Here is a 57,671-nt window from a genome sequence, read left to right on the forward strand (position 1 = left end):
GCCATCAACTGACCGCCTGTCATCGGGCCCTCGTGGAGGAGGCCGAGCAGGGCCGCCGCCGTAGGGTTGACTCCGGAATCCGCCATGCCCACTACGCTGCCACTTTGCGAACCCGGCGTCCAGGATTTGCCGGTTTGCCACCCAACAGGACTTCCTAAGTGCACTGTCGGCGGCAGACTGTCCGTTGAGGACTATCGATGGATTGCGACCTCCGGGCGTCCGCCGGCGGCGCTCACGCGCGCCGCCGGCGGGTAGTCGCCGGTCAGCCCATGTGCGGGTACGTGTGGTCGGTCGGCGGAACGAAGGTCTCCTTGATCGTCCGCGGGGAGACCCAGCGGACCAGGTTCAGCCAGGAGCCGGCCTTGTCGTTGGTGCCGCTGGCGCGGGCGCCACCGAAGGGCTGCTGCCCGACCACCGCGCCGGTCGGCTTGTCGTTGATGTAGAAGTTGCCGGCCGCGTACCGCATCCGCTCACCGACCGACTCGACGACCCGGCGGTCGGTGGCGAACACCGAGCCGGTCAGCGCGTACGGGGCGATCGACTCGGCCTGCGCGACCACCTCGTCGAAACGGGCGTCGTCGAACACGTGCACGCCCAGGATCGGCCCGAAGTACTCGGTGGTGAAGGTCTCGTGGGCGGCGTCGCCGCACTCGAAGAGGGTCGGTCGCACGAAGTAGCCGACCGAGTCGTCGGCGGTGCCACCGGCCAGCACCCGGCAGCTGTCGTCGCCGGCGATCAGCTCCAGCGCGGCGGTGTGCCGGGCGAACGCCTTGTCGTCGATCACGGCGCCACCGAAGTTGCTGAAGTCGGCCACGTCGCCGTAGGTCAGCGAGTCGGCGGTGGCGGCCAGCCGGTCCCGCAGCCCACCCTCCCAGATCGAGCGCGGCACGTACGCCCGCGACGCCGCCGAGCACTTCTGCCCCTGGTACTCGTACGCGCCGCGGATCAGCGCGGTGTGCAGAGCGTCCACGTCGGCGCTGCTGTGCGCGACGACGAAGTCCTTGCCGCCGGTCTCGCCGACCAGCCGCGGGTAGCCCCGGTAACGGGCGATGTTGTCGCCCACCGTCCGCCACAACTGCTGGAAGACCTTCGTCGAACCGGTGAAGTGGATGCCGGCCAGCTCCTGGTCGGCGAGCACGACATCGGAGACCTCCTCGCCCCGACCGGTGACCATGTTGATCACGCCGGGCGGCAGGCCGGCGGCCTCGAACAGCCGCATGGTGAAGTGCGCCGCGAACTGCTGGGTCGGGCCCGGCTTCCAGACCACCGTGTTGCCGAGCAGGGCCGGCGCCGACGGCAGGTTGCCGGCGATGGCGGTGAAGTTGAACGGGGTCACCGCGTAGACGAAGCCCTCCAGCGGGCGGTGGTCGAAGCGGTTCCACACGCCAGGCGAGGACGCCGGCTGCTCCTCCAGCAGGCGACGCGCGAAGTGCACGTTGAACCGCAGGAAGTCGATGAACTCACACGCCGCGTCGATCTCCGCCTGGATCGCGGTCTTCGACTGGCCGAGCATGGTGGCGGCGTTGAGGGTGTCGCGCCAGGGACCGGCGAGCAGTTCGGCGGCGCGCAGGAAGATCGCGGCGCGCTCCTCGAAGGGCAGCGCCCGCCACATCGGCGCGGCGTCCTTGGCCGCCTTCACGGCGGCGCGCGCGTCATCGTGGGTGGCGTGCCCGGTCACCCCCAGCACGTGGGCGTGCTTGTGCGGCTGCACCACGTTGATCGGGTCACCGCCGGCCATCCGCTGCTCACCGCCGATGGTCATCGGCAGGTCGATGCGCTCGGCGGCGAGCTCGGTCAGCCGCCGCTGGAGCCGGTCCCGGTCGGGGCTGCCCGGCTCGTAGTTGCGAACCGGCTCGTTGCGCGGCTCGGGAACGGAGAACACGGCATCCATCAAGGCTCCTGGCGATCTCGACAGCAGTGGCGAAACCGGACCCGCAGGCGCCGACCGGACGGCCGGACACCGGACGCCGCACGGGAGGCCGAGCAGCGGCGGGACCTCAGGTGATTCTCCCATGACGAGCCGCACGACCCACCTCGGCCACCGCCCTACGTCAAGGACCGCCCCACCCCTCCTCCCCTTACCGACCGGCCTCGATCCGTCCCACCGTCCCGGGGCGACAGCAGCCTCGATCCGTCGCGCCGCCCCGGGGCGAGAGGCAGCGTCGATCCGTCCCGCCGTCCCGGGGCGACAGGCAGCCCAGCGGGCCCGCGTACCCTGAATGGTCGGTGACCTGCCGCCTCGAAGGGGAGACGATGACCAAGCAGCCCGGCCGCGTCCCGGCCGCTGAGTCGGACGAACCGGCGGTCGACGCGGCCAGCGCCGGCAGTCGGCCGCTGCCCGCGCCCGGCGCCGCGGTGCTCGCGTTGCTGGCGCTCGGCTGGCTGGCCGCCATGCTCTGGTCCACCCGGGAGGCCATCACCTCGGCGGCGGCCGGGGTCACCGCGATCAGCCTCTCCGCGTTCGCCCTGCCCGGCGTGATCTCGGCCGCGCTGGTGGCCGGGGCGGCCGTCGCGGTGGCCGGTGGAAACCTGCTGGCCCGCCGATACGGCGACTGGGCCACCCTGCGCTTCGCCGGGGCCATCGGCGGCGGAATGCTGGTCGGGCTCGCCGCCGCGGTGGCGATCAACCTCACCTACTTCGACACGTCAACCACCAACGTGATCGCCGGCACCACGGCCGCCGCGGCGATCATCGGGGGCGCGCTGGCCGGCGCGCGGACCGCCCCGGCGATCGGTGCGGTGGTCACCGCCGCGCTCGGCACGCTGATCTTCGTGGTCGCGTTCAGCCGCGCCCGGGACCCGCTGTTCGACCTCTTCGGTGCCGGCGACAGCCAGGCATCGTTGATCAACGCGGCCAAGTGGGTGTCCCGCACCGAATCGCTCGTCGCCGGGCTGCTGGCCGGGCTACTGGCCTTCGGCTACCTGACCTGGGCACGACGTCGAGCCGTCCGCCGCGATCCCGAGGCCCCGGCGCTGCGCTGGCCGGCGTACCTGCTCGCCGGCGCCGGGCCCGGACTCCTCCTGCTGCTCGCCGAGATGATCATCCGGATCGGCGGCCGGTCCCTTCTCGACCTCGCCAGCGCGCTCAGCGAGGCGGACGCGGTGGCGCAGACCTCACTGGGCACCTCGCGGGTGGACAACGGCATCTGGGTGCTCTTCGTGGGGGCGCTGACCGCGCTCATCGCGTTCGGCCGCACGCTCAGCCCGGCCCACGGCGACGACGACGAACCGGCCGACAGCCCGAGCCCTGTCGCCGACCAGGTCGACCCGGAGGACGACAAGCCGGGCTACTCCAAGGCGTTCGACGCGGACCCGGCCGAGACGTTCGACGACGACGCAGCTGAGACGTTCGACGCGGAGCCGGCCAAGGCGAACCCCGCCAAGGCGGACCCGGCCCGCTGACACCGGGCGTGGGCCGGTGTCCTGCTCAGGCCGCCCGGGGCCGGCGTTGTGCTCGCTCAGCGGCGGCCGGTGCTCGGCTTTCGTTCGGCTCACGCGGGCCCAGGGGTCCGGCTCACGCGGCGCGGGGTTCCGGCTCACGCGGCCCGGGGGTCCGGGTCACACGGGCCGGGGGTCCGGGTCACGCGGCCGGGCCGGTGTCCGGCTCAGTCGCTTGCGCGTAGGAGCTGGTCCAGCTCCGTCACGTCGTACCACTCCAGCTCGTGGTCCTCGGCGCCGTCGACGGTGAACTGGGCGTCCGGATCGCCAGCTGCTGCCTCGGCCACCACGTCCGCCGCGGCGCCGACCTCGTCGGCCGCGTCCGCGCCGTCCACGTGGATGGCCGCGACAGCACCCACCGGCACGGTGTCGATCAACGTCACCGCGCTGGAGCCCAGCTCACCGTCACCGCGTCCGACCGCAGCCGACGGCAGGTCGACCGAGACGACGACGCGACGGCGAGGAGCCTTCGGGTCGGCCCGGAGCAGGTGCAGGGCGTCCTGGGCAGCCCGGGTGAACGCGACGTACTCCAACTCCTCCTCGTCGCCCTCCGCGTACCACTCGCGCAGCGCCGGGGTAACGGCGTGCGCCTGCTCGGCGGCCAGCCCCTCCTCGCGCAGCCGGGCCAGCATCGGTACGGTCGCCGGCACGTACACCCGGACAATCTCGTCGGTCACCGGTCGTCTCCCCGCGTCGTCCTCCACCGGCGGCCGCCGGCACGGGCGCAGATCATGCCGCACGCCGTGACCGTCATACACCCCGCCTCCGGCCGGAGGAAGTTCCCAGCCGGTGTGTCCCCGCGGTTGCCCCGACACCAACCGGGTTTGGATGCTGGGCCGTCGGGGCTGTCGGTGGCAAACTGAGCCAAACGACATCAACCCCGGGAGTTCCTGTGGAGCCGAGGTTCCTGCTGCTCTCCGACGTGGCCGCTGAGCTCAACGTGTCGGACTCGCAGGTCTACCACATGGTGCGCAGCGGTGAACTGCCGGCGATCAAGATCGGCGGGCGCGGTCAGTGGCGCGTCGAACGCGCTCGCCTGGAGGAATACATAACGCGCAAATACGACGAAACCGCAGAGTGGGTGCAGGGCAACCCACTGGTGGACCGCGACCCCGAGTAGCAGAGCAGCGCCTTACTTGGCCCGGTCCACCCGGCCTGCCCGCCCGGCCTGGCCCGCCCGGTGACCCGCCCGGCCCGACCCGCCCGGTCTGACCCGCCCGGTCTGACGCGCTCGGCCTGGGCCCGCCTGCCCTGGCCCGCATGTCCTGGCCCGCATGTCCTGGCCAGCACGGTCTGGCCCGGCGGCGGCCTAGCCTGCCCACCTGACCCTCTCTGCCCGCCCGGCCGAGCCGCCTGGCCCTGATCGCTGCGGGTTGCCTGCCGCGCTCGGTCTGACCCGCTGCCCCCGCCTGGCCTTGTCTGCCCGCCTTGCCTCGTCCGCCGCCCGGCCTGGCCCGTCAACTGGCCCACCTGGCCCACCTGGCCATGATCCACTCGGTTTTACGGAAGTCGGGGTATTGGGGCCGACTGGACACCGCGATATCAAGGAACGCGAGTGGATCATGCGCTTTGCCACGCGGCCGCTCGCCCGAAGCCATTGACCGAGGCCGCTTCGTCGCTCAGAATCGAGCTTGTCGGAGGCAAACGTAAGCAAACGCAAGATCAAGGGGGCCATGATGAGCGGAGCGCTACCCGGTCCTTCCCGACCACCCGTGCGGCTGCGCCCCGTCCCGCCCTTCGACCCGCCGTACGTCGACGAGACCGACGGGTCGTACTGGCCGTCGCCGACGGACGGTCAGCTCGCCCTCGATCTGTTCGCCTCCACTCGACCCAACCCGGTCCGACCGCCGGAGCGGCGAGCAGTCCTGCGCCCGGTGCCCGGCCGGTCCACCATCACCCACCCCGCCGCGTCGTTGCCGCCGGCGACCGCTCCGGAAACCACCCGAGCTGCGCACCGCTTCGTCGGCACCTGCCTGGAGGTGGTCAACGGTTATCGCTCGCCGGCTCAGGTGCGTGCGCTGCTCGACCCGGCGCGAGCGGGCGACCTGCTGACCGAACTCGCCCGCGCATCCAGCCGGGCCGGGACATTCCGCCGCCGCACCGGCCGACCACTGGTCCGGCTGCTACGCCTGCGAGTCTGCGAACCTCGGGAGGCGGCGGTGGAGGCGGCAGCGGTTTTCACCGGTGCGGGCGGCCGAAGTTGGGCGATGGCCCTGCGCCTCGAGCATCGCCGGGGCCGCTGGCTCTGCACCGCCCTACACGTGCTTTGACCACACCGCCCAGTCGATCACTCAAACGCCGCCCGGCCCGACCCACCGAGCACCCCCAAGCCGGGCTGGCCGGACCCAGCCGAACCGGACCGGGACCGGGCCGAGCCGAGCCGAGCCGAGCCGGACCGAGCCGGACCGAGCCGAGCCGAGCCGGACCGAGCCGGACCGAGCCGGACCGAGCCGAGCCGAGCCGGGACCGAGTCAGACGGGACCAAGCCAGACCGAGCCAGACCGAGCCGAGCCGGGACCGAGTCAGACCGAGCCGAGCCAGACCGAGCCAGACCGGACCCGGGCCGGAGCGGACCGGACCGAGCCCGAGCGGCGAGACTGGTTGATCCACTCCGGTTTCAGGAAAGCGCGCCATCGGGCTGCCGGTGATGCCCCGCTTTCCGGAAAGGCGAGTTGATCGTGGGTGCCGGCCTTTGCGTATTCCGGGAAGAGGAGCCGAGATGGGCGGTTTGTCGGGGAGACGGGGCTGGAAGACACCGACGGGCCCCGGCCTGCTCGGCCGGGACCCGTCGATTCAGACGCTGTCAGTGCGGGCGCTGTTTGTCAGTTGCCGCCGTTGGGGGCGCCGTGGCAGCGCTTGTACTTGCGACCCGAGCCACACGGGCAGGGCGCGTTGCGGGACGGGCCGTTGCTCGCCTCCGCCTGGTTCGGTGCCGGCCGACGGGCGGCGGCCGACGGAACAGCCGGCCCCCGCAGCCCCGATGCCGGCCGCTGCGGTGCGGACGGTGCGCTCTGCCCCGGTGCCGCCGGGGCACCCGGAGCCGGTCGACCCACACCGAGCGCCGGAGCCTGCTGCTCGGCCTGCTCCACGGCGACCGCACCGGGGCTGGCCTCACCGTCGATGGTTGGCGCGGAGTATTGCAGCCCCTGCCGACGCGGTGCCTGGTTGAGGCCCTTGGCCCGGATCTCCACCGGCTTGTCGAGCAGCGTGACCTCGTCGGCTCCCGCCTCCGGCTCCGGCTCGGTCACCTGGACGTCGATGTTGTAGAGGAAACCGACGGTCTCCTCCTTGATGCCGTCCATCATGGTGGCGAACATGTCGAAGCCCTCGCGCTGGTATTCCACCACCGGGTCGCGCTGGGCGTACGCCCGGAGGTTGATGCCCTCCTGGAGGTAGTCCATCTCGTAGAGGTGCTCGCGCCACTTGCGGTCGATGACCTGGAGCAGCACCATCCGCTCGAGTTGGCGCACCCCCTCGGTGCCGAGCTGCTCCTCACGCCGGTCGTACGCGGCGTTGGCGTCCTCCTTGAGGCGGGCCACCAGGAAGTCGGCGTCCATGCCGGCCCGCGAGCCGCCGGCCTCCTCTTCCAACTCCTCGATCGTCACACCGACCGGGTAGAGCTGCTTGAGGCTGGACCAGAGCTGCTCGAGGTCCCAGTCTTCGCCGTACCCGTCGGAGGTGGCACCCCGCACGTACGCCTCGACGGTGTCGTCGATCATGTTGCGGACCTGGTCGGAGAGGTCCTCACCGTTGAGCACCCGGAGCCGCTCGGCGTAGACGACCTGGCGCTGCTTGTTGAGCACCTCGTCGTACTTGAGCACGTTCTTGCGGATCTCGGCGTTCTGGCCCTCGATCTGGGCCTGGGCGCTCTTGATCTGCCGGGTGACCATCTTCGACTCGATGGGCACGTCCTCCGGGATGTTGAAGCGCTCCATCACCGCCTCGACCGCCCCGGCCCGGAAGCGCCGCATCAGCTCGTCCTGCAGGGACAGGTAGAAACGGGACTCGCCCGGGTCACCCTGCCGGCCGGCACGACCGCGCAGCTGGTTGTCGATCCGCCGGGACTCGTGCCGCTCGGTGCCCAGCACGTAGAGGCCACCGGCGGCGGAGACCTCGTCCGCCTCGGCGTCGCAGGCCTGCTTCCAGGTGGGAAGGACCTCCTCCATCGCCTTGGCGTACTCTTCCTCGTTTTCCACCGGGTCGAGGCCGCGCTGGCGCAGCTCGTTCGCGGCGAGGAACTCGGCGTTGCCGCCGAGCAGGATGTCGGTGCCGCGGCCGGCCATGTTGGTCGCCACGGTGACCGCGCCCTTACGCCCTGCCTGGGCGACGATCTCGGCCTCCCGCGCGTGGAACTTGGCGTTCAGCACGTTGTGCGGGATGCCGCGGCGGCGCAGCAGTTGGGAGAGGATCTCGGAGTTTTCCACCGAGACGGTGCCCACCAGCACCGGCTGGCCCATCTGGTGCCGCTCGGCGATGTCCTCGATGACGGCGTTGAACTTGGCCTTCTCCGTCTTGTAGATGACGTCCGGCCGGTCCTCGCGAACCATCGGGCGGTGGGTCGGAATGGTCACGACGCCGACCTTGTAGACCTTGTTGAACTCGCTCGCCTCGGTCTGCGCCGTACCGGTCATCCCGGACAGCTTCTCGTAGAGGCGGAAGTAGTTCTGGAGGGTGATGGTGGCCAGGGTCTGGTTCTCCTGCTTGATCTCCACCCCCTCCTTGGCCTCGATTGCCTGGTGCATTCCCTCGTTGTAGCGACGGCCGTGCAGGATGCGGCCGGTGAACTCGTCGACGATCAGGACCTCACCGTCGCTGACGATGTAGTCCTTGTCGCGCTTGTAGAGCTCCTTGGCCTTGATGGCGTTGTTGAGGTAGCCGACCAGCGGGGTGTTCACCGACTCGTACAGGTTGTCGATGCCGAGCCGGTCCTCGACCTTGGCGACGCCCCGCTCGGTCACCGCGATGGTGCGCTTGGAGTGGTCGACCTCGTAGTCGCCCTCGCCGTCGGTGCCGGGCTGGAGCCGTGCCACCACACCGGCGAACTCGCCGTACCAGCGGGCGGAGTGCTCGGCCGGGCCGGAGATGATCAGCGGGGTGCGGGCCTCGTCGATCAGGATGGAGTCGACCTCGTCGACCACCGCGAAGTTGTGCCCGCGCTGCACCAGCTCGTCCTTCGACCAGGCCATGTTGTCGCGCAGGTAGTCGAAGCCGAACTCGTTGTTGGTGCCGTAGGTGATGTCGCACTCGTAGGCGGCCTTGTGCTCGGCGGCCGGCCGGTTGGGCAGCACCACGCCGACGGTCAGCCCGAGGAACTCGTGCACCCGGCCCATCCACGCCGCGTCACGCTGGGCGAGATAGTCGTTGACGGTGATCACGTGGACGCCCTTGCCGGAGAGCGCGTTGAGGTAGACGGCCATGACCGAGGTCAGCGTCTTACCCTCACCGGTCTTCATCTCGGCGATGTTGCCGAAGTGCAGCGCCGCGCCGCCCATCACCTGGACGTCGTACGGGCGCTGGCCGAGCACCCTGGCGGCCGCCTCGCGGGCCACCGCGAACGCCTCCGGCAGCAGGTCATCGAGGGTCTCACCCTCGTCGAGCCGCTCCCGGAACTGTTCGGTCATGCCGGCCAGTTCCTCGTCGGTGAGGTTGACGTAGTCGTCCTCGATCGAGCTGACGGCGGCGGCGATGGCCTTGAGCCGGCGCACCATGCGGCCCTCGCCCGCGTTAAGGACCTTTTCCAGAATCGACACGGATCAACGCTCCCCTAGACAGTCTCGAACCATCGTAGGCGCTCCATCGGCGCGATGGTCACTGGTGGCGGTGCTCGACCCCGCAGAACCCGACATAACTCGCGTCCCTCGCCCGCACCAAACGTTATCCGGTTACGCCGTCGGCGAACGCTGCGGCAGGATGCACGAGTGGAGCCCGTGGAGATCATCGAGGACGGCGTGCTGCTGCGGCGCTGGCGAGAGGCGGATGCCGAGGCCGTACACCGAGCCTGCCAGGACCCGGACATTCAGCGCTGGACCACCGTACCGCGCCCGTACCTACCGGAACACGCTCACGGATTTGTCACCGAGATGAGCCGGAAGGCCTGGGCCGAGGGGACCGGGGCACCGTTCGCGGTGTGCGACCCGAGCACCGGGGAGCTGCTGGGTTCCAACGGACTCGTCTCCGTCGACAACGACGGCACCGGTGAGGTCGGCTACTGGACGGCGCCCTGGGCGCGTGGTCGAGGCCTGACGGTCCGGGCCACCCGGGCGGTGGCCCGCTGGTCCTTCGACACCCTCGGGCTTCGTCGACTCATCTGGCAGTCAGAGGTGGGCAACCACGCCTCGCGGCTGGTGGCCCTCCGGGCCGGCTTCCGGATCGACGGCCGGCTGCGGCTGGCCGACCCGGCCACGCACGGCGGCGCGGACGGCTGGATCGGCTCGCTGCTGCCGGGCGAGGTGCCCGCCGCCGGGTCGGCCGGGCCGGCCGGCCGGGGCACCCTCGCCGCCCGGCGGGCCGCCGTCTTCGGCCGCCCACAGCCCGTTCTGTTCGCCACCACCCGGGCCGGCGAGCTGCGTCTGCGGCCCATGGAGGAGAAGGATCTGGACGCCGTGGTGCAGACCTGCCGGGACCCGGAGAGCATCCGCTGGACGACGGTGCCGGACCCGTACGAGCGCGCCGACGCCCAGGGCTACCAGGCTTACAGCCGGGACGCCTGGGCTCGGGGGGACGCCGCCTGCTTCGTGATCGCCGACCTCGACGACCGGTACGTGGGTTCGCTCGACCTGCGGCTCTCCCCCACCGACCCACTCTTGGCCGACGTCGGTTTCATGACCGCACCGGCGGCCCGGGGTCGGGGCTATCTGCCGGCCGCGCTTGTCGCGATCAGTGCCTGGGGCTTCAGCACGTTGGGCGTGGCTCGGATCGAGTGGAGGGCGAACGTGGGCAACACCGCCTCCCGCCGGGCCGCGGAGAAGGCAGGCTTCCTGGTCGAGGGGACGGCCCGGGGCGGTGTGCAGCACCGGGGCGAACGGGTGGATGTGTGGGTCGGGGCGCTGCTCGCCAAGGATCTCGGATGATCCCGCCGCCGGTGGTCGAGGCGCACGGGGTACGGCTGCGCCCGTTCCGCGCCGAGGACAGCGCCGATGTGGTGGACGGCTGCGCGGACCCGCTGACTCAACGGTTCGTGTCGAACCTGCCGATGCCGTACACCGAGGCCGATGCCCGTTGGTGGATCGACGTCGGCGCCCCGGCGGCCTGGACCGGGGGCGGCGCGGCGTACGCCGTCGCGGACCCCGCGACCGATCGGCTGCTCGGCGCGGTGGGGTTGAACAACCCGGTGCCCGCCCGGGGCCAGTTGGAGATCGGCTACTGGCTGCGGCCGGCGGCGCGCGGGCGTGGGCTGGCCACTGCGGCGACGCGCGCGCTGAGCGAGCACGCGTTCGCCGCCGGGACGGCCCGACTGGAGTTGCTCACCGAAGCGGGGAACGGCCCGAGCCAGCGGGTCGCGTTGGCCGCCGGGTTCCGCTACGAGGGTCTGCGCCGGTCGGCAGGTGCGTCCCGCGACGCGGGCCGGCACGACCTGCTGGCCTGGGTACGCGTCGCCGGTGATCCGACCGGCCCGACCGCCCGGCTCCTGCCCGACCTGCCCGGCGGGGTGCTCACCGACCAGGTGGTGGCGCTGCGCCCGCTCGCGCCGGCCGACGCGGCGCTGATGTACCGGCTGCACAGCCGACCCGAGGTGGTCGCGAACCAGGCGCCGCCGGTGCCGCCGACACGCGAGGCGATCCAGCGTCGTTGTCGTCTCGCGCAGAGCGGATGGTTGACCGGCGAGATCGCCCGGCTGCTCATCACGGACGTGGCCAGCGGGGAGCCTGTGGGCAGTTGCGGCTTGTCGTACACGGATGTGGCCGCTGGCGAGGCGTCGATGGGCTATGCGTTGCTGCCCGAGTGGCGCGGCCGGGGGTACGCGACGCGGGCAGTCCGCCTGCTTGCGGACTGGGCGTTCGGCGCGGCCGGTATTGCCCGGCTCTCGGCCGGCACGGTGCCGGACAACACCGCGTCGCACCGGGTGCTGGAGCGGGTCGGTTTTCGGCGCGAGGCCCTTCAGCGCGGCCGGTTGCCCGGGCTGGCCGGCGCCCGTCTGGACGACCTGACCTTCGCGCTGCTCCCCGGCGACCTCCGCTGACAGGTGTCGTGGGGTTGCGGTGGGAGTGCCCACCGCAACCCCAACGAACTGCCGGTCAGGTGTCGAGGGAGATGATGCCGTAGTCGTAGGCGTGGCGCCGGTAGACGACGCTGGGGCGGCCGGACTCCTTGTCCTGGAAAAGGTAGAAGTCGTGGCCGACCAGTTCCATCTCGAACAGCGCGTCGTCGATGGTCATCGGCTCCGCTGGGTGCACCTTCTCCCGGGCGATGTGCCACGGTTGGTCGTCGTGCTCCTCTTCGACCCGCTCGGCGACTGCGGTGCCGGCGCGGGCGCCGTCGCTCGGCGCGCTCAGCGCGGAGGGCACCAGGTCCGCGACGGGTAGGCCCGCGGTGGCCTCGGCGACGGAGATCGGTGCGTGCCGACCCCGGTGTACGCGGCGACGGTCGGCCGCGCGGCGCAGCCGGGTGTCGAGCTTCGCGATGGCCGCGTCGAGCGCGCTGTAGAAGTCGTTCGTGCAGGCCTCGGCCCGAATCACCGGGCCCCGGGAAACGCAGGTGATCTCCACCCGCTGGCAGTGGTCGGCCTGGCGCGGATTGCGCTCGTGAAACAGCTCGACATCGACGCGAATAAGTTTGTGGTCGTAGCGTTCGATCTTCGCGAGTTTCTCGGCTACGTGTACCCGGTAATGGTCCGGCACTTCGACGTTTCGGCCCTTGACCACGATGTCCACGTGACCTCCCTTGTTCGGACGGTCTTCGATCCGGTTACCCGGCCGCGCGCCGTGGGGGGACCCGCTGGCGTCGACCGGTTGGTACGGCTACGCCTCCTCTCACCGCCAGGGGCGGTTGGAACGACCTCCTACCCCCGACAGCGAAACGCTAACTCCTGTTTGCCCGGCAGTCACCCCATGTTGCCGAGACGGCCCAGAATTTTTCGCACCTCATACACCAACGGGTGAAACGGAAACACGATCGGTTACGACTGGTGTCTTTTCTCGGTCGCCGCGAGCACCGCGGCGACGCTCGGTGCCCACCCCGTCGCGGTCAGCACCCTGTTCGCGGCGGCGAGAGTCACGCCGGTGGTGACGATGTCGTCGAGCAGCACCACGACCGGCGCCGCACCAGCGGCACCACCCCGGACCGCCCCCGTCGGGCGGGGCCGGAAGGCCGCCTCGGCCGCCGCCGCCCGTCCTGCGCTGTCCAGGCTGACCGAGTCCGGTCGGGGTAGCGCCCGCAGCGGACGGCGCACCCGCACCGCCCAACCGACCCGGTTGAGTCGGGCCGCGCAGTGCCGGGCCAGCCGGTCGAGGTGGTCCCCGTAACGGGAGCGGGCCGCCGCCGCGGTGTCCGGGACCGGAACCAACGCCAGCGGACGAGCCTCGCCGACCGCCGCAGCGACGACTTCGGCGAGCAGGGCGCCGAGCGGCCGGGCCAGCCCGTGCCGACCGTGTTCCTTGTACGCCAGCAGCGCCTCACGCAGCGGGCCCGCGTACGGGCCGAGGGCGACGCAGGGCGGCAGACCCGGCGGAGCGGGGGTGGGGCGGACCGCCCGTGGCCGCAATTCGCCCAGCGCCGCGACACAGGCTGGGCAGACCCCCTGCCGCAGACCGGGTCGGCGCTCCCGACAACCGGCGCAGTCGGCGGGCAGCACCAGATCGGCGAGGTCCGCCCAGAGCCCGCTCACCGTGTCAGTAGAGGAAGAACGGCGCGGAGGGGTTGCTCGGCCGCACCCCGGTCGGCACCGGGGCGATGTCGCGTACCCGGCCGGGCTCGATCCGTTCGAACGGGCTGCTGCGGTAGGCCACCCCGTTCGCCTCGTACATGTAGGCCCCGCTGGGCACCCGCATGCTGCGGTTGCTCGGGTACGCGGTCAGGTGGTTGACCTTGGCGCCGAGGTCGGTCCGCAGCGGCGTCTCCAGCGCGCCGTCGACGCTGATCTCGTAGATCGCCGGCTGGCCGGCCGACCCCGCGACGACCAGCTGGTCCTCCCTGCCCCAGTCGACAGCGGTGGGGTTGGTCAGCGAGGTGACCAACTCTCGGGGCGGGCCGATGGAGACCCCGCCGCCGTCGAGGTTGACCGCGGCGACGTAGAGCCGGCCGCCGGCGATCAAGGCGACCCGCTGGCCGTCCAACGCGGCGGCCACCGCGGTGACCTCGGCGGAGGGCAGGTTGAGCGGCACCGGATACATCCGGGCCGTCTCGTCGAACCGGTAGAGGTGCCCGTCGGCCACCACCAGGCCGCGGCCCGGGCGGGAGTCGACGGTACGCAGCCAGACCGGCCGGCTGATCGAGGAGTACTCGGTGCCGCTGCGGCTGAGCACGGAGACCGGGTCGACGCCCGTGCCCACGGCGAGTCGGTACCGGCTCTTGCTGCTGCCGGTGACAGCCATCGCGGCGAGGATCCGCCCGTCCTTGGCCAGCCCGAGGCTGGCCGAGACGACGTTGCGGTTGACCTCGGGCGCCAGTGGCACCCTGCCGCTGAGCTCGCCTTCGAAGTCCAGTGGGTGGATCGCGCCGTCGTACACGCCGAACCGCTGTGGGCTGGCGGCCTGCGGGTAGAGGGCCTGGGAGGCTCGTCGCTCGTTCAGGTCCACCACCGGTTGCGCGTTGTTGCGGATCTTCAGCTCCAGCTCACCGGGCAGGTCCCCCAACGACCAGGCGATCTGCGTGATCAACTGCTCGATCCCGTTCTGGTCGTCACCGGACATGTCCAGGTTGACCTCCCACCGACCGTTGCCGCCGGTGGCGTTGTTGATCAGCTCGGTGCGGTCCGGCAGCCCGACGACCCCCGGGCGCAGCCAGTCGGAGGGGCCACCGACCAGCCATTTCACCACCTCGTTGACCTGCCGCTCGACAGGCACCGCCTGCGGCCGGTAGCGCTGGTCGGGCACCAGGCGGGTGCGGTCCGAACTCCAGAAGTAAATCGTTTCGTCCTGGTAATACTGACGCAGGGCGGTGTCACTGAGCAGCAGCACATTGGGCGGATTGATGACGTACAGGCCGGCCCGATCGTCATTGACCCCGCCGTTGAACGACGCGCTGCGCAGGCCGAACTCGTACTCCGTCTCGGTCGCCACCGGCGGAGCCAGCGTGCCGTTGGCCCGTAGCACACCGATCTGCTGTACGGCGATCTTCACGGTGGTGGTCGAGTCGCTGTTGAGCGTGTAGACCGCCTCGCGCAGCCGGACCACGTTCAGCGCGACCTCGCTGCCCTTCTTGTCCTGCAGGCGGATCTTGTCCTCCGGGGCGACGAACGCCTTGACCCGCTCGTACGCCCGATCCGGCTCACCGGCGGCGGCGGACAGGAAGTTGCGGACGAACGCCTCGTTCACACTGCCGCTGGCCGTCCGCGTCGGTGGCTCGCTGCCCCGGCTGATCACACCGGCCTCGGTCGCGGCACCACCCTTGCCGTCCACCCGCACGTCGGACGCCGCCGGGATGCCGCAGCCGGCACCCAGCAGCACCATCACGCCGAGGGCCCCGAGCAGAGTCGGTCGTCTCACGAGCGCACCTCCGTCCGCTGCCCGTCCCCGGCCGGAGCCGGGCCGATCGCCAGTGCGCCGCCGGCGCCGGGCCCGATGGCCAGTGGGCCACCGTCGCGGGGGCCGCCGAACGGCAGTGCGGCGTCCGCCGGCACCAGCCGCAGCGGCGAGGTGGTCAGCCGGTCGCCCGCCCGGGCCGGCAGGGTGAGCCGGAACTGCGCGCCCTGCCCGGGAGCACCCCACGCCTCCAGCCAGCCGCCGTGCAGCCGAGCGTCCTCGAGGCTGATCGACAGGCCCAGCCCCGTGCCCCCGGTCTGCCGAGCCCGGGACGGGTCCGCCCGCCAGAACCGGTTGAACACCAACTTCTCCTCGCCCACCTTCAGCCCCACCCCGTGGTCGCGGACGGTGATCGCCACTGCGGTGTCGTCGATGCCGAGCGTGATCAGCACCGGGCGGGCCTCACCGTGCTCCACCGCGTTGCCGACCAGGTTGCGCAACACCCGCTCGACCCGGCGCGGGTCGACCTCGGCGATCACCGGCGTGCCGGGCAGGTCGAGTTCGATCGGTACGCCCACCCGCTCGGCCAGGCCAGCCAGCCGGTCCACGACCCGGTGCACCACCGGCACCAGGTCGGTCGGCTCGGAATCCAGCATGGCGAAGCCGGCGTCGAACCGACTGATCTCCAGCAGGTCGGTGAGCAGTTCCTCGAATCGATCCAGCTCGGCCTGGAGCAGCTCGGCGCTGCGGGCGACCGCCGGGTCGAACTCGTCGCGCTCGGCGAAGATCAGGTCAGCGGCCATCCGAACCGTGGTCAGCGGCGTACGCAGCTCGTGGGAGACGTCCGAGGTGAAACGGCGCTGCAACCGGGACATCTCTTCCAGGCGCAGGATCTGCCGTTGCAGGTTGGTGGCCATCTGGTTGAACGACGCGGCGAGCAGGGCCAGGTCGTCCTCACCGTTGACCACCATCCGCTGGTCGAGCAGGCCCGCGGAGAGCCGCTGGGCGGTCCGTGCGGCGACCCGGACCGGGTTGACCACCAGCCGGGTGACAAGCGCCGCGAGCAACCCGAGCAGGATCACCAGCGCGACCCCGGTGGCCACCACTGTCGCTCGGGCGTCGGCCGCGGTGACGTCCTGCCGGCCCAGCGGCACCAGGTAGTAGAGCTCGATCTGGCCGAAGCGGGTGGGCACCGGCGAGCCGTAGACGAGGTATTTGGTGGTCTCGCCGGTGAGTCGACCGGTGCGGATCTGGCTGGCCACCTTGCCGTCGGCGATCGCGGCCCGCAGCTCGGGGCTGATCAGCGGCTGGACGTTCGCCGACGGGGAGGTGCGGGTCTGGATGTCCTTGGGGTAGTCGTCGGCGGTGATCGCCACCACCACCCCGCTGGTCTGCTGGGGGTCGCCGCCGGCCAGGTAGTTGACCGTGCCGTCGATGGTCTCCTGGAGCTGCGCCTCCTGCGGCTGCCCGTAGAAGGAGACCTGCTTGGCCGCGTAACTGGCACCGCTGGTCACCCGCTGCCGGACGTCGCTGCGAGCGCTGTCGAGCAGGATGGTGGTGATCTTGTCGGCGATCAGGAACGCGAACCCGCCGACCAGCAGGCTGGACGCGACAAGCGTGATGGTCACGACCCGCACCTGGAGCGAGCGGCGCCAGGTCTGGTGGGCCCGACCCACCACCCGGGCGGCCCGACCGCTCAACGCGCGCCAGAACTCCCCGCCGGCGCTGGGCCGGCGGGCCGTGTTCGGGGAGGGTGGGGGTGGCGAGGTCGACACAGTGCGACCAGGCTATCCGGTCCCCGCCTTGTAGCCCACGCCCCGCACGGTGAGGATGATTTCCGGTCGCTCCGGATCTGGCTCGATCTTGGCCCGCAACCGCTGGACGTGCACGTTCACCAGGCGGGTGTCGGCCGCGTGCCGGTAACCCCAGACCTGCTCGAGCAGCACCTCACGGGTGAAGACCTGACGCGGCTTGCGGGCGAGCGCGACCAGCAGGTCGAATTCCAGCGGAGTCAACTTCACCTCCTCGTCGTTGCGGCTCACGGTGTGCGCCGGCACGTCGATGGTGATCTGGTTGTCCGGCGGCCCGATGGTGAGCATCTCGGGGGCGACGTCCTCGCCTCGGCGCAGTCGGGCCCGCATCCGGGCCACCAGCTCCTTGGGCTTGAACGGCTTGACCACGTAGTCGTCGGCGCCGGACTCCAGGCCGAGCACGACGTCCACGGTGTCGCTCTTGGCGGTCAGCATGACGATGGGCACGCCGGATTCCGCCCGGATCGACCGGGCGACGTCGATACCGCTCATGCCAGGCAGCATCAGGTCAAGCAGCACGATATCGGGACGGCTGTCGCGAAATGCGGCCAACGCCCGCTCGCCGTCGGCTACGAACGAGGGCAGGAAACCCTCACTACGCAGCACGATGCCGAGCATCTCGGCGAGCGCGGGGTCGTCGTCGACCACCAGTACGCGGGCTCTCATGGGATTAATATTGCATCCTCATTCAGTTCGGTGGGACCGGCGTCTGCCGGTAAAGGGACAGCGCCGCCGACGGACCTGTCACCGCGACCGACGGCGGCGCCCACGTGCTGCGGCGCCGGCGCTCGGACGGGCCCCGGGCCTGGCTACCACCATGATCCCCCTTCGGCGCCCCCCGGCGCCACCGCAGCTCGGACGGATTCCGCTGTCGCCATCCGGACGACGGTCAGCCGAACAGCCCACGCCCCCAGTGGTCCCCGCCGTCGCGTACCCCGGGCGGGCAGGCGAACACCCCGCTGGAGACGTGTCGCAGGTACTCGTTCATCACGTCGTGCCGCGCCAGCTGGGTCTGGATCGGCACGAACTGACGGCGCGGATCGCGCTGGTAGGCGATGAAGAAGAGGCCCGCGTCGAGCCGGCCGAGGCCGTCCGAGCCGTCGACGAAGTTGTAACCCCGGCGCAGCAGCTGGGCGCCGCCGTTCCGGCTCGGGTGGGCCAGCGTGACATGGGCGTGCTCGGCGATCACCGGCTTCCCGTCCGCGCCGCGGGCGGCGAAGTCGGGCTCGTCGAACTCGTCGCTCCGACCGAGCGGCGCGCCGCTGCCCTTGGTCCGGCCGACGATCTCCTCCTGCTCGGCGAGGGAGGTCCGGTCCCAGGTCTCCACGAGCATCCGGATCTTGCGGGTGACCAGGTACGAGCCTCCGGTCATCCAGTCCGGCCCGTCGCCCGGCTGCACCCACAACTGGTCGCGCAGCAGGTCGGTGTCCTCGGCCTTGAGGTTGGCGGTGCCGTCCTTGAACCCGAAGAGGTTGCGCGCGGTGGCCTGCTCCCGGGAGGTCGACGAGGTGCGGCCGAAGCCCAACTGCGACCAGCGGACGCTCACCACGCCCATGCCGAGCCGGGCCAGGTTGCGGATCGCGTGCACCGCCACCTGCGGGTCGTTGGCGCAGGCCTGGACGCAGAGGTCGCCGCCGGAGAGCTGCGGCTGCAACGCGTCGCCGGGGAACTTCGGCAGCTCGGCGAGGGCGGCGGGCCGCCGGTCGGCGAGGCCGAACCGGTCCCGCCCGTCGGCGTCGCGGAACAGCGTCGGCCCGAAACCGATGGTGAGGGTGAGCTGCGACGGGGGCAGACCGAGCGCCTCACCGGTGTCGTCCGGTGGGGCCTCCGGCATCCCGCCGACCGCGCCGAGGATCCCTGCGTCGCGTCCCGCGGTCATCCGGGCGGCGGCCGCTGACCACTCCTCGAGCAGTTCGGCCAGCCGGGCCCGGTCCTTGGTGATCACGTCGAAGGCCACGAAGTGCAGCCGGTCCTGCGCCGGCGTGACGATGCCGGCCTGGTGCTCACCGTGGAACGGCACCGCTCCGGCCGGGTGGTCGCTCGCCGCGGCCGGGCCGTGGGAGCCGTTCAGCAGTGCCCCCGCGCCGGCCGCCACTCCGGCGACCCCGGCCACCCCGGCGCCGGCCAGGGTGATGGCCCGGCGCCGGGTCAACCTGCTCCCGCTCATCGGCTCGACTCTTTCTGCCTCGTGGTCACTTCGCGACGGCCGCGGCGACCTTGCTGATCGGCTCGGCGAGCGCGTTGATCCCGTCGGAAAGTTCCTTGAGCTCGGCCTTGCTCAGCGCGGTGTGCAGCTTCCACCCGTCGCCGTCGCGGTGCTTGCCGAGCAGTCCCTCGACGTTGGCGAACTCGGTGTCCAGCTGGGTGACCAGCTCCGGCGAGCGCTGTTGCAAGGCGGGGCGTAGGGCGGACACGGCGGCCTTGGAACCTTCGAGGTTGGCGGCGAAGTCCCACAGGTCGGTGTGCGAGTAGCGGTCCTCCTCGCCGGTGATCTTGCCGCTGGCGACCTCGTCGAGCAGTTCCTTGGCACCGTTGGCGAGCTGGAGCGGGGAGAGCTTCTCGGCGTTCGCCTTGGCCACGATCTCCTTGACGTCGACCAGCAGCCGGTCGGCGATCGGGCCGTCCTTGCTGATGTCACCGGACTGCCAGAGGTCCTTCTCGATCCGGTGGAAGCCGGTGAACTCCATCCCCTCCTCGATGACCTCCTCGCGGCCGTCGATCTTGGGGTCGAGGTCGCCGAAGATCTCGGCAACCGGCTCGATCCGCTCCCAGTAGGTGCGGGCGACCGGGTAGAGCGCCTTGGACTTCGCCACATCGCCGGCCTTGACCGCGCCGACGAACTCCTCGGTCTTGTCCAGCAGCGCGGCGGTCTGGCTCTTGATGTAGCGCTGGTAGTTGTCCGTCGCGTCACCCAGCGCGGCGTCGGCGGTGAGCGGCTGCGCCGACCCGCTGACCTTGAGCGCGCCCCGGATGCCCTTGCCGCTCATCCCTGGCTTGCAGGCCGTCTGGTACGTGCCGGCCGGCAACTCCACGTGCAGCTCGCGGCTCAGCCCGGGGGCGATGTTCTCCACCTCGCCCATCACGCGGTCACCGTCGGCGTACACGTAGAACTCCGTCACCTTCGCACCAGAGTTGGTGATCTTGAAGGTGGCGGTGCCGGCGCCGAGGTCGGTCGAGCCGACCTCACAGGCGGTGTCGCTGGCCTTGACCACGATCGGTCCGCCGGACGCGGCCGAGTCACCCTTGTCGGAGTCGGAGCAGGCGGCCAGACCGGCCGTCGCCAACACGCCGGCGGCGGCCAGCGCGAAGAACTGGGTGGTACGCATCTGAGCTGTCTCTCCTCGTGGGTCAGGCACGCTGCGGCGTGGGCGCCGCCTCGGCCTCGGCGCTGGTGTCGGCCCCGCGCTCGGTGACGGTGGTGGTGGTCGCGGTGGGTGCCGGCTTGCGCCGGGCCGGTCGCAGGAAGAGCAGGAGCACTGGTACGGCGTACGCGACCCAGGCGATCGTCTCCAGCACTGTGGGCGCGGGAGTCACGTTGAACATGCCGGCGAGCAGGGCCGCGTACCAGGTGCTCGGGTCGAGCACGCTGGTGATGTCGAAGGCCAGGTTGTTCAGGCCGGGCAGGACACCGGCCTCCTGGAAGTCGTGCACGCCGTACTTGAGGATGCCGGCGGCGACCAGGATCAGCAGCGCGCCGGTCCAGGTGAAGAACTTGCTGAGGTTGATGCGCAGGGCGCTGGCGTACAGCAGCACGCCGAGGACCACGGCGGTGACGATGCCGCCGATCAACGCGAGCAGCGGCCCGCTGTCGCCGGCCGCGCCCTGGGCGGCCGAGTAGAAGATCAGCGCGGTCTCCAGGCCCTCGCGGATCACCGCGAGGAAGGCCATTCCGGCGACGGCGAGGGACCCGACGGCCAGCGCCTCGGTGAGCTTGCCCCGCAGCTCGCCGGCGATGGTTCGGGCGGCCCGGCGCATCCAAAAGATCATCCAGGTCACGAAGACCACGGCGGCGACTGAGGTGATCGCTTCGAACAACTCGCGATCCTCGGAGCGGGACAGCAGCGAGGTCGACGTGTACTCGATCAGCCAGCCGAAGAGCACCGAGAGCGCCACGGCCAGGCCGACGCCGGCCCAGACCTGCGGCAACCGGTCCCGGCGCTGCGACTTCACCAGGAAGGCGACCAGGATGCTGACCACCAGGGTGGCTTCCAGCCCTTCCCGCAGGCCGATCAGGTAGGTGGCGAACATCCGCGCTCCGAGTAGGTTAGGCACGCCTTGGCTGACTTAGGGCAGGCATACCTTCCTCCCTGCTCGGGGCCCTCGTCAAGTCGTTCACGACAAGCTCACTAAGCCCGGGGCGAGGACGACGGCCGCCCGGCGGCCGGCCCCCGTCGCCGCTCGGCTGTGGAAGGATCCCCGCCGTGAGGGGATTCCTGCCGTGGTTGGCCGTGCTGGCAGTGGTGCTGCTGCTCAGCGCGCTACGCCTGCGGGCGCTGGCCACCGTCGTGTCGGTCGGCTGGCTGGTCTGGTGCGTCTGGACGTGGTTCCGGCCCACCCGGCGCGGCCCTCGCTCGGGCTGAGCCGGCGGCGGAGACGCCGACCCCGCCGAGCCTGCGGCGGAGACGACGAACCGGGCCGGCTGCGAACAGCCGACCCGGTCCGGAGATGTCGATCAGTAGCGGTAGTGATCCGGCTTGAACGGACCCTCGGTGGAGACGCCGAGGTAGGCGGCCTGCTCCTTGGTCAGCGTGCTCAGCTTCGCGCCGAGCGCGCCGAGGTGCAGTCGGGCCACCTTCTCGTCCAGGTGCTTCGGCAGCACGTAGACGCCGATCGGGTACTCCTCGGTCTTGGTGAAGAGCTCGATCTGAGCGATCGTCTGGTTGGCGAACGAGTTCGACATGACGAAGCTCGGGTGCCCGGTCGCGTTGCCCAGGTTCAGCAGGCGGCCCTCGGAGAGCACGATGATGGCGTGCCCGTCGGCGAAGCGCCACAGGTCGACCTGCGGCTTGATGTTGACCCGCTCGACGTCGGACCGCTTGGCCAGCCCGGCCATGTCGATCTCGTTGTCGAAGTGACCGATGTTGCCGACGATGGCCTGGTGCTTCATCCGGGCCATGTGCTCGTTTGTGATGACGTCGAAGCAGCCGGTGGCGGTGATGAAGATGTCCGCCTGCTCGACCACGTCGTCCAGGGTGGCGACCTGGTAGCCGTCCATCGCGGCCTGCAACGCGCAGATCGGGTCCACCTCGGTCACCACGACCCGGGCGCCCTGGCCGCGCAGCGACTCGGCGCAGCCCTTGCCCACGTCGCCGTAGCCCATGACGACCGCCATCTTGCCGCCGATCAGCACGTCGGTGGCGCGGTTGATGCCGTCGATGAGCGAGTGCCGGCAACCGTACTTGTTGTCGAACTTGCTCTTGGTCACCGAGTCGTTGACGTTGATGGCCGGGAACTGCAGGGTGCCCGCGCGGTGCATCTCGTAGAGGCGGTGCACGCCGGTGGTGGTCTCCTCGGTCACGCCCTTGATGCCGGCGGCGATCCCGGTCCAGCGCTGGCCGTCCTCGGCGAGCGAGCGGTGCAGCACCTCGAGGATGACCGCGTACTCCTCGGAGTCGGCGGACTCGACCGGCGGGACGACACCGGCCTTCTCGAACTCGGCGCCCTTGTGCACCAGCAGGGTGGCGTCACCGCCGTCGTCGAGGATCATGTTCGGGCCCTGGCCGTCCGGCCACACCAGCACCTGCTCGGTGCACCACCAGTACTCCTGCAGGCTCTCGCCCTTCCAGGCGTACACCGGGACGCCGGCCGGCGCCTCGGGGGTGCCGTCCGGGCCGACGACGGTCGCCGCGGCGGCGTGGTCCTGGGTGGAGAAGATGTTGCAGGACGCCCAGCGCACCTGCGCGCCGAGCGCGACCAGGGTCTCGACGAGGACGGCGGTCTGGATGGTCATGTGCAGTGAACCGGTGATCCGCGCGCCGGCGAGGGGCTGTGCCTCGGCGAACTCTCGACGGATCGCCATCAGGCCGGGCATCTCGTGCTCGGCGAGCTGAATCTCTTTACGCCCGAACTCGGCGAGCGATAGATCCGCCACCTTGAAGTCGCCATCGGCGAGCGTGCTCGGCCGGGCCTCGGACGGCGTACCGCTGGCGGACGCCGGGAGGGTGCTGGTCATGAAAGCTCCTGTCGAACGATGTCTGCGCCGACCCTCCACCTTACGCGCGTCGGCGACGGGCAGCAGGCACGGTCCGCGCACAGCGCACGGGGCGGTCGGTGATGGACGGACTTTCCCGCCCACGTCCCGCCCGCCCCGTGCATCCCCCCGGTTTGGTTCCCCCGCACGTTCTCGGACCGTCGTCGCGATAACGCTGCGTACTCATAGAGTCACACTCAGGCAATGCGGCGTCAAGCTATTCCGGGAAAGTCGGACTTGCGCTGTTCGGTAGCGCGGTCAGCGCAACCCGGACGTCGCCACGAACCCCAGCCCGGCGCCGTCGATGCGCAGCGCCGCGCCGGACGACATACCGATCGCCGCCTCGCCGGAGGCCAGCGTCAACGCGCCGGCACCGTCGTCCACGGTGATCGAGCCACCAGCGCAGAGCACCACCCGGGGGCCGGGCACCGGCAGCGTCACCGAGGGCACAGCAGCGTCCACCCGCACCCGGTGCAGCGCGAAATCGTCCACCGGCACGGGCCACCAGTCCACACCCGGGGCGACCGGCTGCGGGGCTCGCACCGGATCGTCAAGCACCTCGAAGCGCAGCACCCGCAGCAACTCGTCGACGTCCACCCGCTTCGGGGTCAGCCCACCCCGTAGCACGTTGTCGCTGGCGGCCATGATCTCCACTCCGCAGCCGCTCAGGTAGGCGTGCAGGTTGCCGGCGGGCATCCAGATCCCCTCCCCCGCGACCAGCCGAACGTGGTGCAACAGCAGCGCGACGAGCGCACCCGGATCGCCCGGGTACGCCGTGGCCAGCCGGCGGGTCAGCTCCGCGTCCGGGCCGTCGGCAGGCGCTGACACCACGGCGGCCAGCAGCTCGTGCCGCTGGGCGACCGGCCAGCCGAGCAGCGTCCGCACTGCCGTCCGCAGCCCCGCTGGCCCCTCCCGCAACGCGGCGACCACCGGTGCCAACGCCGGTACGCCGAACGCGGCGAGCGCCTCGGCCGACTCCGTCGGGTCGCGGAACCCGCAGAGCGCCTCGAACGGGGTGAGAGCGACAAGCAACTCCGGCTTGTGGTGCGGGTCGGAGTAGTTGCGCTGCCCCTCCGGGCGCCCCGCCTCCGCCGCGTAGCCGGCCTGCGCCTGCTCGGCGTCCGGGTGGGCCTGCAGGCTCAGCGGAGCGTCGGCCGCGAGCACCTTGAGCAGGAACGGCAGCCGCCTACCGAACCGCTCCGACACCCGCTGGCCGAGCCACTGACCTGGTTCGTCCCGCACCAGGTCACAGAGGCTCACCCGCAGACCGGCGCGATCCACGTGCGCCGGGCCGCCCGGGTGGGCCCCCAACCACAGCTCCGCCTCCGGGCCCGCGCTCGGCACCGAGCGCCCCTGGAGGAGGGCGATGGCCGAGCGCGAGCCCCAGGCGTAGTCCCGTATCGGGCCGTACAGTGGCTCCACCCGTCAGCCCCCGGGCCGCCCGGCCGCCTCGCCCGACGTGTCCTGCGGCTGCGGCACGGCGGTGTCGGCGGCGGCGCCCGTGCCGGCCTCCGCGGCCGCGGCACTGTAGACGTCCGGCTCCAGGTAGATCACCCGGGCGATCGGCACCGCCGCGCGGATCCGCGCCTCCACGGCGTTGATGCCGCGCGCCAGGTCGTGGGCGCTCTCCCACTCCGGCACGGCGATCTTGGCGGCCACCATCAGCTCTTCCGGGCCCAGGTAGAGCGTCTTCATGTGGATGATCCGCTCCACCTCGGGGCCGTCGGCGACGGCCCGCTCGATGGCGGCCAGATCGGACGCCTCGGCGCCCTCACCGAGCAGCAGGCTCTTCGTCTCGATGGCCAGCACGACGGCGATGACGACCAGCAGGATGCCGATCATCGCGGTGCCCGCGGCGTCCCACCGGCCGTTGCCGGTGATCAGGGTCATGCCGACACCGAAGAGCGCGAACACCAGACCGACAAGCGCGCCGAAGTCCTCCAGCAGCACCACCGGCAGCTCCGGCGCCTTGGCGCGACGGATGAAACGCACCCAGGACTGGTTGCCCCGGACGTGGTTGGACTCCTTGATGGCCGTCCGGAAGGAGAACGACTCCATCACGATCGCCGCGACCAGCACGACCACCGGCAACCACTGCCATTCGGTGATCCCGTGGGCATCCGACCACTTGTGGTACGCCTCGTACAGCGCGAACAGACCACCGATGCTGAACAGCACGATGGACACGATGAACGCGTAGATGTAGCGCTCCCGGCCGTACCCGAACGGGTGTTCCGGGGTGGCCGCGCGCTTCGCCCGCTTGCCGCCGAGCAGCAGGAGCCCCTGATTGCCGGAGTCGGCGACCGAGTGGACCGACTCGGCCAGCATCGACGACGACCCGGAGAGCAGGAACGCAATGAACTTGGTGACGGCGATGCCGACGTTGGCCAGCAGGGCGGCGACAATCGCCTTCGTCCCACCGTTCGCGCTCATGCCACCGCTCCGCTTCGCCGCACGAAGCCGCCCGGTCCGCGCATGACGCGCCGCCCCCTACGCTCGTTCACTGGTTCGAAAGCTCCTTCATCTCGGTGATGGCCGGAACGGCCATCGGGTCCAGCCCATGAGCCAGGGCAAGGTAGATCGAGGCGAAATCCGGCACGGCGATCAGCGACGCCAGCCGCTCCAGGGCGGAACCGCCCTCGGCGGTCACCACGTCGCACCGCACGCCACGACGCTCCGCGAGGGTCTGCACCGCGTCCGCACGGCGCTCCTCGACGGCGAGCGGCTCGTCGGTGTCGTCCTCGGCGTTGAGCCCGCCGTCGCGCAGCAGCACCAGCCGCAGCCGGGTGCCCTCGCCGTCGTCCTCGGCCGGGTCGGCGAAGATGTCCCGCTCCCCCTCGGCCAGGCCGCCGAAGACGCCGTCGAGCAGCCCGACGCGACCCCGCCCGGCCTCACCCAGCGCCCCGGTGACCACCGGGTAGCGGGCGTTCGCCGACAGCGTGTCGCCGAACCGGCGGGCCGCCACCGTGGCCAGCGGAGACGAGCCCCAGACGATCGGGATCGAACCGGCCAGACCCAGTGCCAGTGACTTCGCCGGGTTGACGAAGGACTCGGCGGCGGACCGGCAGCGGTCCGCGTCCGCGTCGAGCCGGGCCGCGGTCTCCGCCAGGTCCGCCTCGTTGACCTTCACCAGCCCGAGGGACCGGGCGGCGAGCAGGACCGGGACGGTGAGCGCCCAGAGGCTGGCCCGCGCCGGGGCACGCCGAGGCACCGGAATGAACGGAGCCCGGGCCTGCTCGGCGATCGACTGCAACTGCGAGTCCGGGGCGCCCACGGCGACGAGTCGGGCACCACGCCGGTGGGCCGCCTCGGCGGCGCCGAGCGCCTCCGGGCTGCGCCCCGACGCACTCACCGCGATCACCACGTCGGCCGCGCCGACCCAACCGGGTACGCCGGCGCTGCGGTGCCCGATGATCGGGACCGGGCAGCGCGGGCCGGCGACAGTGGCCAGCACGTCCCCGGTACGCCCCGCCGTGCCGATGCCGGCGATCACGACGGCCCGGGGCCGCCCGTCGTCGGCGAGCACCGCCAGGTTCGCCTCGGCCGCCAGTGCCGCGCTCTCCCGCACCTGCGCGCCGGCCGACGCGGTGTGCCGGAGCATGCCGCCCGGGTCGGCCTCGGCCAACGCCTGCGGGTTGTCGAGCAGGGCCTCGTCGGCGTCACGACGTCCACTGACCCCGGCCGTACCGTCGATCATGAGGACTGCCCGGGGCCGCCGCGCGCCTCGTCGAGCAGCAGCACCGGCACGTCGTCGCGGACCTCGAAGATCCGGCCGCACTCCGTGCAGGTCAACGTCTGCGCCTCGGCGTCGTAGGTGAGCGGGGCGTGGTGCGTGTCCGGACAGGCAAGGATCTCGAGCAACTGCGGATCCAGGGCCATGGCACGGCTCCTTCCACGTGTGCGGCTTGACCGACGGCGGTGCCGACCGGCGCAGGCGATCTTATCGGCGAACGCGGTCGAGCACGTCGTCCCGGAGTGAGACCATCCGATCCCGGGTGGGCGCCTCGACGTTGAGCCGCAGCAGCGGCTCCGTGTTGGAGGCGCGCAGGTTGAACCAGGCGCCGTCGGGGAAACGCAGGGTGAGCCCGTCCATCTCGTCGGCCACCGCGTCGGGGTACGCCTCGCGCACCTCGGCAACCGCCGCCGCCTGGTCGGTCACCGTCGAGTTGATCTCGCCGGAGGCGATGTAGCGCTCGTACTCACCGGCCAGCACGGAGAGCGGCAGCGACTGCTCGCCCAGCGCGGCCAACGTGTGCATCGCCGCGAGCATGCCGGTGTCGGCGAACCAGAAGTCCCGGAAGTAGTAGTGCGCGGAGTGCTCGCCGCCGAAGACGGCGTTCGTGCGGGCCATCTCCGCCTTGATGAAGGAGTGCCCGACCCGGGCCACCACCGGCTGCCCCCCGTGCTCCCGGATGATCTCCGCGACCGCGCTGGAGGTGATCAGGCCGTGGATCACCGTGGAACCGGGGTGCTTGGCCAGCTCACGGGCCGCGACGAGGGCGGTGATCGCCGACGGCGAGACCGGCTCGCCGCGCTCGTCCACCACGAAGCACCTGTCGGCGTCACCGTCGAAGGCCAAGCCGATGTCGGCCCCGTGCTCAACCACCGCGCGCTGGAGATCGACCAGGTTCGCCGGGTCCAGTGGGTTGGCCTCGTGGTTGGGGAAGCTGCCGTCCAACTCGAAGTAGAGCGGCACGATCTCCAGCGGCAGCGGCGACAGGGCCGCGTCGCCGAGCACTGTCGGAACGGTGTAGCCACCCATGCCGTTGCCGGCGTCGACGACCACCTTCAACGGTCGGATGCCCGAGAGGTCGACCAGCTTGCGCAGGTAGCCGGCGTAGTCGGGGAGCAGGTCGCGCCGCTCGGCGGGCCGGGTCGGCGCACCGGCGGGACGCGCGTCGCCCGAATCCAGGAGGGCCTGGGCCCGCTCCCGGATCTCGGCCAGGCCACTCTCCTGGCCGATTGGGCGGGCGCCGGAGCGGCACATCTTGATGCCGTTGTACTGTGCGGGGTTGTGGCTGGCGGTGAACATCGCGCCGGGCAGGTCGAGCGAGCCGGACGCGTAGTAGAGCAGGTCGGTGGAGGCGAGGCCAATCTCGATCACCGAGCGCCCCTCGGCGCGTACGCCGGCGGCGAACGCGGCGGCCAGGCCGGGCGACGTGGCCCGCATGTCGTACCCGACGACGACAGCGTCGCCTGGCTCGTCGGTGGAGTTGAGCAGCTGGGTGAAGGCGGCGCCCAGTGCCTCGGCGGCCCGTTCGTCCCACTGGTCCGGCACCGTCCCGCGGACGTCGTACGCCTTCACAATCTGGGACAGATCAGACACGTGTTCCACTCCTTGGCCGCAGGTTAGACACCGATCCTGAGCCTAACGGAGGGGCCGGGCCCCGCTCCGCTCAGCCGGGGAGCCGGGGAATGAACACGGTGTGGCCGCCGCCGTCGGTGGGCGGGTCACCGGGCAACGGGCGACCATCGGGCCGACCCGGCATCGGCTGGGTCGCCTCCGGCGTCGGAGCAGGAGTTTCCGGACGCGCGCCGTAGACCCCGCCGGTGGCGGGACGTGGGGCCGGCACCGGAGCACCCCAGCCGTCGACCGGCGGCTGCTGGCCGTACACCTGACCGGGGCGACCGGGCGCGGCCGGCAACCCACCCCCGGCGCGGTAGGTGGTGCCGCCGGGGTTGCCCGGCAGGGCGCCGGGGGCGTCGTCGGACGGCTTCCGGTCCTGCCGCGAGCGGCGGAACAGCAGCACGATGAGCAGCAGTCCGACCGCCACCAGCACAATGCCGAAGTACATCACCGGTGATCCTCCTCCGGACGATTCGGCGGCGGTCGCCGTGGTGTTCGGTGCGCCGGACACCCCACCCAGCGCCGCCGGGTTCACCGCGTCGTCGACGGTCGCGACCTCGGTCGGGCTCGGGGTGGGCGTCGGCTTCTTCGACTGCGACGGGGTCGGCGACGGGGTGACCCGCCCTCCGGTCAGCCGCGCCGCGTCGGTGGCGCGGCCCAGCGTCTGGCCGGCGGCGCTGATGCCCGCGCCGGTGACCACCAGACGGCCGCCCGGCGCACCCGCCGCGAACGCCACCCGGTAGCGCACCGTGATGGCCTTGCCCTTGCACAGCGTCGGCTTCAGGGGTGACGTCTGCGCTGTCGACACGTGGCCGGCACCGCCGGTGACGGCCACCGGGAACCAGCGCCCGCCCGCGTTGACCTGGACCGCCACCTGGTTCGGCTGGAGACCCTGCAGGCTGAAGCCCAGCGCGGTACGCAGCAGGACGCACCCGTCGGTGCGCTTACGCACCGCGACGTTCACTCCCTGCGCGGAACCACCGGCGGCGAAGCTGCTGGCCGCGCCCACCCGGACCGAGTCCTCGTCAGCCAGCGCCGGCGACGCACCGAGCATCACCAGGCCGCCCGCCAGACCGCAGACCGCCGCGAGCCGCGCCACGCGTCGACGCACTGTCATGATCACCTCGCCGTTCTCCCCGGGTGGGGTCCGCGGTCAGGCTACTACCGGCCCACCTGCCCCACCGGTCATAGAGCGGCCCGGATGTGTGCGGCGTTACGGTTTACGACCCGGCCCGCCGACCTGCTGGTGGCCGGACTGACCTGCCGGTCAGCCGGCTTGCTCCGCCTCGGCGAGAGCGTCGCGGCAGAGTCGGTCGGCGGTGCGGGTGGTCTCCGGCAGCCGGTAGCGCGGGGTCAACGCGAGCACCTGCGCGGTCGCGTTCTCCAGGCTCATCCGATGACCAACGCTGACGAAGAGCGGCTTCACCCCGTCCCGGGTCCGCAGCACCCGACCGACGACGTCACCACCGTCGCGCAACGGCGACCAGGAACCCCGCTCAGCTGACGGCGGATCCCACGTCCCGACCAGTGGCGTCTTTCCCACCCCGATCGCGGGCAACCCGGTGACCACCCCGAGGTGGCACGCCAACCCGAACCGGCGCGGATGGGCCAGCCCGTGCCCGTCGCAGACCAGCAGGTCCGGCATGGTGGTCAGGCGGTCGAGCGCACCGAGCAGCGCGGGCAACTCACGGAAGGCGAACAACCCCGGCACATAGTCGAACGCGGGTCGCCCCACACCGACCGCGGAGTCCACCACCGCCAAGGTCCGGGCATCCAGGACCGTCACGGCCGCCGCCAGCAGGTCACCACCCTCGGCGTACGCGACGTCCAGGCCGGCCACCGTCGCGGGCGCGCCAGGCCCCGGCCCGACCAGGTCCACCAACGGCCGCAACTCCTCCTGTACGGCCACCGCCTCCGCGACACTCCCCGGCCCGACGGTGCCCGGCGCGCCGCTCGTGCCCGGCGCGCCGCTCGTGGCTGGCGCGCCGCTCGTGGCTGGCGCGCGTGATGATCCACTCGGCTTCACGGAAGTCGGGCTGTCCCTCGGACCTGGATGCCCCGACTTCAAGGAACCCGAGTCGATCACACTCGGCCCGAGGCGTCAGCGCCATCCCCGGCGACGCTGCCGTCCGGGCCACCCCGGGCAGTGTCACCGTCGGCTCGGCCCCTGATCGCGCCCAGGCCGAGCGCGAAGGCAGTGCCGAGGGCGACACCGAAGGCCACGCCACCCTTCGCACCGAACACCGGAATGCCGATCGCCAGGCCGATCAGGATGCCGACCGGCCAGGCCCAGACGGTGGACCTGACGCTCTGCGTACCGGATTTCGCCATGCGTCGATCTTATTCGGCCCTCGCACGCCCAATCACTGCCGACCGGACGGCTGCTTGCCAGCGTCGCCGGCACCCGGCGCGAACATGGCTCGGATGTCGTCCTCGTCGGGCAGCGCAATACCCCCGCTGACGGTCTCGGCCACTCTCTCGGCCGTCGCTCGATCAACGGTTTCGAAGCGGTCGACGTTTCGATAGTCGTTCACAAAGCGCACGACCAGAGCTGGATCGAAGGCCCAGTGCCCGCTGCGGTGATCCCAGAGGATGGCGTTACCTGTGCCTACGTCCATTACGAAGAGTCCGGCCGGACCCCCGACCCTCTCGTCATTTCGGTAGATCACGTAATACGTCAACAATCTCTTCCTCCAACTTGATGACGACGTCCGCTGTTATTGGGAAGTCGGAAGAATTCAACCCCAACTCATGCACCACCTGCGAAAAGCTGATCCCTTGACGGTCAAGCCATGATCGATACTTCTGCCAGGCGTCTCCGTTCTTGCTCAACCACTTGGCAAAGCTTGCGTCCTTAGTCGGAAAATAGTCCTCCAAGGCGGGCGGGACGGACTCCGGCATCCGGCGCTCACGGTTGGCGGCAAGCATCCGCAGGAACGCGTGCACATGCTCCTCCGGCCGGCTTGAGACCCGGCGCAGGATCTCGTAGTCGCCGTGAGTCTGCATCCACACCTCCCGCGAGTCACGCGTGTGCAACTGCAGCTCGACGAGGAGCCCGTCGGGAGTTCGGAGAGTGCAGTTGAATCCGTAGAACCTGTTACCCGCCCGCCAGAAATTCTTGAGGTCCGACTGCGGGACGGAGAACCCGGCTTCCCGGAGCCCCGCGAGCACTAGTTGAACGCCCCGCCGATAGCTCTCCCCGGGTGGCATCTCGAACAAGAACCGGAGGACGTCATTCACCGTCTGCGAGAATTCCTCGGCCCCAATGTTCAGACCCCGTGCCTCATCGACGAACTTCCGTGCCAGCGAACCCAGCCCTTTGACGCGAAAGTCGCGGTCGCGCAGCTGCACCGGCTCTTTAAGACCCAGAGCCTCCGTCACGTTGCGCCCGACCTGAGTCAGAGTCTCTTCGACTCGATCGGCGGCCGCGAGTGCGCGATGCCGAAGCTCCGTCAGAGCCGCTAACTCGCTTGCCGTAAGTCGCGCCAACTCGACGGCTGGATCACCCAGCTCATTCGCTGTGGTCGGATCACCAGCCGGTTCGTTCGGGTACTGCGCCGAGCCCGGGCCGTCGAGGAGCAGGTACATCCGGTTGATGTACGGGTCGCCGTGGCCGCCGTCGTCGTGCGTCGGCGGGTGATCCGGCAGGTCGGGTCGTTCGCTGAACCGGCCCCGGGGCAGTCCGCCGAGTGGCATCGGTCGACCGTCTCCGCTCAGCACCAGCGCATCGATGCCGACCACGTCGGGGTAGAGCGGCCGGTCCCGGACCACGCCGTTCTGCGGGTCCACGTAGAGCACAGTGCCGTTCTGGTTGAGCGCCACCCAGGCGTGCGAACCGCCGTGCGCCCACTCGGTGACCAGGAACGAGTAGCTGCCGTGGCCGCCCAGCAACAGTTGGTCGTGCAGGTTGCGGTAGCCCCGGTCGGCGGCCTGCCGCGCCTGCGCGGCATCCGTACGTTGGCCGGGGGCGACGAGTTGCTGGAAGCGCCCGCCGGTCACGTCCTCGACCCGACCCGGGCCGCCGGCCTCGCCACGGATGGGGCGCCGGATGTCACCGTCCAGGTAGCCGTCGAAGGTACGTGGCGCCGACACGCGGGGTCGCCCGTGCACCCAGGTTTCGAACAGCGACAGAGTGCAGTCCAGGCAGTTGATGCCCCGGGTGGCGTCGGCTGCGGGACCACCGTCGTTGAGCAGTCGGAACCAGCCGCCCTGTCGGGGGTCGGCGGTGCGGGCGACGGTGCCGTCCGGCTCGCGGGGCATCTGCCGTTCGACGTCGACCTGGTGCAGGGCGAGCGGTGGCCGGAGTCCTCCGGGCTGCCCGTACGGCCGGGAGTCGTCGATCGGCGGCGGATCGTCGTCGCCGGTGAGCCGGGACGGGCCACCAGTTTCCACAGCGCCGAGCGCGAGCGCGCCCACGTCCCGGTTGGCGTGTTCGAAGGTGGCGGTGATGTCCACGACCGGCGGGGCCGTGCTGCCGGCCAGCACCGCGTCTGCCAGGTCACGCCATTCTGAGTACGCGCGTGCCTCCTCGTTCGCGGCGCGCTGCCAGCCGTCGGCCCACTGACGGTTGCCGGCTTGGTGCAGCTGTCGGGCGTAGGTGGCGTACTCGACGGCTCGGCGATCGTGCTCCACGGCACGGGTGCGTAGTCGGGCGGCCTCGGCCTGCCGGCGGGTGTTCTCGAACCCGAGCCGCAGCGACTCGTAGTGCTCCTGGTAGCGCCGCCGCTCGGCGGCCTCCGCAGCGGCGGCCCACTGCGCCGCGTACGAGTCGGTGGTCTCGGGTTCGCGCACCGACGGGGCACCGAACGCGGCCACGTCGACGGGAACCGACGCCCTTCCCCGGGCGGGATGCTCCTCTGGTGCTCGCACCGGTGCGGGCGTCTCCCGGGTCGGGACACGCGACGGCACGGCGAACCGACCCACCACCGGTGCGGCGGCGGCGACCGGCAGCGGCCCGTTGGTGGTGGTCGGGACGCTGAAGGTGACCGGCGCGGCCGGGCCGGGGGCGATCGTCGGTGCGGAGGGGCCGGTCGCCAGAGGCCAGGCGGTCGGTCCGGAGGTGGTGGGGTGCGGTGAGCTGCCGGGGTGGGCCGGGGGCGCAGCGTTGGCAGCCGGAGTGCCGCCCGATTCGAGGGGACCGGCCACGGGTGCGGACACCGACGAAAGCCGCGGATCAGCACCCACCACAGGCTGACTCGGATCAGCAGCCACCGCCGACGTGGCCGGATCGGCGGCCGAAGCAGAATTGACCGGATCGGTGGTCGAAGCAGAGGTGGCCGGATCGGCACGCACCGCCCACGTGGCCGGATCGGTGGTCACCGCCACAAGCGGGGGGTTGGCCGTGACCGGCTGGGACGGGCCAGCTCTCTCCCCGAACGGCCCGCCCGTCGACGTCGTCGTCTCGGAAGCACTTACCGATCGGTGCACACCTTCCACATCGGACACCGCACCGAACGGCATCGTTGCCGACGTGTGCGCGTCGGGCGCGACCGCCGCAGGCGAGACCGCCGCAAACGGGAGCCCCGCAGACGAGACCGCCGCAGACGGCAGCGCCGCAGATGCGGCCCCGAGGGAGGAAGACGACGCCGCAGCGGCCGCGTCCCCTGCAGCAGGCAGTACGGACGGAAGGGAGGGACCCGCGTACGACCCTCCGGCGAGGGCGTTTGCCTGCGCATCGAGCCGGGCGCGTAGCGCGTGGTCGGTCTGGCCGGTCGCGGAACCGGTGGCCCCGGACGCGGCGGCGCGCGCCACGTCCTCCATCGAGGTCAGGCCCTGACCGGTGGCCAGGCTCGCGGCGCTCTCGGCGAGCACCTCGCCGGTCATCTCCCGCCCCAGGTGCTCGCCGACTTTCGCCGCTCGCCCGGTCGCGTGCCGGCCCAGACCGGCCAGCGGTGCCACCGCCCCACCGGCCAGCCCGCCGACCGCCGAGGCACCGAGATCGGTGAGGTCCAGGCCGTGTGCCCGCCCGGTGGAGTTCTGGTACGCCTGGGTGGCCAGGGTGATCCCGGCCTCCTCGGTGGCCTCCTCCAGCCCTTCCCGGGCGGCCCGCTTGGCGAGCCCGCGTACACCGCCTCGGGCGGCCTCCTTGGCGGCCCGTTCGCCGGCCTCCTTGAGCCCGTGTCTGAGGGATTTGCTGGCGAGTTGGCCCATCAGCCGCTTGAAGATCTGTTGCACCAGTAGCCGGGTCGCGGTGATTGCCGCGCCGGCGGCCGGGGTGGCGGCGCCTGCGGTCAGCACCGCCGCCACCGCCACGGTGAGCAGCTCGACGACCAGGATGCCCAGCTCGATCCAGACTTCGAGTTTGGCGCCCTCAATGTCGCAGCCGCACTCCTCGACCAGCCGGCCCAGGTCGGCGGTTACCGCGAGCAGCACGGGCAGCGGGGCGTCGGCACCCTCGGCGATCCCCCGCCAGGCCGCTTCGAACGCCGCGTCGACCGCCCCGACACCGCCGTACCCGTTGTGCACCTCGGCGGCGGCCGCTGCGGCGTCGGCGTGCGGCCCGGCGAGCACGGAGGCGACCGCGTACCACTTGTCGGCGACGTCCCAGACGGCTCGTTCGTTGCCCTCCGGCCACTGCACGCCGACCACCCAGTCGAGGGCCTCGTAGATCCAGCCGGGCACGTCCCACGGCGCGTAGTCCAGGGGGTGCGGGATGGGACTCGGCAGCACGCTCATCGGGATCGTCGGCCGTCAGCGCCGGTCGGCGGCCCGACCGACCCGGGCGGCGCTGGCCCCGTCGGTCTGCACGCTCGCGTCGACCGCCTCGACCACGTCGCCGCCCAGCTCGGTGAGCCGGTGCCCGACGCCGGCCCAGGCGCGCAGCACGGTCTGCTCGAACCCGCGGTAGTTGCGCTCGAAGGCGGCGCCGATGTCGTCGCGGCCCCAGGGCCGGGCACCGCTGGCGGCCTCGATCGCGCCCCCCTCCACCGCGCGGCGGGCCGTCACCGCCTCACCGGCGAGTGCCAGGTCGGCACCGCCCCGGCGGGCCCGGGACGGATCAAGCCAGAGCTGCCCGTCGGTCATGCCTTCGCCTCACCTTTGCCGAGTACGGCGTCGGCCCGACCGAGCAGCGCGGCGTAGTCGCCGGTCTTGAGGAAGTCCATCGTCCCGGAGCCGGCCGGCATGCTCTCGGCGACGAGGTCGCGGGTGGCGTCGGCGGCGGCGGTCGCGGCGGCCCGGATAGTTTCGGTGACCTTTCCGCCGAGCGCCCCGGCGTCGCGGTCCCGGTAGATGGCCGGGGTCAGCTCGACCTCGATCAACTGGCCCTGGGCGCCCACTGTCGCAGTGACCTGCCCGTCGGCCGACCTGCGGGTCACCCGGAGTGCGGCGAGTCGCGTCTGGAGCGTGTCCAAACCGGATCTGAGCTGCTGGTATTGCCCGTACACGTCGTCGAATCGGGCCCGTAGCTCGCGATTGACGCCCCGGTCCGCCTGTTCGTCCACCGCCGCCCTCCCCGTCACCGTCGGTAGAGCGAAACAATACCGGCCGCCATCGATCCGTGTAGTCCGGTAGTTTCAATGCGTGATCGACCGACAACAGGCCGAGCAGCTCGCGGCCACCTGGGCCCGCCGTGACTCGCAGCGCCTCGGCCACGAGTGCACAGCGATGGTCGACGAGTTCGACCTGGGTTACGTCATCACGTCCGTCGTGCCCACCGAGGTGCGCACGGTGCCGGGTGACCTGCCGACGACGGTCATCGACAAGCAGACCGGCACTGTCACCACCTGGCCCCGGGTGCCGAGCACTGTGGTGGCGGAGCTGTACCGACGTAGCCAGCCTCCGGGGCCGACCGCTCCCCGCACCGTCGATCCGTCGAGCCTGCTGGTGCGGGAAATCCACCGCGGCGCCACCCCGAACACCGCCGCGCACCTGACCATCGACGGGCGGATCTGGACGGCCCAGGGCACGAAGGCCGACGTGCCGCTCAACCATCACCCGCTGGTGAGCGACTATCTGCACCAGTTGCCTCCCGGCGACCTGGTTCGCGGCGGGGCGGCTCACGCCGAGCTGATCGTGGTCTCCGACGTCCTGCACGAGTACGACCACCGCCGCGCCGCCGAGGGCATCGCGCCGATGGGGCGGGCCGAGGCGGCGGCACTGCTGGAGGGCGCCCGCTTCGAGATCTTCCGGATCCGTGAGCCGGGTGATCCGGCTGGTGGGCCCGCCGAGCGGCCCTGCGACTCGTGCCTCAACTTCCTGGTGCGGGCGAACGTCCTGCCGGAGTCGGCCCGCGCCTACACCGAGACCTGGCTCGCGCCGGAGGCACCCGACCCCGATCCTGGGCGTTTTCCGGCGGAGGTCGCGAACGCGCTGGTCGCGGCCGGTTGGCGACCGCACATCGGGGATCAGATCATGGCCGCCGCCGCCGTACGGGACGTCACGTCGGTGTCGGGGCGCAACCATCAGCACGAGGTCTTTCCCGCCGCCGTGGAGGCGCTCACCGCGTTCCCCAGCCTGGTCGGCGCGCGGCGCGGCCGGGGCGAGCAGGTGTGGATCTCCCGTTTCGACATCCGCCCGCACACCATCGCGCACACCGCCGACACCCTCGCGGACTTCGGCGCGGTGCTCGGCGTACGCCTCTTTCCGATCGGCACCGAGCAGCAGGACAGCATCCTGGCGGTGGACGAACGCGGTCGGGTGTTCGCGCTCGACCAGGCCGGCGAGTGGTTCCTCGGCGACACCATCGACGCCGCGCTGACCACCCTGCTGCTCGGCCGCGCCCCCGCCCGGGTTCGCGACGACGGCACCTGGCAGGCCGACTAGCCCGGCACCGTGCCGCGTCCTAGAGCGCGAGGCCGGTCAGCACCATGACCCGGGGCTCGGTGTAGTCGTCCATAGCGCTGCGCAGCCCTTCCCGGCCGACGCCGCTGCCCTTCACTCCGCCGTACGGCATCTGGTCGGCGCGGTACGACGGCACGTCGCCGACGATCACCCCGCCCACCTCCAGCGCGCGGGCGGCGGCGAAGGCCACGTCCAGGCGCCGGGTGAAGACGCCGGCCTGCAGGCCGTACGCCGAGTCGTTGACCGCGGCGAACGCGGCCTGGTCGTCGGCGACCGGGGCGACCACCAGCACCGGCCCGAACACCTCCTCGGCCACGACCTTGGCGTTCGCCGGCACGCCGGTGAGCACTGTCGGGGGGTAGGTCGCGCCGTCGCGGAGGCCGCCCACCTCGACGGTGCCGCCAGCGGCGACGGCCTCGGCCACCCACGTCTCGACCCGGCGGGCCGCGTCCTCGGACACCATCGGCCCGACGTCGGTCAGCTCGGACGCCGGGTCTCCGGTCCGCAGTCCCCGCACCGCCGCCACCAGCCGGGGCAGGAAGTCGGCGTACCGGGCGTGGTGCACGTACACCCGCTGGACGGCGATGCACGACTGGCCGGCCTGGTAGTTGGCGAACGTCGCGATGCGCTGCGCGGCGAAGTTCAGGTCCTCGTCGGTGGTCCAGTCCGCGCAGAGCACAGCGGCGGCGTTGCCACCCAACTCCAGTGTCACGTGTTTCTCCGGCGCGGCGCGACGGATGGCCGCGCCGACCGGCCCGGAGCCGGTGAACGACACCACAGGTAGCCGGGGGTCGGTGACCAGTTCGGCGGCGCGGTCGTTGGGCAGCGGCAGTACCGAGAACATCCCGGCCAGGAGGTCGGTCTCGGCCAGTAGTTCGCCGAGCAGCAGCGCGGACAGGGGGGTCGCGGGCGCGGGCTTGACGATGATCGGAGCGCCGACGGCGATGGCCGGTGCCACCTTGTGGGCGACCAGGTTGAGCGGGAAGTTGAACGGCGTGATGCCCAGCACGGGCCCTCTCGGCACCCTGCGGACCAGCGCGATCCGCCCGCCGGCGGCCGGGTCGGTGTCGAGTCGTTGCAACTCGCCGGAGAATCGCCTGGCCTCCTCGGCGGCCCAGCGGAAGGTCGACACCGCACGCCCGACCTCGGCGCGGGCCCACTTGAGCGGCTTGCCGTTCTCCGCGGTGATCAGGGCGGCGATCGCGCCCGCGCGCTCGGCGAGCCGCCGGGACACGTGGTCGAGGGCCGCCGCGCGGGCGTGCGCGGGCAGGGCCGCGGCCTGCGCGGCCACCCCGGCCGCTGCGGCGACGGCGGCGTCGACCTGGTCGGGCGTGGCAACTGTGGTACGCCCGACGGGGCGGCCGTCGTACGGGTGGTGGACGGTCAGGTCCCCCTCGCCGGTGGCGGGGCGGGAGGCGACGAAGAAGGGTGCGGGCTCCACGGCGAGCAGCGTAGCCGAGGGATGAGCCGACGGAAACAGTCGCGATAACCCTTGTCTGCCGCGAATTCAGTAGCGAAGATGGCAGAGAGATTGCGATAACCGCCGCAGAAACGCGCCCCCGGCCCCCTCGGAGTGATCCCGCCATGAGTGACCAGCAGCAGCTGCGCAACTTCGTCAACGGCTCCTACGTCGACCCGGTCGATGGCGGTTACGCCGACCTGGTCGACCCCTGCACCGGTGAGGTGTTCGCCCAGGCCCCGGTCTCCGGCGCCGCCGACGTGGATGCGGCGATGAGCGCCGCCGCCACCGCCTTCGAGAGTTGGCGGGAGGTCACCCCCGCCGAGCGACAGCGGGCGCTGCTCAAGCTCGCCGACGCCGTGGAGGCGCGCGCCGCCGAGCTGGTCGACGCCGAGGTCCGCAACACCGGCAAGCCCCGCCAGCTCACCGCCGAGGAGGAGCTTCCCCCGGCGGTGGACCAGTTCCGGTTCTTCGCCGGCGCCGCCCGGATGTTGGAGGGACGGTCCGCCGGGGAGTACCTGGCCGGGCACACCTCCTACGTGCGGCGTGAGCCGATCGGCGTCTGCGCGCAGGTCACCCCCTGGAACTACCCGCTGATGATGGCGGTCTGGAAGATCGCCCCCGCGCTCGCCGCCGGCAACACTGTGGTGCTCAAGCCGTCGGACACCACCCCGGTGTCGACGCTGCTGCTCGCCGAGATCGCCGCGGAGTTCTTCCCGCCGGGGGTGTTCAACGTGGTCTGCGGCGACCGGGACACCGGTCGTACCCTCGTGTCGCACCCGACCCCGCAGCTGGTGTCGATCACCGGCTCGACCCGCGCGGGCATGGAGGTCGCCGCCGCGGCGGCCCCCGACCTGAAGCGGACCCACCTGGAGTTGGGCGGCAAGGCCCCAGTGGTGATCTTCGACGACGCGGACGTGGCGGCGGCGGCCGAGGCCATCGCGCTGGGCGGCTACTTCAACGCGGGGCAGGACTGCACGGCGGCCACCCGGGTGCTGGCCGGCCCCGGCATCCACGACGACTTCGTGGCGGCGCTCGCCGAGCAGGCCCGCAACACGAAGACCGGCGCCCCGGACGACGCCGACGTGCTCTACGGCCCGCTGAACAACGCCAACCAGCTCACCCGGGTCAGCGGGTTCGTGGACCGCGTGCCGGACCACGCGGCGATCCAGACCGGTGGGTCCCGGCAGGGCGAACGCGGTTACTTCTACGCGCCGACTGTGGTCTCCGGGCTGCGTCAGGCCGACGAAATCATCCAGGACGAGGTGTTCGGGCCGGTCATCACCGTGCAACGCTTCTCCGACGAGGACGAGGCGGTGCGCTGGGCCAACGGCGTCGACTACGGCCTGTCCGCGTCGGTGTGGACGCGGGACCACGGCCGGGCCATGCGGATGACCCGTCGACTGGACTTCGGGTGCGTCTGGGTCAACACGCACATCCCGTTCGTCTCGGAGATGCCGCACGGCGGCTTCAAGCACTCCGGGCACGGCAAGGACCTCTCGGTCTACAGCCTGGAGGACTACACCCGGATCAAGCACGTCATGCACAACCTGGAGAGCTGACCCATGCCGTCGAGCGAGGAGCTGCACAAGCGGCGCGGCGATGCGGTGGCCCGGGGTGTCGGCAGCGTGATCCCGTCCTACGTGGACCGCGCATCCGGCGGGACGATCACCGACGTCGACGGCCGGGAGTGGATCGACTTCGCCGCCGGCATCGCCGTAACCAGCGTGGGCAACTCGGCCCCGAGGGTGGTCGAGGCGGTCCGGGCGCAGGTGGACCGCTTCACCCACACCTGCTTCATGGTCGCGCCGTACGAGTCGTACGTGGCCGTGTGCGAGCAGCTCAACGCGTTGACGCCCGGCGGGTTCGAGAAGCGCTCGGCGTTGTTCAACTCCGGCGCGGAGGCGGTGGAGAACGCGGTGAAGGTCGCCCGACACGCCACCGGGCGGCCGGCGGTCGTGGTGTTCGACCACGCGTACCACGGCCGGACCAACCTGACCATGGCGTTGACCGCGAAGAACATGCCGTACAAGCACCGGTTCGGGCCGTTCGCCGGGGAGATCTACCGGGTGCCGATGTCGTACCCGCTGCGCGACGGCGGGCTCTCCGGCGCGGAGGCCGCTACCCGGGCCATCGAGATGATCGAGAAGCAGGTCGGCGCGGAGAACGTCGCCGCGCTGCTCATCGAGCCGATCCAGGGCGAGGGCGGCTTCGTCGTACCCGCGCCGGGTTTCCTGCCCGCGCTGCGGGCCTGGGCGACGGCCGCCGGGGTGGTCTTCGTCGCCGACGAGATCCAGACCGGTTTCTGCCGTACCGGTGACTGGTTCGCCTGTCAGCACGAGGGCGTCGAACCCGACCTGGTGACCCTGGCCAAAGGCATCGCCGGTGGTCTGCCGCTGGCTGCGGTGACCGGTCGGGCCGAGCTGATGGACGCGGTGCACGTGGGCGGGCTCGGCGGCACGTACGGCGGCAACCCGATCGCCTGCGCCGCCGCGCTGGGCACCATCGAGACCATGCACGAACTGGACCTGGCCGGCGCGGCCCGACGGATCGAGTCGCTGCTGGTCCCCCGGCTCCGGGCCATCGCCGAACGGGATCCCCGGGTCGCCGAGGTACGCGGTCGGGGCGCGATGCTCGCCATTGAGTTGGTGCTGCCGGGCACGCTGACCCCCGACCCGGTCGCCACCGCGGCGATCTCGGCGGCCTGTCACGCCGCCGGCCTGCTCACCCTGACCTGCGGCACGTACGGCAACGTGCTGCGCTTCCTGCCCCCACTGGTGATCTCCGACGAGCAGATCATCCGGGGGGCGGACCTCCTCGACGCCGCGTTCGGCTGAGCGGCTGAGGGGCCCGGCGCACGGGCCCCTCCGCCGACGTCAGCGAAGCACCTCGACAGTGTTGCGGCGCACCAGGTTCTTGCCCGGCTCGCGGATCTGCTCCATGGCGGCGGAGTTCAGCAGCACACAGCTGCCCGACGGTCCGGTCACCGTCACAGTGGTCGCCCGGTTGTTGTCCAGGTTGGTCACCCGCAGCCGGGTACCCACCGGGAACTGCCCGCTGGTCGCCGCCGGCCCGGCCGCCTCCTCGAAGAAGGTGATCGCCCCCGAGCACGCCGACCGGGGCGCCGGGCCGGGCGCGCCGGGCGACGCTGCGCCGGGGCGGACGGTGCCGGGGGCCGGGGCGCCGGCGGGCGGCGCCGCGCCGTCGACGCGTTCCACCACGTTGCGGCGGATCACGTTCTTCCCCGGCTCGCGGACCAACTCCATGGCCGCCGCGTTGAGCAGCACGCAACTGCCCGACGGTCCGGTCACCGTCACAGTGGTCGCCCGGTTGTTGTCCAGGTTCGTCACCCGCAGCCGGGTACCCACCGGGAACCGGTCGCTGGTCGCCGCCGGCGCACCGCCCTCCGCCGAGAAGGTGACCGAGCCGGAGCAGACCGACGACCGGGCCGGGGCCGTGTCGGCGAACCCGAAACTGGTCCCCACCGACACGCCCACCACGGCGAGCACCGCCACACCCGCCGCCAGCACGTGCCTGCGCTGAACCCTCATCGCCGTCACTCCCGTCCTCGGTGGTGTCTTCACCCACCTGGTACGGACCGGAGCGCCCTACCGTTCAGCCGGCACGGGTATCGATCGTGCGGCGGCCAGGTCCACCGGCCCGTACCGGGTGTGCGGCGCCCCGGTGATCAGCGCCCAGTAACGGTCGCCGTACGACCAGTGCCACCACTCGGTCGGGTAGTTGATCATCCCCGCGCCGCCGAGGGCGTCCACCATGATCTGCCGGTGCCGCCTGGCGGTGCCGCCGATCGCCGGCGCGTCGGTGAAGCAGGCGTCGGCGCTGTCCTCGGGGGTGGCGTCGATGGCCGTGCCCAGGTCCAGCTCCACACCGTCGTCGGTGCAGAGCGTCAGGTCCACCGCCCCGCCCGTGCTGTGCGGGGCCACCTCGACAGGTGAGACGAACTTCGTGGTCTCCCGGTGCAGCCGCTGCGGCGACCAGTCCGGGTGCCGTCGGCGCAGCTCGTCCCGGTAGCCGGTGAAGATGGCCAGCTGCGCCTGGTACGGCCGGTAGCCCTCGACCACCAACAGGCGCAGCCCACCGGGCAGGGCACGCTGCGCGGCCAGCAGGCGGTCCACGACACCGGCCCGCAACCGGGCGTACGCCCCGGCCGGGTCGACAGCCCGGCCGTCGAGCCGCAGCTCCGGCAACTCACGCAGGTCCACGAACTCCTCGCCGTCGTCGACGCTGCGCACTGCCGCCACCCGGGGATCGGAGAGCAGGATCATCGGACGCTCCCCGCCGTGCTCGCAAACCGTTCCGCGTGCCGGACCCGAGCCAACTCGACAAGCCGGTCCACCACCTCCCGATAGCTGACCCCGACGGCGGCCCACACCTTCGGGTACATCGAGTGCGCGGTGAAGCCGGGCATCGTGTTCAGCTCGTTGACGTACAACTCACCGGCCGTCTCGTCGTAGAAGAAGTCGACCCGGGCCAGGCCCCAACCGCCGATCGCGGCGAACGCGCGCAGCGACAACTCGCGGACCCGCGCGGTCACCTCGTCCGGCAGCACGGCGGGGACGATCATCGGGTCGGCGTCGCCGAAGTACTTCTGCTGGTAGTCGAACCAGCCGCCGGCGACCCGCACCTCGCCCACCGCCGACGCCTCGGGACGCCAGCCGCCGAGCACCGCGCACTCCAACTCCCGGCCGGCGACCCCCTGCTCGACCATGACGAGCTGGTCGTGGCGAAGCGCCTCCTGCACGGCGGCGGCCAGGTCGTCACCAGCACCGACCCGGGAGATGCCGATCGACGAGCCCATGCTGGCCGGCTTGACGAAGAGTGGCCGGCTCAGCCCGGTCACCAGCTTCTCCGGGTCGTCCACCGCCCGATAGGTGTGCGCGTCGAACGACACGTCCGGGGTGACGGGGATGCCCTCGGCGCGCAGCGCCCGCTTCATCGCCACCTTGTTCATGCCGACCGCCGAGGCGAGGATGCCGCACCCGACATACGGCACGTTCAGCGACTCCAGCAGCCCCTGCACCACGCCGTCCTCGCCGTACGGGCCGTGCAGCACCGGGAAGACCACGTCCAGCTCGGCGTGCACCGCGCCGGGGGCGTTACCGGCGGTCACCTGCACGACGCCCGGACGCCTACCGGCCCGCAACTCGACGGCCGGCCCGGTCACCACCAACTGGTCGTCGATGGCCCGCTCGCCGGCCGGACGGTCGCGCAACTCGGCCAGCAGCGCGTCCGGCATCAGCCGTAACCCGCCGCTGCGGGTGACGCCGATGGCGACCGTGCGGTAGCCGCCGCCGGCGAGCGCCCGGGCCACCCCGAGCGCGGAGGCACAGGAGACCTCGTGCTCCGCCGACGGTCCACCGAACAGGATTCCGATCCGAACTGGCGCGCTCACGCCGCCGCCCCTTCCCCAGTCAGGTCGGCGGACCGCGGGCCCATCAACTGGGCCACCAGCGCCGCTTCCACGTTTCCGCCGGTCAGCACCACGCCGACCGTCCGCTGCCGGTCTCCTTCCGGCGCGAGCCGGAGGGCACCGGCCAGGCCCGCGGCCCCGGACGGCTCGGCGAGCACCTTGAGCTCCGTCAGGATCAGCCGGAACGCCGCAGCGATCTCCTCGTCGTCGACCCGGACGACACCGCGCAGCGTGTCCCGCACGATGGCGAACGGCAGCTCACCCACGCAGGACGGCCGCAGCCCGTCCGCGATGGTGGACGCCGGCGGGACCGGCACCCGAACACCTGCCGCCAGGCTGCGGGCGAGCGAGTCGCAGCCCACCGGCTCCACGCCGTACACCTCGATGCCGGAGCCGGCGGCGGCCAGGCACGCGCCGGCCACCCCGCCACCCCCACCTACCGGTACGACAAGCACGTCCAACGGTGTACCCGCGCGCTCGGCGTCCTCGATCAGCTCCAGGCTCGCGGTGCCCTGCCCGGCGATCACGTCCGGGTGGTCGTACGCGTCGATGACGGGGTGACCGCTCTCGTCGCTGAGCCCGTTTGCCACCGCCACCCGCTCCTCGACGCCGGTGCCGGCGAACACCACCCGCGCCCCCGCCGCGCGCGCCCGGTCGACCTTCGTCGGTGCCGCGTCGACCGGCAGCACCACTGTCGCCGCGAGCCCGTGCTCCCGGGCCGCCAACGCCACCGCCACCGCGTGGTTGCCGGTGCTCTGCGCGATCACCCCGGTGTGGCCGGCTGCGGCGAGGCGGCCGACCGCGCGCAGCGCGCCCCGCATCTTGTACGAGCCGCCGTGCTGGAGGTTCTCCGCCTTCAGCAGGACCCGCGCCCCGGCGAGCTCGTCGATCACCGGGGACCGCAGCACGGGGGTGCGGACCACCCGGCCGGCAAGCCACCGACCGGCCTCCTCGACGTCGGTCCGGACCTGGCCAAAGGTGCGTGTCATCGTCTCTCCTTTTCGGGCACACCACAGGCGGGATCCAGCGGTACGTGGACCCCGGTGAAGGTGGGTGGAAGTGTCAGTTCACGACGGGTAGCTGGACGTCGACCCGCAGGCCGCCGTACTCGGCGGGCCGGGCCGCGATGATGCCGTCGTGGGCCTGCGTGATCGACCGGGCGATGGCCAGGCCCAGACCGGCCCCGCCGCCCTGCGAGGTCCGGTCCCGGGCGAGTCGGCGGAACGGTTCGAACAGCCCGGCCACCGCCTCGGCCGGCACGGGCTGGCCGGTGTTCACCACGGACAGCGCCGGTACGCCGCTCACCACGACGGTCAGCGAGCCGCCCGGCCGGTTGTACTTGATCCCGTTCTCCACCAGGTTGGTGACCAGGCGCTCCAGCAGCACCCGCTCACCGACGACGACCCTGGGTCCGAGATGGGTCTCCACTGTGATCCCGGCCTCCCGGGCCCGGTCCACGTACCCGGCCAGCACCGCCTCCACGATCGTGTCCAACCGCTGCGGTATCCGCGAACGGAGGCCCTGGTCGCTTTCGCTGAGCGCGAGCAGGCCCTCGATCAGGCGTTCGTTGCGCTCGTTGGTCTCCAGCAGCTGGCTGGTCAACAACTCCAACTGCTCGCCGGTGAGCGTCCTGGCCATGCCAACCTCGATGAGCGTCCGCTGCACCGCGAGGGGCGTCCGCAGCTCGTGCGAGGCGTTCGCCGCGAACCGCCGCTGCCCCTCGTACCCGGCGGAGACGCGTTCCATCATCTCGTCGATCGCCCGGGACAGCCGGGCCAGCTCGTCGCGGCCCCGGGGTCGGATCCGGTGACCGAGGTTCTGCGGGCCGAGGTGACCGATCGGCCCGGCCAGGTCAGCGACCGGGCGCAGGCACCACACCGCAGCGAACCAGAGCCCCACCAGGGCGGCCACTGTCACCAGCAGCACGGCCCCCAGGGGCAGCATGTACGCCCCCGGTCGCACGTCGCGGCACACCGTCGGCAACCCGGGCATGGGCAGGTCGCAGAACTGCTGCCCCCAGGTCCAGGTCACCCCCGCCAGCCACTTGCCCATCGCCGGCAGCACCGGCCCGGCCAGCAGCGCCAGGAGACCGACCAGCAGCACCCGACGGCGGGGCGTCCAGCTCACGCCGTACCGCCGATGCGGTAGCCGGCCTTCGGAACTGTGTGGATGATCGCGGGATCGCCGAGCTTCTTGCGCAGGGTCATCACGGTGACCCGTACGGCGTTGGTGAACGGGTCGGCGAACTCGTCCCAGGCCTGCTCCAGCAACTCCTCCGCGCTGACCACCTGACCCTCCGCGCGCAGCAGCACGTGCAGCACCGCGAACTCCTTCGGGCTCAACGCGAGCGGGCGGCCGTCCCGGGTGGCCAGGTGGCGGCCCACGTCGAGCGCCAGGCCGTCCTGGGCGAGCACCGGTGGCAGCGCCGGCGTGGACCGTCGCCCGAGGGCCTGCACCCGGGCCACCAACTCGGCGAAGGCGAACGGCTTGGTCAGGTAGTCGTCCGCGCCGAGGCCGAGACCCTCCACCCGGTCCCGGATGCCGGCCGCCGCGGTGAGCAGCAGCACCCGGGTGCCGACCTGCGAGTCGGCGATGCTGCGGCACACCTCGTCGCCGGTGTGACCGGGCATGTCCCGGTCCAGCACCGCGACGTCGTACCGGTTCACCCCGACCCGCTCCAGCGCACCGTCACCGTCGTAGCAGACGTCGACAGCCATCGAAAGGCGGCGCAGCCCTTCGGCCACCGTGTCCGCCAACAACCGCTCGTCGTCCGCCACCAGCACCCGCACGTTTCCCGCTCCCCCGAGTTCGGCTTGCCGGGCATACCGTCGCAGGCCCGGGTTAAGGGTTCTGTAAGCACCCGTCGCAGCCATCCTCCACGCGAGTGTCCGGCGGGCAAACCATCGCCAGCCAGGGGATGTCGACTTCGTACCCGGAGCACGCCAGCTGCGTCGTCCGTCCCCGAAGGCCACGGCGGTTGGCGCTCACGGGTGAGCTGCGTCACGATGGGGGCCGAGGAGGTCGTCCAATGGCTGACCCGTGGCTCGCCCTGAAATTCGGCGTCGATCCGGCGGAGCGAACCCGCAAGCCCCCCGCCGCGTCGCGTCGCGTCGCGTCGCGTCGCGTCGCGTCGATCATGGAATTGTGGTGGGCCTTAAATCCTATTTCACACCTTTCGCGAGGCACCACAACTCCATGATCGACGAGGCTGGGCTGGGCGGGGCCGGCGCAGGCGGCTGGGGGCGGCTATGGGCGGAGGAGGGGGGACAAGGTTCGGATGATGTGGGCGGGGCGACGGTAGAGGTCCTGGTCCGTGAAGTGGCGCATTTGCCAGCCGTTGGCAGCGAGCCAGTTCATTCGGGCGCGATCGTGCCGGAGGCGAACACGGTCCAGATGGGACGATCCGTCGTACTCGACGCCGACGCGGTGTCGCCGATACCCAAGATCCAGGCGGTAGAGCGGTATTCCGTTGCTGTCCGGGACCCAAATCTGCGGCTCGGGCGCCGGCAGGCCGCCGTCCAACAGCACCAAGCGCAGCTGACTCTCCTGCCGACATTCCGCCCGAGGATCGGCGCGTGGCACGAGGTCGCGTGCCTGACAGACTCCGCGCAACCGGTCGTGCCGAGCGACCTCGACCCTCAGTTCTTCCGGCCGACAGGCGCCTACCCGAAGACAAAGATCCAGCAGCGGCATCGCCTCCATGCGACGCAACAACCGGGCCAGGTCCACCGCGCACCTGGCAGCGGGTGCACAGGGCACTCCGGCCAGCAGTGCCGGATCACGTACCGGCAGCACTGCCTCGTGGGTAACCACGCCTCGTATACGGGGGACGTTCTCCCCCGCTGGCACGATCACGTGCACGTTGGGGCTTCGCGCGTCGCCGAAGCCATGCAGTTGCGCGCCGGTGTGAAAGCCGACGACGGCGCTGGGAGGCAGCCGTCGGAAGATTGCCGGCAGGCGTCCGGCCTGGTCGACCGACGGCGCGTAGACGCCCCGCGACAGCCGGTTCAGGCGGGACTGCTCGGTCAACCTACGCACTTGTTCCCGGCTGAGACCGGCCGCGAGTAACTCCGAGTATCGATACGAAGGCTCTGCCATGCCGCAGGAATCTGCAGCACCACTTCACCAACCCTCGACCCCAACGACGCGCTCTGTGGATAACCACCGACCCTGTGCACAACCCCCGCAGCCCTCCCCAACCGTGCTATAGCGCACCGAGTCCGCCACCCGAGTCGATCATGGAGTTGTGGTGGCGGACAAGTGCCTTGGAACAGCACCTTCCGCCCACCACAACTCCATGATCCACTCGGCAAGGGGCGGGGGCCGGGATTAGTCGCAGGCTACGCCGTCGCCGTCTCGGTCCAGGTCGTAGATGTCGTCGCCGATCACTCGGATTGGTCCGCTGACGTAGGCGGGGCCGTTGCCACTGCCACCCGCGCAGTCGACGTCGCTGGCGATCGGGACGCAGCCGCTGTAGTTCGGGTCGCAGTTCGACGACTGCTGCTTCTTGGTGCCGACCGCGACGACCTGGGTCACCGGCTGCTTCGTCACGACGGACTTGACCAGCTTCTTGGCCGTCCGCACGCCATCGGTGGTGGTCACCTCGTAGGTCAGGGTCCGGACACCGTTCACACCCTTGGTGCGGACGACCCGCTTCCCCTCGGCCAGCGACGAGTCCTTCACGGTCCGCTCGCCGTGGCGGATCGTGGCCCGCTCCGTCACTGTCGTCACCTGCACCACGGGCACGGCTGCCGCTGACGAGGTTGCCGAGGCGGGCGTCGATGAGGGCGTGGCGAGAGGCGCGCTGGAGGCCTCGGCGATCGGCGACACCTCCTCGGTCGGCTCGCCGGGCGCGGCCAGGATCGGCTGCTGCGGTTCCTCGGCTGCGGTTCCGGTCTTGGATGACTCCGGCTCGCCGGTCAGCGCACCGACGATGGCGGTGCCGACGCAGCAGAGCAGCAGGATCGACAGGGCCACCGAGCCGAGGATCACGGCGACGCGGCTGGCGGGGGTGGCTCGGCGGAACCAGTTTGGTCGCGGCGCCTGGCCGTACGGCGGCGGGTACGGCGGCCCCGGGTTCTGTGGTGGTTGCATCGTCACGGCGATGAGTGTCGTCGCAAACACCGTGGGCAATATCCACCGTCGCGCTCGTCACCTGCGCCTTTCGCCTCGCGGGAAGATCGGTGGGCGCGGTTGCGGGCGACGAGTCGACAGGCCCGGCAACCCTCCAGGTCGGCCGGGCAGGGCCGATCGTGCGGGTATCAGCACCACCAAAAGCCGCAGATCACCACGCACCGGATCGACCGGAGAGCGGATGTCCAATCGCGTCGGCGGGACTGTCGCGATGCCGTCACCGGGGCCGCGTTCACCGCTCCTCCAGGCCCCAGGGCGAGCCGTAGTTGGTGAGCAGGTCGAGGAACGGCATCGGCGGCAGCGCCTCCGGCCCGAGCACCCCGACACCGGCCCACGCGCCGGTGGCGAGCAATTCCAACGCGACGACCGGGTTGACGGCGGTCTGCCAGACCACCGCCTGGTGCCCGTACTCCCGCATCGACCACTCGTTGTCGACCACGTGGTACAGGTAGACCTCGCGGGGTTGCCCGTCCGGGCCGAGGCCGCGTACCCAGGTGCCGGCGCAGGTCTTGCCGCGCATCCGGGCACCGAGCGTGGCCGGGTCGGGCAGACTCGCGGCCACCACGTCACGCGGGGAGACGTCGACGCCGCGCACCCGTACCGGGGAGACCGCGTCCAGACCGAGTTTGTGCAGCGTCTTGAGCACCTCGATGAACTCGTCGCCGAGGCCGTACTTGAAGGTGACCCGCCGGGCCTTGACCCAGCGCGGGATGAGCAGCACCTCCTCGTGTTCGACGTTGACGCACTCGACCGGCCCGATTCCCTCCGGGAAGTGGAAGACCTCCGGCTCGGAGAAGGGTTCGGTGGTGAACCAGCCCCGGTCCCGTTCCCAGACGACCGGCGGGTTGAGGCACTCCTCGATGGTGGTCCAGATGGAGAACGAGGGTGCGAAGTCGTAGCCGTCGACTGTGAGGTTCGCCCCGTCCCGGACCCCGATCTCGTCGATCTCGCTGAACAACTCGTCGGCGGCGTACCGGGCGAACACGTCCGACAGGCCGGGCTCGACACCGATGCCGCACAGCGCCAGGCGCCGGGCCGCCGACCAGGTGTCGGCCAGCGCGAACTGTTCGTCACCGAGCTTCACCCCGGTCTCGGCGCGGGACAGCGACATCGCCATGTCCAGGTAGTCAGCGCCCGCGGTGAACGCGCCGTTGAAGATCGGCATGACGAACCGGGGGTCGACGGCGTTCAGCACGTGGGTGATCCGGTGCTCCCGGCACAGCGCGGTGATCGCGTCGGCCGAGGCGGCGTCCACCTGGGCGGCGACGAAGCGGTCACCGTGCCCGGCGACGGCCCGCTGGGCGCGAACGGGGTCGTGGTCGGCGACCACGATGGTCTCGAAGAAGGTCCGTCGGGCGGCGATGGCTACGGCGGCGGAGCCGACGCCACCGGCGCCGACGAGGAGGACACGCATCAGGAATCAAACCCCAAACCGAAACGATCGAGAGTACGGAGCCAGAGGTCGCGCCGACCCTCGCGCGCGTCGGCGCGGGCCAGTGACCAGCGGGTGAGATTGATGCCGACCGCGCGGACGGGTTCCGGCGGGAACGGCAGTGGCTTGCGGCGAACCAGGTCGAGCCGGGTCAGCGGGGTGTTCCCGCCGTCGAGCAGGTCGAGCAGCACCCGGGCGCCGAAGCGGGTGGCCCCGACGCCGAGGCCGGTGTAGCCGGCGGCGTACGCCAGCCGGCCGCCGTAGGCGGTGCCGAAGAACGGGCAGAACCGGGTGCAGGTGTCGATGACCCCGCCCCAACGGTGGCTGAACCGCACGTCGGCGAGCTGCGGGAACGTGGTGAAGAAGTGGCGGGCGAGGGTGGCGAAGGTGGCCTGTCGTTGTTCCAACTGGGGTGCGACCCGGTTGCCGTAGTGGTAGACGGCGTCGTAGCCGCCGAAGAGGATCCGGCCGTCGGCGGTGATCCGGTAGTAGTGGAACTGGTTGGCGGTGTCGGCGAGCCCCTGCCGGTTGCGCCACCCGATGGCGTCCCGCTGTTCCGGGGTGAGCGGTTCGGTCATCAGCACGTGGTCGTAGACCGGCACCAGGTAGGCCCGCAGCCGGCGCAGCAGCGGCGGGAACGCGTTGGTGGCCAGCACGACCCGACGCGCCCGTATCGAGCCGGGCAGGCCGGCGGCCCGGGTTTCGGCCCGGTCAGGGTCGGTCGGCAGGGCGGCGGGGTCGGTGCCGAGGGTGACGGCGTGCAGGGCCGCGCCGTCGGCGCGCAGACCGGTGACCCGGGTGTGCTCGTGCACCCGTACGCCGAGGTCGAGGCAGGCGCGGCGCAGACCCCAGGCCAGCCTCGCCGGGTCCACCATGGCCACCCGGTCGGCGTCGAACATGCCCCCCAGGTACGTCGGTGAGTGCACCTCGGCGCGCACCTCGTCCCGGTCGAGCAGCCGCACCCGGTGGCCGTACCGGCGGGCCAGTTCCGCGTCGGCGGCCAGCCCGTCGAGTTGGTACGGCTCGACGGCGACGGCCAGCTCGCCGGTGCGCTCGAAGTCGCAGTCGATGTCGAACGTGGCGACGGTGGCGGCGATGGCGTCCAGGTTGTCCCGGCCGAGGCGTTCCAACTCGCCGACCTCGTCGGGAAACCGGTCCACGCCGTTGGCGAGGCCGTGGGTGAGCGAGGCGGCGCAGAACCCGCCGTTGCGCCCGGACGCGGCCCAACCGCAGGTCCCGGCGTCGACGAGCAGCACGTCCCGGTCCGGGTCGGCCTGTTTCGCCAACAACGCGGCCCACAACCCGCCGTAACCACCGCCGATCACCAGCAGGTCGGCGGAGTGCCGACCGGCCAGTGGCGGCAGCGGGTCGGGGCGGTCCGGGCGATCGAGCCAGTACGGCACGGGTGCCGCGTCGGCCAACGCCCGGCCGGTGTGCGGGAGGGTCATGACGACCGGCGCGCGGGGTGTGCCGGCCCGGCCAGCAGGTCGGCGCGGCGGGCCCGTCGACCGCGCAGCGAACTGAGCCCCACGAGTAGCAGCGCGACCGCGAACATCGCGGTGCCGATCACGTTGACCTGCGGGGGGATACCACGCTGGGCGGCGCCCCAGACGTACATCGGGAACGTGACTGTGGTGCCGGCGTTGAAGTTCGTGATGATGAAGTCGTCGAAGCTCAGCGAGAAGGCCAGCAACGCGGCGGCCACGATGCCGGGAAGCACCAGCGGCAGCGTGATCCGCCGGAAGGTCTGCCACTCGCTGGCGTAGAGGTCCATGGCGGCCTCCTCCAGCCGCCGGTCCATCCCGGCGAGCCGCGCCTTCACCGTGACCACCACGAACGACACGCAGAACATCACGTGCGCGATCACGATCGTCCAGAACCCCTGCGGCACCCCGGCCGACACGAACAGGGCCAGCAACGAGGTGCCCATCACCAGTTCGGGGGTCGCCATCGGCAGGAAGATCAGCACGTTGATCCCGGACCTGCCCCGGAAGCGGTGCCGGACCAGCGCGAACGCCATCAGGGTGCCGAGCACTGTGGCGACCACCGTGGCGATGAAGCCGATCTGCACGCTGCGGACCACCGCGTCACACATGTCCGAGGTGGCACACGGCTGCCGCCAGTTGTCCAGCGTGAACTCGTTGAAGTCGTACGACAGGCGGCTCGACGGGCGGTTGAACGACAGGGCGGCCACCACCAGGATCGGCAGCGCCAGATAGCCGAGCACCAGCAACGCCACGATCATCACCCAGCGGTCCGCCAACCAGCGCGACACCCTCACAGGACCTCCTCCGTGCCGGCCCTGCGTAGATAGCCGAAGACCACCGCGAGGATCGCCGCCATCAGCAGGAACGACAGCGCGGCGCCCTGCGGGTAGTCCAGGCGGACCAGGAACGCCGAGTCGATGACGTTGCCGATCATGTATTCGTTCGGGGTGCCGAGCAGTTCGGCGTTGATGTAGTCGCCGCTGGCCGGGATGAAGAACAGCAGCGTGCCGGCGACCAGACCCGGCATGGAGAGCGGCAGCGTCACCCGACGGAACGCCTGCACCGGGCTGGCGTAAAGGTCGGTGGCCGCCTCCAGCAACCGGTGGTCCAGCCGCTCCAGGCTCGCGTACAGCGGCAGCACCAGGAACGGCAGGAAGTTGTACGTCAGGCCGAGCACCACAGCGAACGGCGTGGCCAGCAGCCGACCGTCCGGGGCGAGCAGGTGCACGTCGCGCAACAGACCGACCAGCGCGCCGTTGTCCGACAGGATCGTCTTCCAGGCCAGCGTGCGGACCAGGAAGCTGGTGAACATCGGCGCTACCACGCACACCAGCAGCAGGTTCTTCCAACGACCGGCCTTCTGTGCGATCGCGTACGCCAGCGGGTAGCCCAGCAGCAGCGCCAGCACCAGGGCCAGCCCGGCGTAGCCGAACGAGCGCAGGAACTGCGGCCAGTACGCCTGCAGCACGTCCGGGTAGTTGCTGACCGCCCAGGTCATCGCGTACCCGGTGGAGAGCGAGCCGCTGGGGTCGTACAGGCTGGCCGCCGCCAACTGCACCAGCGGCACGCCGAAGAAGACGAGCAGCCAGGCCGCACCGGGCAACAACAGGAGGTACGGCAGGAGTCGGCGCCGCCCGGACCGGGCTGCCGGTGGCGCGGGTGGCGGGTGCCCCGCTCCGGTGGGCGCCAGGAGGGTCACGACGCCGCACCCACCGGCTCGTCGAGCACCGGCGACGTCCGGTCGCTGTCGGCGGCGTCACGGGGCAGCAGGAAAGCGTGCCGCGGATCCCAGCACGCCGCCGCCTCGCTGCCTACGGCCACCCGCGTCGACGTTCCGCTGTTGGCGGCGAAGACCGACAACTCGGTGCCCCAGCCGGTGCGCAGCAGGTACTGCGTGCTGACTCCCACGTAGGAGGCGTCGGTGACCACTCCGGTGACGTGCTGATGCCCGGCGGGCACCTGGTCGGCGGAGCCGACCAGAATCAGCTTCTCCGGGCGTACCCCCAGGTGGACCGGGCCGTGGTCGGCCCGCGACCGGCCGACGGGCACCGAGAGGCGCGTGCCGTGCGCCGTGACCGCGACGTCGCCGCCACTGACGCCGGTGGCCTCGCCGGCGAGCAGGTTGGACTGGCCGAGGAAGTTCGCCACGAAGGCGGTGGCGGGAAACTCGTAGATGTCGGCCGGGGCACCCAACTGTTCGATCCGGCCGGCGTTCATCACCGCGACGGTGTCGGCCATGGTCATGGCCTCCTCCTGGTCGTGGGTGACGTGGACGAAGGTGATGCCGACCTCGGTCTGGATGCGCTTCAGCTCGATCTGCATCTGTCGGCGCAGCTTGAGGTCGAGAGCGCCCAGCGGCTCGTCGAGCAGCAGCACCTGCGGCCGGTTGATCAGGGCGCGGGCCAGCGCGATCCGCTGCTGCTGACCTCCGGAGAGCTGGGCGGGGCGGCGGTTGCCGTAGCCGTCGAGTTGCACCAGCGACAGCATCCGGGTGACCTCGTCGTCGACCGAGCGGATGCCACGTCGACGCAGCCCGAAGGCGACGTTCTCGAAGATGGTGAGGTGCGGGAAGAGCGCGTAGCTCTGGAAGACGGTGTTGACCGGTCGCTTGTACGGCCGCAGCCGGGCGATGTCGCTGTCGCCGAGCAGCACCTGGCCGCTGCTCGGCTCTTCCAGACCGGCGATCATCCGCAACGTGGTGGTCTTGCCGCAGCCGGACGCGCCGAGCAACGCGAAGAACGAGCCCTGCTCGATGGTCAGGCTCAGGTCGTCGACAGCGGTGAAGACGCCGAACCGTTTGCTGAGGTTGGCCAGCCGCAGATCGCCGGCGGGTGTCTCGCGCGCCATCCCCGTCACGCCCCGATGATCTGTTGGAACTTGCCCTCGTACTCCTTCTCCTGCTTCTCGTCCAAGGCCATGAACACCTTGGACTTCGACAGCAGCGCCTCGTCCGGGAAGATCAGCGGGTTGGCGGCCAACTCCGGATCGATCTTCTCCATCTCGGCCTGGGCGCCCTTGACCGGGCAGATGTAGTTCACGTACGCGGCGAGCTTCGCCGCGACCGCCGGCTCGTAGTAGTAGTTGATCAGGGCTTCGGCGTTGCCCTTGTGGGTGGCCTTGTTGGGGACCATCATGTTGTCGCTGTAGAGCATCACGCCGGAGTCCGGCGCGACGAAGCGCACCTTCTCGTCCTCACCAGACAGTTGGATGACGTCGCCGGACCAGCCGATGCACGCGGCGATGTCGCCCTTGGCCAGGTCTGGCGCGTAGTCGTTGCCGGTGAACTTGCGGATCTGCCCGGAGTCGACAGCCTTCTTGAGCTTGTTGAGGGCGTCGTCGAACTGGGCGGCGGTGAAGTTCGCCGGGTCGTGCCCGTTCGACCCGAGCAGCAGACCCATCGTGTCGCGCATCTCGCTGAGCGCGGTCACCTTGCCCTTGAGGTCGGGGCGGGTGAGCAGTTCGTCGACCGTCCGCAGTTCCTTCGTGACGTTGCCGTTGTACGCCAGGCCGGCGAGACCGGACTGCCACGGGATGGAGATCCGGTTCTCGGGGTCGAAGGGACGGTTGAGCAGCGACGGAAGCAGGTTGGCCTGCACGTTCGGGATCTTCGTCGGGTCCAGCTTCTGGATCCAGCCGAGCCGGATCATCCGGGCCGCCATCCAGTCGGTCAGCACGATGATGTCGCGGTCGGTGCTCTGGCAGGCGGCGAGCTGGTTCTGCACCTTGCCGAAGAACTCGTTGTTGTCGTTGATGTCCTCGGTGTAGGTCACCTGAATGCCGGTCTTCGTGATGAACTCGTCGAGGCTCGGCCGCTTGGACTCGTCCTTGTCGTCCACGTCCATGTACTGCGGCCAGTTCGCGAAGGCAAGTCTCTTCTCGGTGCCGGAGAGGTCCTCACTGACGCAGCCAGCTTCGGTCTGCTGCGCACCCTTGGTGCCGCAGCCCGCAAGGCTGCCGCCCATGCTGAGCAGGGCGGCCGAACCGAGAGTGCCGGTGAGCAGTCCACGCCGGGAGAGGGGCCGGAGGGGAGTACGCATGACGACTCCTAGGGGTCATCGTCGGCGGGCGGGACGGGGAGGCGCGCCGGCGGGAATGTCGGGAGGGTCAAGTGCCATTGACGACTGATCCTGACATGAGGTGACCTCCCTTACAAGGGATTCCGTTGCGGGAATAGCGATGCACGACGAAATACGCCAGACTACGCGGGGATACACGCGCGACATCACGATTCGGGATATGGGGAGCGGGCAATGACAAACCGGCAGCACGAGAACAGCAACGGCGGTCGACGCGTCGCTGTCCGTGAAGGCGCCAATCACGCTCTGCTGGATGACGTGGCCAAGCAGATCATCGAGCAACTCCAGGAGGACGGCCGCCGCCCGTACGCGACGATCGGCAAGGCGGTAGGGCTGTCCGAGGCCGCGGTCCGCCAGCGGGTGCAGCGGCTGCTCGACTCCGGCGTGATGCAGATCGTGGCGGTGACCGATCCGCTTCAGCTCGGCTTCAACCGGCAGGCGATGATCGGCCTGCGTACCGACGGCGACCTGGAGGCGGTCGCGGACCGGCTGGCCGAGCTGGACGAAGTCGACTACGTGGTGATCACCGCCGGCTCGTTCGACCTGCTCACCGAGGTGGTCTGCCGCAACGACGACCACCTGCTGGAGATCCTGCAACGGCTGCGCGCCGTGCCCGGGGTGCTCTCCACCGAGGCGTTCGTCTATCTCAAGCTACGCAAGCAGACCTACACCTGGGGTACGGCCTGAGCTTCCCTTGATCCACTCGGGTTTCAGGAAGTCGGGGTGTGCGGGCCTCCCTGATGCCCCGGTTTCCGTGAACCCGAGTGGATCAGCGGCTTGCCGCCCGGACCGCGCCGGCCGTGCCCACCGCGCCGACGAACGACGCCCAGGCGGTCGGCGCGAAGGTCAGGGTGCCGCCGTCGCGGTCCTTGCTGTCGCGCACCAGCACCCGGCCGGGCAGGTTGTCGGCCACCTCGACGCAGGCGCCACCGTTGTTGCTGCTGCGCGTCGCGGTGCGCCAGCGGGCGTCGGTCATGTCCATGTCGTGACCACTTCCCTGATCAGCTCGATCGACCGTCGTTGGGGGAACGCCTCGCCGGTGACGCTCTCCCACCTGCGTCCCAGGTTAGCGACGTCGAGAGGATCGGTCACGACCTGACCGCGGAGCTGATTGTCGAGATACGCCAATTCCGCCCCGTCGGGCAGCCGCCCCAGAATGAACGGTCCGGCCAGCCCGGTGTGCCACGGGCTCTCGGCTGGGATCACTCGGACCTGCACGTGCTCCCACTCGGCCACACTCGCGAGGTGAGCCAACTGGCCGGCCATCACGGCGCGGTCGCCCACCGGCCGGCGCAGCACCACCTCGTCGATCACCGCCACGAGCTGCGGTGGGGCATCGCGGCAAAGGACCGCCTGCCGTTCGAGGCGGCTCGCCACGATCTGGTCCACCTCGGACGGTGCGACCAGCCCACCGGTGCCCAGGACCGCGCGGGCGTACCCCTCGGTCTGAAGCAGACCTGGCACGAGC

At 71.2% G+C, this 57,671-nt stretch carries 52 protein-coding genes (2 of these 52 cut by a window edge); 10 read left to right on the forward strand and 42 right to left on the reverse strand.

Features of this window, described 5'->3' with window-relative positions:
- Positions 1-86: the beginning of a PadR family transcriptional regulator gene (locus ABZU74_RS05555; protein WP_091393967.1), read on the reverse strand. Its footprint begins 430 nt before the window's first position; the window shows 86 of its 516 coding nt (coding positions 1-86); the start codon lies at positions 84-86; its stop codon lies off the left edge, out of view.
- A 176-nt stretch (positions 87-262) separates the two neighbouring features.
- A complete protein-coding gene (gene pruA / locus ABZU74_RS05560; RefSeq protein WP_355418825.1) occupies positions 263-1,891 on the reverse strand; it encodes an L-glutamate gamma-semialdehyde dehydrogenase in 1,629 nt (542 codons plus the stop codon).
- A 362-nt stretch (positions 1,892-2,253) separates the two neighbouring features.
- On the opposite strand from pruA, the gene ABZU74_RS05565 reads away from it, so the two are divergent.
- The gene (locus ABZU74_RS05565) at positions 2,254-3,402 is read left to right on the forward strand and encodes a hypothetical protein (RefSeq protein WP_355418827.1); all 1,149 of its coding nucleotides are present in this window, start codon (positions 2,254-2,256) and stop codon (positions 3,400-3,402) included.
- A 203-nt stretch (positions 3,403-3,605) separates the two neighbouring features.
- On the opposite strand, the gene ABZU74_RS05570 is transcribed toward ABZU74_RS05565, so the two are convergent.
- Positions 3,606-4,115 carry a hypothetical protein gene (locus ABZU74_RS05570; RefSeq protein WP_355418829.1) on the reverse strand — a complete coding sequence of 170 codons (510 nt, stop codon included), beginning with the start codon at positions 4,113-4,115 and terminating at the stop codon, positions 3,606-3,608.
- 215 nt (positions 4,116-4,330) lie between these two features.
- Between ABZU74_RS05570 and ABZU74_RS05575 the strand changes: the two genes are divergently transcribed.
- Positions 4,331-4,558: a helix-turn-helix domain-containing protein gene (locus ABZU74_RS05575; RefSeq protein WP_355418831.1), complete on the forward strand. Its 228-nt coding sequence runs from the start codon at positions 4,331-4,333 to the stop codon at positions 4,556-4,558.
- Between the two features lie 553 nt (positions 4,559-5,111).
- On the forward strand, positions 5,112-5,708 hold the full coding sequence (locus ABZU74_RS05580; protein WP_355418833.1) for an Rv3235 family protein: 597 nt from the start codon (positions 5,112-5,114) through the stop codon (positions 5,706-5,708).
- Positions 5,709-6,260: 552 nt separating this feature from the next.
- Here the strand turns inward: ABZU74_RS05580 and secA are convergent.
- A complete protein-coding gene (gene secA / locus ABZU74_RS05585; RefSeq protein ID WP_355418835.1) occupies positions 6,261-9,188 on the reverse strand; it encodes a preprotein translocase subunit SecA in 2,928 nt (975 codons plus the stop codon).
- 168 nt (positions 9,189-9,356) lie between these two features.
- Between secA and ABZU74_RS05590 the strand changes: the two genes are divergently transcribed.
- The gene (locus tag ABZU74_RS05590; protein WP_355418837.1) at positions 9,357-10,508 is read left to right on the forward strand and encodes a GNAT family N-acetyltransferase; all 1,152 of its coding nucleotides are present in this window, start codon (positions 9,357-9,359) and stop codon (positions 10,506-10,508) included.
- Positions 10,505-11,617 carry a GNAT family N-acetyltransferase gene (locus ABZU74_RS05595; protein WP_355418839.1) on the forward strand — a complete coding sequence of 371 codons (1,113 nt, stop codon included), beginning with the start codon at positions 10,505-10,507 and terminating at the stop codon, positions 11,615-11,617. Before ABZU74_RS05590 ends, ABZU74_RS05595 begins: the two co-directional genes overlap by 4 nt.
- Positions 11,618-11,672: 55 nt before the next feature.
- On the opposite strand, the gene raiA is transcribed toward ABZU74_RS05595, so the two are convergent.
- From raiA to efeU, 8 genes are all read right to left on the reverse strand, one after another.
- Positions 11,673-12,308, reverse strand: a complete 636-nt coding sequence (gene raiA / locus ABZU74_RS05600; RefSeq protein WP_355418841.1) for a ribosome-associated translation inhibitor RaiA — start codon at positions 12,306-12,308, stop codon at positions 11,673-11,675.
- Between the two features lie 245 nt (positions 12,309-12,553).
- Complete coding sequence (locus ABZU74_RS05605) at positions 12,554-13,261, reverse strand: ComF family protein (RefSeq protein ID WP_355418843.1); 708 nt, start codon at positions 13,259-13,261, stop codon at positions 12,554-12,556.
- A 4-nt stretch (positions 13,262-13,265) separates the two neighbouring features.
- Positions 13,266-15,044 carry an LpqB family beta-propeller domain-containing protein gene (locus ABZU74_RS05610; RefSeq protein ID WP_355419141.1) on the reverse strand — a complete coding sequence of 593 codons (1,779 nt, stop codon included), beginning with the start codon at positions 15,042-15,044 and terminating at the stop codon, positions 13,266-13,268.
- 32 nt (positions 15,045-15,076) lie between these two features.
- Positions 15,077-16,831, reverse strand: a complete 1,755-nt coding sequence (gene mtrB / locus ABZU74_RS05615) for an MtrAB system histidine kinase MtrB (RefSeq protein WP_355418845.1) — start codon at positions 16,829-16,831, stop codon at positions 15,077-15,079.
- A 12-nt stretch (positions 16,832-16,843) separates the two neighbouring features.
- Entirely contained in the window at positions 16,844-17,533 is a 690-nt protein-coding gene (gene mtrA, locus ABZU74_RS05620) for an MtrAB system response regulator MtrA (protein ID WP_030331519.1), read from the reverse strand.
- A gap of 223 nt (positions 17,534-17,756) precedes the next feature.
- Positions 17,757-19,034: an iron uptake transporter deferrochelatase/peroxidase subunit gene (gene efeB, locus ABZU74_RS05625; RefSeq protein ID WP_355418848.1), complete on the reverse strand. Its 1,278-nt coding sequence runs from the start codon at positions 19,032-19,034 to the stop codon at positions 17,757-17,759.
- 25 nt (positions 19,035-19,059) lie between these two features.
- Positions 19,060-20,193 (reverse strand): iron uptake system protein EfeO, encoded by a 1,134-nt coding sequence (gene efeO, locus ABZU74_RS05630; RefSeq protein ID WP_355418850.1) that lies wholly within the window; start codon positions 20,191-20,193, stop codon positions 19,060-19,062.
- 22 nt (positions 20,194-20,215) lie between these two features.
- On the reverse strand, positions 20,216-21,115 hold the full coding sequence (gene efeU, locus ABZU74_RS05635) for an iron uptake transporter permease EfeU (protein ID WP_355418852.1): 900 nt from the start codon (positions 21,113-21,115) through the stop codon (positions 20,216-20,218).
- Between the two features lie 173 nt (positions 21,116-21,288).
- Here efeU and ABZU74_RS05640 point away from each other — a divergent pair, with 173 nt between their 5' ends.
- Positions 21,289-21,447: a hypothetical protein gene (locus ABZU74_RS05640; protein WP_355418854.1), complete on the forward strand. Its 159-nt coding sequence runs from the start codon at positions 21,289-21,291 to the stop codon at positions 21,445-21,447.
- 92 nt (positions 21,448-21,539) lie between these two features.
- On the opposite strand, the gene ahcY is transcribed toward ABZU74_RS05640, so the two are convergent.
- From ahcY to ABZU74_RS05705, 13 genes are all read right to left on the reverse strand, one after another.
- Complete coding sequence (ahcY, locus tag ABZU74_RS05645; protein WP_355418856.1) at positions 21,540-23,039, reverse strand: adenosylhomocysteinase; 1,500 nt, start codon at positions 23,037-23,039, stop codon at positions 21,540-21,542.
- Between the two features lie 276 nt (positions 23,040-23,315).
- Positions 23,316-24,479, reverse strand: a complete 1,164-nt coding sequence (gene manA, locus ABZU74_RS05650) for a mannose-6-phosphate isomerase, class I (RefSeq protein ID WP_355418858.1) — start codon at positions 24,477-24,479, stop codon at positions 23,316-23,318.
- 3 nt (positions 24,480-24,482) lie between these two features.
- Positions 24,483-25,490: a cation diffusion facilitator family transporter gene (locus ABZU74_RS05655; RefSeq protein ID WP_355418860.1), complete on the reverse strand. Its 1,008-nt coding sequence runs from the start codon at positions 25,488-25,490 to the stop codon at positions 24,483-24,485.
- A 67-nt stretch (positions 25,491-25,557) separates the two neighbouring features.
- Positions 25,558-26,754, reverse strand: a complete 1,197-nt coding sequence (locus ABZU74_RS05660) for an SIS domain-containing protein (RefSeq protein WP_091394020.1) — start codon at positions 26,752-26,754, stop codon at positions 25,558-25,560.
- Positions 26,751-26,936, reverse strand: coding sequence for a Trm112 family protein (locus ABZU74_RS05665; protein WP_091394023.1), 186 nt, complete (start codon positions 26,934-26,936; stop codon positions 26,751-26,753). Before ABZU74_RS05665 ends, ABZU74_RS05660 begins: the two co-directional genes overlap by 4 nt.
- Before the next feature lie 61 nt (positions 26,937-26,997).
- Positions 26,998-28,383 (reverse strand): phosphomannomutase/phosphoglucomutase, encoded by a 1,386-nt coding sequence (locus ABZU74_RS05670; protein WP_355418862.1) that lies wholly within the window; start codon positions 28,381-28,383, stop codon positions 26,998-27,000.
- Positions 28,384-28,453: 70 nt separating this feature from the next.
- Positions 28,454-29,521 carry a hypothetical protein gene (locus ABZU74_RS05675; protein ID WP_355418864.1) on the reverse strand — a complete coding sequence of 356 codons (1,068 nt, stop codon included), beginning with the start codon at positions 29,519-29,521 and terminating at the stop codon, positions 28,454-28,456.
- Between the two features lie 150 nt (positions 29,522-29,671).
- Entirely contained in the window at positions 29,672-30,313 is a 642-nt protein-coding gene (locus ABZU74_RS05680; protein WP_355418865.1) for an endonuclease V, read from the reverse strand.
- Positions 30,314-30,486: 173 nt separating this feature from the next.
- Entirely contained in the window at positions 30,487-30,735 is a 249-nt protein-coding gene (locus ABZU74_RS05685) for a hypothetical protein (RefSeq protein WP_355418866.1), read from the reverse strand.
- Positions 30,736-30,767: 32 nt separating this feature from the next.
- Positions 30,768-31,085, reverse strand: coding sequence for a hypothetical protein (locus tag ABZU74_RS05690; protein WP_355418867.1), 318 nt, complete (start codon positions 31,083-31,085; stop codon positions 30,768-30,770).
- On the reverse strand, positions 31,057-35,079 hold the full coding sequence (locus ABZU74_RS05695; protein WP_355418869.1) for a toxin glutamine deamidase domain-containing protein: 4,023 nt from the start codon (positions 35,077-35,079) through the stop codon (positions 31,057-31,059). Before ABZU74_RS05695 ends, ABZU74_RS05690 begins: the two co-directional genes overlap by 29 nt.
- Positions 35,080-35,094: 15 nt before the next feature.
- Entirely contained in the window at positions 35,095-35,427 is a 333-nt protein-coding gene (locus tag ABZU74_RS05700) for a hypothetical protein (protein ID WP_355418871.1), read from the reverse strand.
- The gene (locus ABZU74_RS05705) at positions 35,424-35,846 is read right to left on the reverse strand and encodes a YbaB/EbfC family nucleoid-associated protein (RefSeq protein ID WP_355418873.1); all 423 of its coding nucleotides are present in this window, start codon (positions 35,844-35,846) and stop codon (positions 35,424-35,426) included. The genes ABZU74_RS05700 and ABZU74_RS05705 overlap by 4 nt, the downstream gene beginning before the upstream one ends.
- 79 nt (positions 35,847-35,925) lie before the next feature.
- Between ABZU74_RS05705 and ABZU74_RS05710 the strand changes: the two genes are divergently transcribed.
- Positions 35,926-37,167, forward strand: a complete 1,242-nt coding sequence (locus tag ABZU74_RS05710) for an SUKH-3 domain-containing protein (protein ID WP_355418875.1) — start codon at positions 35,926-35,928, stop codon at positions 37,165-37,167.
- A gap of 19 nt (positions 37,168-37,186) precedes the next feature.
- On the opposite strand, the gene ABZU74_RS05715 is transcribed toward ABZU74_RS05710, so the two are convergent.
- Positions 37,187-38,626: an aldehyde dehydrogenase family protein gene (locus ABZU74_RS05715; RefSeq protein ID WP_355418877.1), complete on the reverse strand. Its 1,440-nt coding sequence runs from the start codon at positions 38,624-38,626 to the stop codon at positions 37,187-37,189.
- Between the two features lie 143 nt (positions 38,627-38,769).
- Between ABZU74_RS05715 and ABZU74_RS05720 the strand changes: the two genes are divergently transcribed.
- Positions 38,770-40,206 carry a gamma-aminobutyraldehyde dehydrogenase gene (locus tag ABZU74_RS05720; protein WP_355418879.1) on the forward strand — a complete coding sequence of 479 codons (1,437 nt, stop codon included), beginning with the start codon at positions 38,770-38,772 and terminating at the stop codon, positions 40,204-40,206.
- 3 nt (positions 40,207-40,209) lie between these two features.
- Positions 40,210-41,481, forward strand: a complete 1,272-nt coding sequence (gene gabT, locus ABZU74_RS05725; RefSeq protein WP_355418881.1) for a 4-aminobutyrate--2-oxoglutarate transaminase — start codon at positions 40,210-40,212, stop codon at positions 41,479-41,481.
- 39 nt (positions 41,482-41,520) lie between these two features.
- On the opposite strand, the gene ABZU74_RS05730 is transcribed toward gabT, so the two are convergent.
- The 14 genes from ABZU74_RS05730 to ABZU74_RS05795 form a co-directional block, all read right to left on the reverse strand.
- Complete coding sequence (locus ABZU74_RS05730) at positions 41,521-42,195, reverse strand: hypothetical protein (protein ID WP_355418883.1); 675 nt, start codon at positions 42,193-42,195, stop codon at positions 41,521-41,523.
- A 57-nt stretch (positions 42,196-42,252) separates the two neighbouring features.
- A complete protein-coding gene (locus tag ABZU74_RS05735) occupies positions 42,253-42,930 on the reverse strand; it encodes a M15 family metallopeptidase (protein WP_355418885.1) in 678 nt (225 codons plus the stop codon).
- Positions 42,927-44,057, reverse strand: coding sequence for a D-alanine--D-alanine ligase family protein (locus ABZU74_RS05740; protein ID WP_355418887.1), 1,131 nt, complete (start codon positions 44,055-44,057; stop codon positions 42,927-42,929). Before ABZU74_RS05740 ends, ABZU74_RS05735 begins: the two co-directional genes overlap by 4 nt.
- A complete protein-coding gene (locus ABZU74_RS05745; RefSeq protein WP_355418889.1) occupies positions 44,054-45,064 on the reverse strand; it encodes a pyridoxal-phosphate dependent enzyme in 1,011 nt (336 codons plus the stop codon). The genes ABZU74_RS05740 and ABZU74_RS05745 overlap by 4 nt, the downstream gene beginning before the upstream one ends.
- Before the next feature lie 73 nt (positions 45,065-45,137).
- Positions 45,138-46,202, reverse strand: a complete 1,065-nt coding sequence (locus ABZU74_RS05750) for a HAMP domain-containing sensor histidine kinase (RefSeq protein ID WP_355418891.1) — start codon at positions 46,200-46,202, stop codon at positions 45,138-45,140.
- Positions 46,199-46,864 carry a response regulator transcription factor gene (locus ABZU74_RS05755; protein ID WP_196921199.1) on the reverse strand — a complete coding sequence of 222 codons (666 nt, stop codon included), beginning with the start codon at positions 46,862-46,864 and terminating at the stop codon, positions 46,199-46,201. The genes ABZU74_RS05750 and ABZU74_RS05755 overlap by 4 nt, the downstream gene beginning before the upstream one ends.
- A 457-nt stretch (positions 46,865-47,321) precedes the next feature.
- Positions 47,322-48,173, reverse strand: a complete 852-nt coding sequence (locus ABZU74_RS05760; RefSeq protein WP_355418893.1) for a type IV toxin-antitoxin system AbiEi family antitoxin domain-containing protein — start codon at positions 48,171-48,173, stop codon at positions 47,322-47,324.
- Positions 48,174-48,404: 231 nt separating this feature from the next.
- Complete coding sequence (locus ABZU74_RS05765) at positions 48,405-49,169, reverse strand: G5 domain-containing protein (protein ID WP_355419143.1); 765 nt, start codon at positions 49,167-49,169, stop codon at positions 48,405-48,407.
- A gap of 271 nt (positions 49,170-49,440) precedes the next feature.
- On the reverse strand, positions 49,441-50,622 hold the full coding sequence (locus ABZU74_RS05770; RefSeq protein WP_355418895.1) for a saccharopine dehydrogenase C-terminal domain-containing protein: 1,182 nt from the start codon (positions 50,620-50,622) through the stop codon (positions 49,441-49,443).
- Complete coding sequence (locus tag ABZU74_RS05775) at positions 50,622-52,088, reverse strand: FAD-dependent oxidoreductase (protein ID WP_355418897.1); 1,467 nt, start codon at positions 52,086-52,088, stop codon at positions 50,622-50,624. The genes ABZU74_RS05770 and ABZU74_RS05775 overlap by 1 nt, the downstream gene beginning before the upstream one ends.
- The gene (locus ABZU74_RS05780) at positions 52,085-52,921 is read right to left on the reverse strand and encodes an ABC transporter permease (RefSeq protein WP_355418899.1); all 837 of its coding nucleotides are present in this window, start codon (positions 52,919-52,921) and stop codon (positions 52,085-52,087) included. Before ABZU74_RS05780 ends, ABZU74_RS05775 begins: the two co-directional genes overlap by 4 nt.
- Entirely contained in the window at positions 52,918-53,826 is a 909-nt protein-coding gene (locus ABZU74_RS05785) for an ABC transporter permease (protein ID WP_355418901.1), read from the reverse strand. The genes ABZU74_RS05780 and ABZU74_RS05785 overlap by 4 nt, the downstream gene beginning before the upstream one ends.
- A complete protein-coding gene (locus ABZU74_RS05790) occupies positions 53,823-54,974 on the reverse strand; it encodes an ABC transporter ATP-binding protein (RefSeq protein ID WP_355419145.1) in 1,152 nt (383 codons plus the stop codon). The genes ABZU74_RS05785 and ABZU74_RS05790 overlap by 4 nt, the downstream gene beginning before the upstream one ends.
- Positions 54,975-54,979: 5 nt before the next feature.
- The gene (locus ABZU74_RS05795) at positions 54,980-56,164 is read right to left on the reverse strand and encodes a spermidine/putrescine ABC transporter substrate-binding protein (protein ID WP_355418903.1); all 1,185 of its coding nucleotides are present in this window, start codon (positions 56,162-56,164) and stop codon (positions 54,980-54,982) included.
- Between the two features lie 213 nt (positions 56,165-56,377).
- Between ABZU74_RS05795 and ABZU74_RS05800 the strand changes: the two genes are divergently transcribed.
- Positions 56,378-56,890 carry an Lrp/AsnC family transcriptional regulator gene (locus ABZU74_RS05800; protein ID WP_238659941.1) on the forward strand — a complete coding sequence of 171 codons (513 nt, stop codon included), beginning with the start codon at positions 56,378-56,380 and terminating at the stop codon, positions 56,888-56,890.
- 82 nt (positions 56,891-56,972) lie between these two features.
- On the opposite strand, the gene ABZU74_RS05805 is transcribed toward ABZU74_RS05800, so the two are convergent.
- Entirely contained in the window at positions 56,973-57,185 is a 213-nt protein-coding gene (locus ABZU74_RS05805; RefSeq protein WP_355418905.1) for a DUF397 domain-containing protein, read from the reverse strand.
- On the reverse strand, positions 57,176-57,671 hold the 3' portion of the coding sequence (locus ABZU74_RS05810; protein WP_355419147.1) for a Scr1 family TA system antitoxin-like transcriptional regulator. Its footprint extends 248 nt past the window's final position; only the last 496 of its 744 coding nucleotides appear in the window; its start codon lies beyond the right edge, outside the window; its stop codon occupies positions 57,176-57,178. The genes ABZU74_RS05805 and ABZU74_RS05810 overlap by 10 nt, the downstream gene beginning before the upstream one ends.

The sequence above is a fragment of the Micromonospora sp. NPDC005171 genome (assembly GCF_040608575.1).
Classification (GTDB): domain Bacteria; phylum Actinomycetota; class Actinomycetes; order Mycobacteriales; family Micromonosporaceae; genus Micromonospora.

What these genes read in the sequence shown, in the direction of transcription:
- ABZU74_RS05665 (WP_091394023.1), bottom strand. Translation starts at nt 26,936, where the DNA reads ATGGCCCTGGATCCGCAGTTGCTCGAGATCCTTGCCTGTCCGGACACG.
- ABZU74_RS05685 (WP_355418866.1), bottom strand. Translation starts at nt 30,735, where the DNA reads ATGGCGAAATCCGGTACGCAGAGCGTCAGGTCCACCGTCTGGGCCTGG.
- efeB (WP_355418848.1), bottom strand. Translation starts at nt 19,034, where the DNA reads ATGAGCGGGAGCAGGTTGACCCGGCGCCGGGCCATCACCCTGGCCGGC.
- ABZU74_RS05760 (WP_355418893.1), bottom strand. Translation starts at nt 48,173, where the DNA reads ATGGCAGAGCCTTCGTATCGATACTCGGAGTTACTCGCGGCCGGTCTC.
- ABZU74_RS05565 (WP_355418827.1), top strand. Translation starts at nt 2,254, where the DNA reads ATGACCAAGCAGCCCGGCCGCGTCCCGGCCGCTGAGTCGGACGAACCG.
- ABZU74_RS05610 (WP_355419141.1), bottom strand. Translation starts at nt 15,044, where the DNA reads ATGGTGCTGCTGGGTGCCGGCTGCGGCATCCCGGCGGCGTCCGACGTG.
- ABZU74_RS05700 (WP_355418871.1), bottom strand. Translation starts at nt 35,427, where the DNA reads ATGACCGACGGGCAGCTCTGGCTTGATCCGTCCCGGGCCCGCCGGGGC.
- pruA (WP_355418825.1), bottom strand. Translation starts at nt 1,891, where the DNA reads ATGGATGCCGTGTTCTCCGTTCCCGAGCCGCGCAACGAGCCGGTTCGC.
- gabT (WP_355418881.1), top strand. Translation starts at nt 40,210, where the DNA reads ATGCCGTCGAGCGAGGAGCTGCACAAGCGGCGCGGCGATGCGGTGGCC.
- ABZU74_RS05800 (WP_238659941.1), top strand. Translation starts at nt 56,378, where the DNA reads ATGACAAACCGGCAGCACGAGAACAGCAACGGCGGTCGACGCGTCGCT.
- ABZU74_RS05770 (WP_355418895.1), bottom strand. Translation starts at nt 50,622, where the DNA reads ATGCGTGTCCTCCTCGTCGGCGCCGGTGGCGTCGGCTCCGCCGCCGTA.
- ABZU74_RS05735 (WP_355418885.1), bottom strand. Translation starts at nt 42,930, where the DNA reads ATGATCCTGCTCTCCGATCCCCGGGTGGCGGCAGTGCGCAGCGTCGAC.
- ABZU74_RS05790 (WP_355419145.1), bottom strand. Translation starts at nt 54,974, where the DNA reads ATGGCGCGCGAGACACCCGCCGGCGATCTGCGGCTGGCCAACCTCAGC.
- ABZU74_RS05595 (WP_355418839.1), top strand. Translation starts at nt 10,505, where the DNA reads ATGATCCCGCCGCCGGTGGTCGAGGCGCACGGGGTACGGCTGCGCCCG.
- ABZU74_RS05775 (WP_355418897.1), bottom strand. Translation starts at nt 52,088, where the DNA reads ATGACCCTCCCGCACACCGGCCGGGCGTTGGCCGACGCGGCACCCGTG.
- ABZU74_RS05745 (WP_355418889.1), bottom strand. Translation starts at nt 45,064, where the DNA reads ATGACACGCACCTTTGGCCAGGTCCGGACCGACGTCGAGGAGGCCGGT.
- ABZU74_RS05805 (WP_355418905.1), bottom strand. Translation starts at nt 57,185, where the DNA reads ATGGACATGACCGACGCCCGCTGGCGCACCGCGACGCGCAGCAGCAAC.
- ABZU74_RS05795 (WP_355418903.1), bottom strand. Translation starts at nt 56,164, where the DNA reads ATGCGTACTCCCCTCCGGCCCCTCTCCCGGCGTGGACTGCTCACCGGC.
- mtrA (WP_030331519.1), bottom strand. Translation starts at nt 17,533, where the DNA reads ATGAGAGCCCGCGTACTGGTGGTCGACGACGACCCCGCGCTCGCCGAG.
- ABZU74_RS05660 (WP_091394020.1), bottom strand. Translation starts at nt 26,754, where the DNA reads ATGATCGACGGTACGGCCGGGGTCAGTGGACGTCGTGACGCCGACGAG.
- ABZU74_RS05580 (WP_355418833.1), top strand. Translation starts at nt 5,112, where the DNA reads ATGATGAGCGGAGCGCTACCCGGTCCTTCCCGACCACCCGTGCGGCTG.
- ABZU74_RS05695 (WP_355418869.1), bottom strand. Translation starts at nt 35,079, where the DNA reads ATGAGCGTGCTGCCGAGTCCCATCCCGCACCCCCTGGACTACGCGCCG.
- ABZU74_RS05730 (WP_355418883.1), bottom strand. Translation starts at nt 42,195, where the DNA reads ATGAGGGTTCAGCGCAGGCACGTGCTGGCGGCGGGTGTGGCGGTGCTC.
- ABZU74_RS05720 (WP_355418879.1), top strand. Translation starts at nt 38,770, where the DNA reads ATGAGTGACCAGCAGCAGCTGCGCAACTTCGTCAACGGCTCCTACGTC.
- ABZU74_RS05675 (WP_355418864.1), bottom strand. Translation starts at nt 29,521, where the DNA reads ATGACAGTGCGTCGACGCGTGGCGCGGCTCGCGGCGGTCTGCGGTCTG.
- efeU (WP_355418852.1), bottom strand. Translation starts at nt 21,115, where the DNA reads ATGTTCGCCACCTACCTGATCGGCCTGCGGGAAGGGCTGGAAGCCACC.
- ABZU74_RS05655 (WP_355418860.1), bottom strand. Translation starts at nt 25,490, where the DNA reads ATGAGCGCGAACGGTGGGACGAAGGCGATTGTCGCCGCCCTGCTGGCC.
- efeO (WP_355418850.1), bottom strand. Translation starts at nt 20,193, where the DNA reads ATGCGTACCACCCAGTTCTTCGCGCTGGCCGCCGCCGGCGTGTTGGCG.
- ABZU74_RS05765 (WP_355419143.1), bottom strand. Translation starts at nt 49,169, where the DNA reads ATGCAACCACCACAGAACCCGGGGCCGCCGTACCCGCCGCCGTACGGC.
- ahcY (WP_355418856.1), bottom strand. Translation starts at nt 23,039, where the DNA reads ATGACCAGCACCCTCCCGGCGTCCGCCAGCGGTACGCCGTCCGAGGCC.